Genomic DNA, 55843 nt, shown 5'->3' on the forward strand with positions numbered 1-55843 from the left:
CCCCGAGCGCGGCGGCCTGGACCCGTTCGGCGTGCTGCTGTCGATCATCGGCCTGGTCGCGCTGTCCTACGGCATCATCCGGGGCGGCGACAAGGGCCACTGGACGGCGCTCGACGTGCTCGCGCCGATCGCGTTCGGCGTCCTCGTCATCGCGGCGTTCGTCTGGCACGAGGCCCGCACCGAGCACCCGGCGTTCGACGTCCGGCTGTTCCGCGACCCGCGGCTGTCCGCGTCGGTCGCCGCGATCGCGCTGTGCTTCTTCGCCGCCGGCGGCGTGTTCTTCTTCTCCAACTTCTACATGCAGTCGGTGCGCGGCCTGACCCCGCTCCAGTCCGGCGCGATGGTCATGCCGTTCGCGGTCGCGCAGCTCGTCTTCTCGCCGCGCAGCGCGTCCATGGTGCGCCGGTTCGGCGCCAAGGCGGTCTGCACGGTCGGGCTCGTCGCGGTGGCGGGCGCGCTCGTCGGCTACCAGTTCCTGGACGTCCACACCCCGCTGTGGGTGCTCGGCGTGATCTTCTTCGTGCAGGGCGCGGGCATGGCCAACGTCATGCCGCCCGCGACCGAGGCCGTCATGTCGGCCCTGCCGCGCGAGAAGGCGGGCGCGGGCTCGGCGCTGAACAACACCGCGCGCCAGGTCGCGGTCGCGCTCGGCGTGGCCGTGCTCGGCTCGGTGATCTCCTCGGTCTACCGGTCCGACCTGCACGACAAGCTCGCCGCGCTGCCCGCCGCCGCGCGCGACGCGGTCGGCCAGTCGATCGCGGGCGCCCACCAGGCCGGCGCGGTCATGCCGGGCGCGCACGCCCTGGTCGGCTCGGCGGACGAGGCGTTCGTCCACGCGGTGCACGTCGCGGCCGGGGCAGCCGCCGCCATCGCCCTGCTCAGCGCGCTGGTCGTGCTGCGCTGGATGCCGGGCCGGACGGCCGCCGAGGCCGATCCGGCGGCCGAGCCGGTCGCCGGTCCCGCCGCCGGCGGTGCCGGGACGTCCGCCGAGCCGGTCGCCGTGGCGGCCGAGCCCGCGGCGGACGGCAAGGATCGCGCGAGCGTGTGAGAATGTGACTCGCGATGACTGAGCGTAAGCCGGCCGCCGGGCGGCCGGCGGAGAGCGACGAGAACCGTCCGGGGGCGTCCCGCGCCCCCGGACGGCCGCGCAGCGAGCGCGCCGAGAAGGCGATCCTGGACGCCACCGTCGACCTGCTCGCCGAGGAGTCCGGCGTGGACGGCGTCTCGATGGAGGCGGTGGCCGCCCGCGCGGGCGTCGCCAAGACCACCATCTACCGGCGCTGGCCCAACAAGGAGGCGCTGATCGTCGGCGCGCTGGGCTCGCTCAAGGGCCCGCTGCCCGAGCTGCCCGGCACCGGCCTCCGCGACGACCTGCTGACCCTCGCCCGGCACATGTCGGTCGAGCGGGGGTTCAAGGCGTCGCGCTGCTTCTGGAACGTGGTGGGCGGCGCGGAGAAGTACCCCGAGCTGTACGCGCGCTACAAGCAGGACGTCATCACCCCGCGCCGCGAGGTCTACCGGGAGGTGCTGCGGCGCGGCATCGAGCGCGGCGAGGCGCGCGCCGACCTCGACCTGGACGTCGCGGTGGCGATGCTCGTCGGCGCGTTCGCCTACCACAAGCCTCCGGACCCGTTGCCGGACGGGTTCGCGGACCACGTCGTGGACACCGTCCTCCGCGGAATCTCGGCGGATTGACCGGGAAGTCCGTTTTTCGATGCCGTTTTCGGCCCGCAGGGCGTGATCTTCTCCCCAACCCCGTGAAGGATGCCTCATACTGGGCTGGGGGAGTGGATGCAGGACCGGCTGACTGGAGCGTCAGGTGAGATCCGTCATGGCGCCGCGGGGCGATGCGCCCGTCGGCGATTCCCCGTCCCGCACGCTCGTGCTCGGCTTCGACGCCGACCGCACGCTGGTGCAGTGCGGCCCGAACTGCGCGGCCGTCCTCGGGCACGACCCGGCCGAGCTGATCGGGCGGCCGGCGACCGAACTGGTCGCCGACGACGCCAAGGCCGAGCTGGAGGGTCTGCTGGAGGCCGCCGCCGCCGGGCAGGAGCGCACCGCCGTGCTCGCCGCGCGGCACGCCGACGGCCGGGGCGTGGACGCGGTGGTCACGGCCCAGCCGATGGTGGGCGACGGGACGGCGGGGCTGCTGTTCGTCCGGGTGGCGCTGCCGCCCAGCGAGCGCTTCCAGGACCCGTCCCTCATGCGCCGCGCGCTGATGGACGACGCCCTGACCCGGTTCGGCGCGTCCCTCGACCTCGACCAGACCGCGCGCGGCATCGTCGAGGTCGTCGTCCCGCACTACTGCAACGTGTCGTCCGTGCTGATCCTGGAGAGCCTGATCGCGGCGGACGAGGTGCACGAGGAGACCGGCTCGGCGGTGATGCGCCGCATCGCCGTCACCTCCGAGGACGACGATCCCGCCTGGACCGCGACCTTCCCGGTCGGCGAGGTGCTCGTCTTCCCCGAGGGCACCCCGTACCGCGAGGTGCTCGACACCGCCCGGCCCGTCCACCTGCCGCACGTGCGGCGCGACGACGCGGGCGAGATCGCCGAGAAGTGGCGCCGCAACCCCGTCGGGCACCTGCTGTCCGAGGTGTCGATGGTGCTGCTGCCGATGATCGCGCGCGACACGCTGCTCGGCTTCATCGCCTGCACGCGCGTCGCCGGGCACCGCCGGTTCGACGCCTACGACGTCGAGATCGGCATGGAGTTCGCGGCCCGCGCCGCGATCGTCATCGACAACGCGCGCCGGTTCTCCCGCGAGCGCGCCACCGCGCTCGCGCTCCAGCGCAGCCTGCTGCCGAACCGGCTGTCGGCGCCCGCGACGGTCGAGGTCCGGCACCGCTACCTGCCCGGCTCCAAGCTGGTCGAGGTCGGCGGCGACTGGTACGAGTCGATCGCGCTGCCCGGCGCGCGGGTCGCGCTCATCGTCGGCGACGTCGCCGGGCACGGCGTGCGCGCCGCGGTCACCATGGGACGGCTGCGCACCGCGCTGCACACCCTCGCCAACCTGGAGCTGCCGCCCGCCGACGCGCTGCACGTCATGCACGAGCTGATGATCGAGCTCGGCGAGCAGGAGCCGCACTTCGCCACCTGCGTGTACGCGGTGTACGACGCGACGACCGGCACGCTGGAGGTCGCGTCCGCCGGGCACCTGCCGCCGCTGGTCGCCGCCCCGGACGGCACCAACGCCTACCTCGACATCCCGCCCGCGCCGCCGCTCGGCGTGTTCGGCGGCGCGACCATCGAGTCCCGCGAGTTCACCGTCGAGGACGGCTCGGTCTTCGTCATCTACACCGACGGCCTGGTCGAGAACCGGGGCCGCGACATCGACGACGGCCTCGCCCGGTTGCGCTCGCTGTTCACCGCCGAGACGGTCGGCCGCCCGATGGAGGACCTCGCCAAGGCCACCCTCGCCGGCGTCTACGCCGACCAGCACCGCGACGACATCGCCGTCCTGCTGGCCCGGCTGCACCGCATGCCCGCCGACCGGATGGCGTCCTGGCCGCTGCCGACCGACCCCGCCTCGGTGCGCCGGGCGCGCGGCCTGGTCAGCAGCAAGCTCGCCGAGTGGGACCTGGACGACCTCGTCTACACCACCGAGCTGCTGGCGTCCGAGCTGGTCACCAACGCGCTGCGGTACGCGCCGGGCGGCATCGAGCTGCGGCTGCTGCTGGAGCGCACGCTCACGCTGGAGGTGCTCGACCGCTCCGCCGCGCTGCCCCGGCTGCGGCACGCCCTCGACGACGACGAGAACGGCCGCGGCCTGCTGGTCGTCAGCCAGCTCGCGCACCGCTGGGGCACCCGCCGCACCCCGGCGGGCAAGGTCGTCTGGTGCGAGCAGCTCGTCCCCGGCGTCGCCCCCGAGCCGGACGAGCCCATCCCCAACTGGCCCGGCGAGAACCACCACCGCGAGTAGCGGCGACGCGCCCCCGCCCCGGCGGCGTCCGCGCCGGGCCCGGGCGCATCCGCGCTCGGGCCGGGTGTCCGCGCCTGGCCGGGGTGTCCGCGCCCGGCCGGGGGCGGGGCGGGTCAGGGGTTCTCGCGCCAGCGGTTGGTGATGGGGAGGCGGCGGTCGCGGCCGAAGTTCTTCGGGGTGACCTTCGGGCCCGGCGGGTACTGGCGGCGCTTGTACTCGGCGAGGTCGGTGAGCCGGATGACGCGGTCGACCAGGTCCGGGTCGTGGCCCGCGGCGACGAGTTGCTCGCGGCCCATGTCGCGCTCCACGTAGTCGACCAGCAGCGGGTCGAGGACGTCGTAGGGCGGCAGGGAGTCGGAGTCCTTCTGGTCCGGGCGCAGCTCGGCGGACGGCTCCTTGACGATGATCTCCTCGGGGATCGGCGCGGTGTCGAACGGGTGCAGGAACGGCAGGTCCGAGCCGACCTGCTCGTTGCGCCACCGGGCCAGGGCCCAGACCATGGTCTTGACCAGGTCCTTGATGGGGCCGAAGCCGCCCGCCGAGTCGCCGTAGAGGGTGGAGTAGCCGGTCGCGAGCTCGCTCTTGTTGCCGCCCGTCAGCACCAGGTGGCCCTGCTCGTTCGACAGGCCCATCCAGACGTTCGCGCGGATCCGGGCCTGGAGGTTCTCCGAGGCGAGGCCGTGCAGCTCCAGTTCCGCCTCGAACGCGTCGACCATGCCGCGGATCGGGACGATCCGGGAGTGCACGCCCTGCCGCTTCACCAGCTCCTCGGCGTCGGTGACCGAGTGCTCGGTGGAGTAGCGGCTCGGCAGCAGCACGACGTGCACGTTCTCCGGGCCGATCGCGTCGGACGCGATGGTGGTGACCAGCGCCGAGTCGATGCCGCCGGACAGCCCGAGGATGACCGACCGGAACCCGTTCTTGCGCACGTAGTCGCGGGTGCCGGTGACCAGCGCCGCGTACACCTCGCCGAGGTCGGGCAGCCGCTCGGCGCACTCCTGCGGACGGACCGGGTAGGCGGCCACCGGCTCGCCGGACAGCACGTGCCGCTCGATGGTGATGGTCGTGCCGTCCGGGGCGGCGACCGGCTCGCGGCCGGGTTCGAGCGCCGGGTCGGCGGCGGGCAGCGCGAGGTCGGAGACCAGCAGGTGCTCGGTGAACTGCGGGGCGCGGGCGAGCAGCGAGCCGTCCGCGGCGACGATGACCGAGTCGCCGTCGAAGACCAGCTCGTCCTGGCCGCCGACCATGTTGACGTAGGCGAGGGCGCAGCCGGCCTCGCGGGCGCGGCGGGCGCAGAGCTGGAGCCGGAAGTCCTCCTTCTCCCGCTCGTAGGGGGAGGCGTTGACGGCGAGCAGCAGGCCCGCGTTGGCGGTCTCGGTGACGCTGACCGGGCCGCCGTCCTGCCACAGGTCCTCGCAGACGACGGTCGCGACGTCCACCCCGTTCACCCGGACGACCGGCAGCGTGTCGCCGCGCACGAAGATGCGGTACTCGTCGAACACGCCGTAGTTGGGCAGGTGGTGCTTGGCGGAGCGGACGAGCACCTCGCCGCCGTGCAGCCAGGCCGCGCCGTCCAGCGGGGAGCCGGCGGGCTGGCCGGGCCGGACGAGGTCGACCGTCCGCCGGTCCAGGTAGCCGACGACGACGGGCAGGTCGCCGAGGCCCTCGTCGGCGAGCCGCCGGGCGACCCGCTCCAGCGCGCGCCGCGACGCCTCGACGAACGAGGAGCGGAGCGCGAGATCCTCGACCGGGTAGCCGGTGAGCATCATCTCGGGGAAGGCGACCAGGTGCGCGCCCGCGTCCCTGGCCCGGCGGGACCAGTCGACGATCAGGGCGGCGTTCCCGTCGAGGTCGCCGACGGTCGGGTTCACCTGCGCGAGTGCGATCCTGAGCTGTGCCACGTCATCCACCCTAGAAGGTCGCCGTCCCCCGATCACCGACCGGGTATCGTCACTATGACGATAACACCGGCGGGCGGTCAAGGCTCCCACGGCCGCGAGGCCGCGAGGCCGCGAGGCCGCGAGGGCGTGCGGGCGTGCGGCCTCGCGGCGTCAGGCGTCACGCGTCCGGCTGGACCGCCGTCCGCCGCCGGACGGCCGGGCCGAGCGCGATCTGCGCCGCCGCGGCGGCGAGCCCGAGCGCCCCGCAGGCCGGCCACATCAGGGCCGAGCCGCCGAGCCCGAGCAGCTGCGTCCCGCCGAGCGGGGCGAGCATGAACCCGCCGGACCAGGCCAGCCCGTAGAGCCCGCTGTAGCGTCCGCGCAGGTGGTCGGGGGCGAGGCCCGCCACGATCGCCTGCAGGACGGACGCGGCCATGATCTCGCCGAACGACCAGAGGACGACCGCGACCGCGTACTCCCACGGCCGCGACGCGAGCGCCGTGCAGCCGATCCCGACCGCGACGACGGCCATGCCCGCGGCCAGCACAAGCGAGTGGTCCCGCCGCGTCAGCCACGCGTTCACCAGCGGCTGGACGGTGATGATCACCACGCCGTTGATCGCGATGACCCAGCCGTAGGTGCCGGGGCCGAGGCCGTGCTCGCGCATCGCGAGCGGCATCGTCGTCATCGACTGCATCAGCACGAACACGTAGGCCATCGCCGCGAGCGTGTAGCCGACCATGACCCGGTCGCGCAGCACGTCCAGGAAGCCGCCCCGCGGGTCCGCGTCCGCCCCGGCCGGACGCGCCGGACGCGTCTCCGGCACCGCCCGCCACACCAGCGTCCCGAACGCCGCGGCCGTGGCGGCGTTGATCCAGAACAGCGTGTGGAAGCCGGTGCGGGCGAGCGTCCCGGCCGACACCATCGCGACCGCCCAGCCGAGGTTCACCGCCCAGAAGTTCAGGCCGAACGCGCGCGCCCGGTCCGCCGCCGGGACCATGTCGGCGACCATCGCCTGCGACGCGGGCCGGAACATGTCCATCAGCAGCCCGAGCAGCGCCGCCGCCGCGACCAGCGCGACCATGCCCTGCGCGTAGCCGAGCGCGAGCATCGCGCCGCCGGTGCCGAGCGTGGACAGCAGCAGCGTCCGCCGCCGTCCGATCCGGTCGGCGAGCGTCCCGCCGAGGAACTGGCCGCCGAGCGAGCCGGCGCCGAGCACGGTCATCACGCCGCCCGCCTGCGCGAGCGACAGCCCGCGCGCGGTGGTCAGGTAGAGGCCGAGGAACGGCTCGACCATGGTGCCGAGGCGGTTGATCAGGGTGCCCGTCCACAGTGCCCAGAAGGCGCGCGGCAGGCCGCCGAGGCGGGGGGCGAGGAAGGCGGACAGGCGGTTGGGGGAGGCGGCGAGGCCGGGTTCCTGGAGGGATTCGTCGAGCGTGGTCACGACATCGATGCTCGGGCCGACTGCCCGTCCGTAACATTCATTTAGGCTCAGCTAAAAGGGCGGGGGAGTGATGATCGAGTTCGTGTTCTCCCCGGACGACGCGGCCCGGGTGCGGTTCGCGTTCTCGCCGGTCTGGGAGGCGGTCGGCGCGCTGCGCGTGCTCGCCGACCCGTCCCGCCGCGCCCTGCACCTGCCGTGGCTGCGCGCCGTCCGGCCGCGGCTGGAGGGCCTCGACCTCGGCCTGCTGCGGATCATGGTGCCCGCCACCGGCTACGTCGCCGACTTCCTCACCCCGCCGCCGAGCACCCCGCTGCCGGACTTCGCCGCCGAGCTGGAGACGATCCGCGCCACCCCGCGCGACGTCGTCGTCGAGGAGCTGCGCTGGTCGGGCAGCCGCGGCACACCGCTGCTCCCGGACGGCCCGCGCGGCCCCGCCCCGCCGGACCAGCGCGACCTGACCGCCGACCCCGAAGGCACCCTCGCAGCGCTCGCCGAGCAGCTCGACGCGTTCCACCGGGTGGCGATCCGTCCCTTCTGGGCGCGTATCCAGGAACTGCTCGAAGGGGACGTACTGCGCCGCTCCCGCGCCTTCACCGAACGCGGCGCGGCGGCCGTCTTCGCCGACCTGCACGAGACCGTGACCTGGGAGAACGGCGTGCTGCGCATCAGCCGTCCGTGGGAGTACCACGGCGGGCTGGAGGGCCGGGGCCTGCTGCTGGTGCCGAGCGTGTTCAGCTGGCCGCGCGTCCAGGTCATGGCGCCGCCGTACCAGGCGATGCTGAGCTACCCGGCGGCTGGCGTCGCGACGGTCTGGGAGACCCGGCCCGAGCGCGCCCCCGGATCCCTCGGCGCGCTGGTCGGACGCGTCCGGGCGGAGATCCTGCACGCGCTGGACGCGCCGTCCTCCACGACCGAGCTCGCCCGCCGCCTCGGCGTCACGCCGGGCGCGATCAGCCAGCACCTGTCCGTCCTGCGCTCCTGCGACCTGGTCACCGGGCACCGGATGGGCCGCCGCGTCGTCTACGTCCGGACGCCGACCGGCGACGACCTGGCCCGCATCCGCTGACCGCCGCGCCGCCCTCCCGCTGACCAGCGCGCCCTCCGCGCGGTCCGGGGGGCCGTCCGCGCCGTCCGCAGGGCCGTCCGCGCCGACCGCCGCGCCGCCGCCCCGAGGTCAGCGCAGGGAGGCGAGCGCGTCGAGCAGGCCGAGCGGGCGACGCTCGGACTGCGCCGCCGAGACGGACCGGGACAGGTCGTAGCGGCCCGACTCGATCAGCCAGTCCAGATGCGCGCGGGGCGCGTCCAGCAGGGCCGACACGATGCGCGCCGCGGCGGAGCGCTCCGCCTCGGGCAGCGCCAGGCGGTCCAGCGCGTCGGGCATGACGCGCGCGGCGGCGGCCACGTCGGCGGCGCGGGTCTCGATCCGGTCCAGCGCCCAGTGCGCGGCCTGTTCGTCGCCGTACCCGTAGGCGTCCATGAGGACCGCCACGAGGTTGTGCGCGTCGCCGTCCTCCCGCTCGCGCCGGTAGGACGCCAGGTCGTTGCACCAGGCCAGCAGGTCGGCGGTGCCCTCGGCGAGCGCCTTCCACGGCGGGACGGTCTGCACCGGCGCCGCCAGCTCCACCCCGAGCACCGGCTCGACCAGGTCGAACAGGTGCGGCCCGCAGGCCCGGCGGCGTCCGGCGGGGTAGTGCTTCGGCGTCGGGACCCGCCCGGTGCGCCGGTTCACCGCCTCCTCCGCGCAGCCCGCGCGGTGCTCCTCCAGGTGCAGCAGGAACCGCCGCCGCCACTCGGGGCTCATGCCCGCCGACGTCTCCCGCCACAGCTCCACCAGCGTGCTCTCCAGCGGGCGGGCGCCGGGACGGGCGGCGCCGCGCCGCAGCGCGCGCAGCAGGTCGTCGTACAGCTCGTGGACGGCGGTCGCGCTCGTCCCGAGCGGCGGCTGGTCGAGCATGTCGTCCAGCGCGAACGTCCAGGTCAGCCAGTGCCCGAACAGCTCGACGCGGTCCAGGTCGGCGGCTGGGAACAGCCGCGCGGCCAGCCGGTCGCAGCGCGCCCGCCCGAGCGGCGAGGTGTCCGGGTCGCCGAACACCAGGCCGCGCGACCGGGTCCAGCCCGCCAGCCGCTCGCCCAGCGGCCACGCGCCCGGATGCATGCCGGACGGGGTGGCCAGCGAGGCCACCCGGTCGGTCAGCGAGAGCAGCAGTGACACGTCCACGACACCCCCCACGCTAGTGATCACGCCCGCCTCCGCCGGACGACCGCCACGTCAAAATTCGGGAAACGCGCCGGCCGCGCGTCCGGCGGCCCGGAGCGTTCCGGGGCCGTGGGATAGTCGATCGAGATCCCCTGCGCACAAGGAGCAGAGCGTGTTCCGTCGTTCCCCCGCCCGCCTCTCGCAGGCCGCCGCCGTCGTGCTCGCGGCGTCTCTCGGCGCCGCCGGATGCGGCGCGCGCGAGGGGGAGGTGAAGGGCGTCGCGCTGGTCGACCGCTCGCGGCTCACGGTCTGCACGCACGTCCCGAACCCGCCGTTCGAGGAACTCCGGAAGGGCCGGTTCGTCGGCTTCGACATCGACCTCATGAGGCTGGTCGCCAAGCGGCTCGGCGTCCCGCTGAAGGTCCGGCAGACCGGGTACGACCCGCTGCGGGCCGGCTCGGCGCTCAGCGCGAGCCGCTGCGACATCGCCGCGGCCGCGATCCGCATCACGCCGTCGCGCGCGGCCGACGTCGGGTTCTCCAAGCCGTACTTCGACGTCGTCCAGATCGTCGTCGGACGCGAGGGCCCCGCCTACGCGACGCCCGCCGCGCTGAAGGCCGCGCACGTCCGCGTCGGGACCCAGGCGCTGACCCAGGGCGAGCGGTACCTCCGCGACGCCGACCTCGACACCGTCTCGTTCAAGACGCCGGACGCCCTGCTCGCCGCCCTGCGCGCGGGCCGGGTGGACGTCGTCGTCGAGGACCACCCGATCGTCCTGCGCTGGCAGCGCGACCCGGCCAACCGCGACTTCGTCACGCGCGGACGGTTCGGCACCGGCGAGCAGTACGGCTTCATGATCAGCAAGGACACCGCCCCCGCGCTGACCGATTTCGTCGACCGGACCCTGGACCGGGCCCGCGCGGACGGCTCCTACCAGCGCCTCTACGAGAAATGGATCGGCCCGCTCCCGACCGCCCGGTGAGCGCCGGTTCCGACTCCCCGACAAGTGCCGCCTCCGGCCGCCCGACAGGTGCCGCTCCCGGCCGTCCGACAAGTGCCGCTTCCGGCCGCCCGACAGGTGCCGCTCCCGGCCGTCCGACAAGTGCCGGTTCCGACCGTCCGACAAGTGCCGCTTCCGGCCGCCCGACAGGTGCCGCTCCCGGCCGTCCGACAAGTGCCGGTTCCGGCCGCGCGGTGAGCGCCGCCTCCGGCCGTTCGTCAAGCGCCGGTCTCGATCGTCCCGGGGCGCCGTGTCGAAGATCGGCAAGAGGGTTCGCGCAGGTCCGGGCGTGGTAGAAATCGTCACCACATGTCAAGAACCCCCTGGAGGCTCACGTGTCCGGACGCATCCCGCGACTTCCCGCGCTGGTGGCGGCGGTCGCCGCGCTGGTGCTGACCACCGCCTCGGCGTGTGGCAGCGAGGACGGCGGCACCACCGTGCAGGGCGCCAAGCTGGTGAAGAAGGGCCAGCTGACGACCTGCACGCACCTGCCGTACCCGCCGTTCCAGTTCGAGAAGGGCGGCAAGGTCGTCGGTTTCGACGTCGACCTCATGGACCTGGTGGCCAAGAAGCTCGGCGTCACCCAGCAGGTCGTGGACACGCCGTTCGAGACGATCAAGACCGGCGCGGCCCTGAACGCGGGCAAGTGCGACGTCGCCGCGGCGGGCATGACGATCAAGCCCGAGCGCGCGAAGTTCATCGACTTCACCAAGCCCTACTTCGACGCCACGCAGGCCGCGATGGCGAAGAAGGGCGTCACGTTCGCGTCGGTGAACGACCTGAAGAAGGTCAAGGTCGGCACCCAGGCGTCCACCACCGGCGAGGACTTCGTGCACGGCGCGAAGATCGACTCGGTGTCGTTCGACGACTCGGCGGCGCTGCTGAACGGCCTGCGCACCGGCAAGGTGGACGTCATCGTCGAGGACTACCCGGTCGTCCAGGGCTGGCTGAAGGACCCGGCGAACTCCGCCTACGGCGTCGCGGGCAACTACAACACCGGCGAGCAGTACGGCTTCGCCGTCCGCAAGGGCGGCAACAACGGGCTGAAGGACGTCATCGACAGCGTCATCGCCCAGTCCCGCACGGACGGCTCCTACAAGACGATCTACGAGAAGTGGATCGGTCCGATGCCCGAGGGGCACTGACGTGGCGACCACCTCCGAGTCCGCCCCGCCGCGCGCCGGCATGAGCCGGCGGCGGCGCAGGCAGCTCGTCCTCGGCGCCGAGTACGGCGTCTTCGTCCTGGTCGTCGTGCTCGTCGTCGCCCTGGCCGACTGGGGCTCGCTCCACCGGAACTTCTTCAACTGGTCGGTCGCGAAGGGCCTGTTCCCCGACATCCTCCAGTACGGGCTGCGCAACACGATCGTCTTCACGATCACGGGGTTCGCGCTGGGCATGGTCCTCGGCCTCGTGATCGCGCTGATGCGGCTGTCGTCCGTGCTGCCCTACCGGTGGTTCGCGATCGGCTACATCGAGGTGTTCCGCGGCCTGCCCGCGCTGCTGATCTTCATCTTCGTGAGCGTCGGCGTGCCGCTCGCGTTCCCCGGCCGCAACGTGCCAGGCGGCGTGTACGGGCAGACCGCCCTCGCGCTCGGCCTGGTCTACGCGGCCTACATCGCCGAGACGGTCCGGGCCGGCATCGAGGCGATCCCGCGCGGGCAGGTCGAGGCGGCCCGCTCGCTCGGCATGTCGCAGGGCCGGGCGATGCGGACGATCGTCGTCCCGCAGGCGTTCCGGGTGGTCGTCCCGCCGCTGACGAACACGCTGGTGTCGCTGCTCAAGGACTCCTCGCTGGCGCTGTTCGTCGGCGTCATGCTGACCCAGCGCGAGCTCACCAAGTTCGGCCGGGACCTCGCCAGCCAGCAGGGCAACACGACCCCGATCGTGGTCGCGGGCGTCTGCTACCTGCTGATCACGATCCCGCTGGGCTACCTGGCCCGGCGGCTGGAGGCACGGCAGAAGCGGGGACGGCGATGAGCGCGATCGAGATCAGGGGCCTGCGCAAGGCGTTCGGCCCGCTGGAGGTGCTGCGCGGGATCGACCTGAGCGTCGAGTCCGGCGAGGTGGTGTGCGTGATCGGGCCGTCCGGCTCGGGCAAGTCCACCCTGCTGCGGTGCGTGAACCTGCTGGAGGAGCCGTCCGCCGGGACGGTCGCGGTGGACGGCGTGGAGCTGACCGACCCCGAGGTGGACATCGACGCCGCCCGCCGCCGCATCGGCATGGTGTTCCAGTCGTTCAACCTGTTCCCGCACCTGACCGTCCTCGGCAACGTGATGGTCGCGCAGCGCAAGGTGCTGAAGCGGGACAAAGCGGAGGCCGAGAAGGTCGCCCGCGCCAACCTGGAGCGGGTCGGCCTGGCCGACAAGGTGGACGCCTATCCGGAGAGGCTCTCGGGCGGGCAGCAGCAGCGCGTCGCCATCGCCCGCGCGCTCGCCATGGACCCGCGGGTCATGCTGTTCGACGAGCCGACGTCCGCGCTGGACCCCGAACTGGTCGGGGACGTCCTCGGCGTCATGCGGTCCCTGGCCGCCGACGGCATGACCATGGTCGTCGTCACGCACGAGATGAGCTTCGCCCGCGAGGTCGCCGACCGGGTGGTGTTCATGGACGAGGGCGTCGTGGTCGAGCAGGGCGCCCCGGACCGGGTGATCACCAGCCCGGAGCACGCCCGCACCCGGACCTTCCTCGCCCGCGTCCTCGACCCGGCCGCCGCCCGCGTCGGCGAGGTGGACGGCTAGCCCGCGCCGCCGACCCCCGACCCGCCGCCGGCTCGGGCGCGGGCCGGGGGCGACGACCGGGAGGGTAAGGACCGGGGGGACGGGACGCTGCTGTGCCGATTCGTCCGCCGTGTGGCAGAGTTGGCGACACGGGGCACCATGTCCGTAACGCTCGCATCGGCGGCGTTTCCGCTGGGCAGCCGCCGCGCGGGACGGGCGCCGCGACGTAACGTCGCGGTAACAGCGGCCGGTCATACTGCACAGTGCCGGACCCGGCGTCCACCGCCGACCGGGGACGGCGTCGCACGAGGGAGAGGGCTTTGGACCGACAGCAGGAGTTCGTGCTCCGCACGCTGGAGGAGCGGGACATCCGCTTCATCCGCCTGTGGTTCACCGACGTGCTCGGCTTCCTGAAGTCGGTCGCCGTCGCGCCCGCCGAGCTGGAGGGCGCCTTCGGCGAGGGCATCGGCTTCGACGGGTCGGCGATCGAGGGCTTCGCGCGGGTCTACGAGGCCGACATGATCGCCAAGCCCGACCCGTCCACCTTCCAGGTGCTGCCGTGGCGCAGCGAGACGCCGGGCGCGGGCCGCATGTTCTGCGACATCCTCATGCCGGACGGCACCCCGAGCTTCGCCGACCCCCGCTACGTCCTCAAGCGCGCCCTGGCCCGCGCCGCCGACCTCGGTTTCACCTTCTACACCCACCCGGAGATCGAGTTCTTCCTGCTCCGGGACCGGCCGGAGGACGGCCGCGAGCCCGAGCCGGTGGACCAGGGCGGCTACTTCGACCACACCCCGCACAGCGCCGCGCACGACTTCCGGCGCAACGCGATCATGATGCTGGAGTCGATGGGCATCTCGGTGGAGTTCAGCCACCACGAGGGCGCCCCCGGCCAGCAGGAGATCGACCTGCGGTACGCCGACGCGCTCACCACCGCCGACAACATCATGACGTTCCGGCTGGTCATGAAGGAGGTCGCGCTCGAACAGGGCGTGTACGCCTCGTTCATGCCGAAGCCGTTCACCGACCACCCCGGCTCCGGCATGCACACCCACATGTCGCTGTTCGAGGGCGACCGCAACGCCTTCTACGAGCCGGGCGCCGAGTTCCAGCTCTCCAAGGTCGGCCGCGCCTTCATCGCGGGCGTGCTGCGGCACTCGGCCGAGATCACCGCCGTCTGCAACCAGTGGGTGAACTCCTACAAGCGGCTGTGGGGCGGCGTCGGCTTCTCGGCGGGCGCGGGCGGCGAGGCCCCGTCCTACATCTGCTGGGGCCACAACAACCGGTCCGCGCTGATCCGCGTCCCGATGTACAAGCCCGCCAAGGGCCACTCGACCCGCATCGAGTTCCGCTCCCTCGACACCGCCGCGAACCCGTACCTGGCGTTCGCCGCGATCCTCGGCGCGGGCCTGAAGGGCATCGAGGAGGGCTACGAGCTCCCGCCCGGCGCCGAGGACGACGTGTGGGCGCTGACCTCGGCCGAGCGCCGCGCGATGGGCATCGAGCCGCTCCCGCAGAGCCTCGACGAGGCCATCCGCGCGATGGAGCGCAGCGAGCTGATGGCGGACGTCCTCGGCGAGCACGTCTTCGACTTCTTCCTGCGCAACAAGCGCCAGGAGTGGGAGGAGTACCGCCGCCAGGTCACCGACTTCGAACGCCAGCGCCTCATCTCCGTCCTGTAGGACGTGCCGGGCGGGTGCGGCCGGACGGGTGCGGCCGGGCGGGGCGAGGGCCCGGCCCGGCCGCTGGGCGTCACCGCATGATGTTCGAGCCGAGCTGGACGTTGCCCTTGACGCGGAGGGTCGCCGGGGTGATCCACGACGAGCCCTTCACCAGCGGGCCGCCCTTGCCGCCGGGCAGGTAGAAGATCGCCCCGTAGTAGTCCTTGTTCGGGTAGGTGCGGGTGTCGGAGCCGATGAGCAGGTCGGCCCGGCCGTCGCCGTTCAGGTCCTGGACGGCGAGGCTCGTGCCGAACGCCTCGCCCTTCTGCGGACGCGCGGGCATGCCCGCGACGGTCAGGTTGACCGAGCGCGCGCCCTTGCCGGTGAGGCCCTTGCGCGTCCCGTACAGCACCGTGACCGCGCCGGCGCCCTTGGCCGCGCCGAGGTCGGTCCGCGGCGCGCTGACCGCGACGTCGGCCAGGCCGTCCGCGTTGAGGTCGCCGACGGCGAGCGCGTAGCCGAAGTTGTCGGACCGCGTCGCCTTGCCGGGCACGCCGGGCGTGTCCTTGGAGAACGTGACGGGCTTGCCGAGCCCCGCCTTCCCGCCGTACAGGACGGCGATCTGCCACGGCCCCTTCGCCGCGTACTTGCGGACGACCAGGTCGGCCCGGTGGTCGCCGTTGACGTCCCCGGCGGCCATCTGCACGTACGGCCACGTCGTGCCGAAGCGCTTCGGCGCGCCGAGGCCCTTCGCCGACCCGTAGCGGACCTCGCCGAACGAGGCCTTGCGCGGCCCCTCGTCCTCCCACGACTCGAAGGTGAGCGCGAGATCGGCCTTGCCGTCGCCGTTGAAGTCGGCGGCGGTGCCGTGGAGCGACTCGCTGTCGGACACCGACTTGGTGACCTTCGTGACGACGGGCTTCACGGCGGACGCGCCGAGGTTGGCGTAGGTCCGGTAGTGGAATGCGCCGTCCGAGGCGGCGTCCCGGTCCAGGACGGCGAGGTCGGGCCTGCCGTCGCCGTCGAAGTCGGCCGCGACGAGATCGCCCGCGACGGGGCCGTGCAGCACGACGTGCCTGCCGGTCAGCCCCTTCGGGCCGCCGTAGACGATCACGACGCCGGTGGTCTTCTCGTCCTGCGTCCAGGCGGACGCGGCGAGGTCGGCGTACCCGTCCCGGTCGAAGTCGGCGCTGGCCGCCGCCCCGCCGAAGCTCTCGGCCGACTCCGGCTGCGCGGGCAGCCCGATGCGGCCGAGCGTCACGCCGTCCGCCTGCGCGGGCAGCGGCCCGCGCGGGCCGCCGGGCACGACGATGACGCGGCCGTGGTGCGCCTGCGCGCCGTTGCCCTCGTCGTTGGGCAGCGCGAGGTCGCGCCGCCCGTCGCCGTTGAAGTCGCCCGGCTGCGCCGGCCTGTGCGCGGCGGCGCCCGTGACCTGCGCCGCCGACACGCGCGGCGTGTCGGCCAGGGTGAAGGCGACGGCGGATCCCGCCGTCACGGCTCCCGCGGCCAGCGAACCGGCCAGGGCGAGAGTGCGTCTTCTCATACGGACTCCTGTTCTCGGGGGGAGCGGAGGGGACGCGCGCCCCCTCCAGAGGTGAGTTCGCCCGAAGATCGCCCGAGGTTCGCGCCGTGGCCATTTCGTGATCTTGAACCGGACGCCGCGCCCGGACGGCCCCGGCGGATTACGGTGGTCGGGTGAGCACGCCGAGCGCACCCGACCGCCGTCCCTCGCTGCCGACCCGACTGGCCCGGCTCGGCTTCGGCGACGCGGCCGGCGCCGAGCGGCTGCTCGCCGAGGCCGGGCCCGCCGTCACCGCCGAACTGCTGGACGACCTGGGCACCACGCCCGATCCGGACCTCGCGCTCCGCGGGCTGCTACCGCTCCTCACCGGCGCCGAGCGCGCGGGCGAGGCCGCCGCCCTGGCGACCGCGCTCGCCACCGAGCCGGCCGTCCGGGAGCGGCTGCTGGCCGTCCTCGGCGTGTCGTCGGCGCTGGCCGACCACCTCGCCCGGCACCCGTCCCACTGGCGCGTCCTCCGCGCCCGTAAGGACATGTCCGAAAAGGACGCCGAGGACGAGCCCCCCGACGGCCCGGAGCCCCGGCGCGAGTTCCTGGAGGCGGTCGGCGCCGATCCGGACGCCGGCGAGCCGGTGGCGCGCGACGCGTCCACCGAGACCCTCGGCGCGCTCCGCGTGGCCTACCGGAAGCACCTCCTCATGCTCGCCGGGCGCGACCTGACCGGCGAGCTGGACGTCGCGGAGGTCGCGGCCACCCTCGCCGACCTCGCCTCGGCCGCCCTCACCGCCGGGCTGGCGATCGCCCGCGCGCAGGTCCCCGAGCACGGGACCTGCCGCCTCGCCGTGATCGGCATGGGCAAGTGCGGCGGGCGCGAGCTCAACTACGTCAGCGACGTGGACGTCATCTTCGTGGCGGAGGCGCGCGACGGCCACCCCGAGGACGCCGCCCTGCGCGCCGCCACCCGCCTCGCCGCCGCGACCATGCGGGCGTGCTCGGCCACCACCCCCGAAGGCGCGCTCTGGGAGGTGGACGCGGCGCTGCGGCCCGAGGGCAAGGCCGGGCCGCTCGTCCGGACGCTCGCCAGCCACCGCGCCTACTACGAGCGCTGGGCCAAGACCTGGGAGTTCCAGGCGCTGCTGAAGGCCCGCCCGGTCGCCGGGGACGCCGAACTCGGCGCCCGGTACGCCGAGACGATCGGCCCGATCGTGTGGCGCGCGGCCGAGGGCGAGAGCTTCGTCGAGGACGTCCAGGCCATGCGCCGCCGCGTCGAGGCCGACCTGAACCAGCGCAACGCCGAGGCCGCCCGGCAGCTCAAGCTCGGGCCGGGCGGGCTGCGGGACGTCGAGTTCGCCGTCCAGCTCCTCCAGCTCGTCCACGGCCGGTCGGACGAGTCGCTGCGCGCCGCCGACACGCTGTCCGCGCTCGCCGCGCTCTCCCGGGGCGGCTACGTCGGGCGGGACGACGCCGCCGCGCTCGCGTCCGCCTACCGGTTCCTGCGCCGCGTCGAGCACCTCGTCCAGCTGCACCGGCTGCGCCGCACCCACATGGTCCCGGACGACCCCGCGGGCCTGCGCCGCCTCGGCCGCGCCCTCGGCCTGCGCACCGACCCGGTGGGGGAGTTCACGGCGCTGTGGCGGCGGCACGCCCGCGAGGTCCGCCGCCTCCACGAGAAGCTGTTCTACCGTCCGCTGCTGCTCGCCGTCGCGCGGCTGCCCGAGGAGGAGGCCCGCCTCACCCCGGACGCCGCGCGCGCCCGCCTGGAGGCGCTCGGCTACCGCGACCCGGCCGGGGCGCTGCGGCACATCCAGGCCCTGACCGCCGGGGTGTCCCGGCGCGCCGCGATCCAGCGGACGCTGCTCCCGGTCATGCTCGGCTGGTTCGCCGACGCCCCCGACCCGGACGCGGGCCTGCTCGGGTTCCGCCAGGTCAGCGACGCGCTCGGCACGACCCCCTGGTACCTGCGCCTGCTCCGCGACGACGTGACCGTGGCGGAGCGGATGGCGTGCGTCCTCGGGTCCAGCCGCTACGCCACCGACCTGCTGCTGCGCGCCCCCGAAGCGGTCGCCATGCTCGGCCGCGCGTCCGAGCTACGCCCGCGTCCCGCCCCGGCGCTGCGCGCGGAGGCCCTGGCCGCCGTCCGCCGCCACACCCCCGACCCCGACTCGCCGGCCGCGACCGCCGCGAGCGTCTCGGCGGAGGACGCGGTCACGGCGGTCCGGGCGGTGCGGAGGCGGGAGCTGTTCCGCGTGGCGGTCGCCGACCTGCTCGGACGGCTCGACCCGGTCGAGGTCGGCGAGGCGCTGACCGACATCGCCGCCGTCACGCTCGACGCCGCGCTCCGGGCCGCGATCGGCAAGATCGAGGTCGAGCGGCGCGGGCCGCTGCCGACGGCCGTGGCGATCGTCGCGATGGGACGGTTCGGAGGCCACGAGCTCGGCTACGGCAGCGACGCCGACCTGATGTTCGTGCACGACCCGGAGCCCGGCGCGGACGAGCGGGACGCCGCGTCCGCCGCGCACGCCGTCGCCGAGGAGATCCGGCGGCTGCTCGCGCTGCCCGCGCCCGACCCGCCGCTCCGGATCGACCCCGACCTGCGTCCCGAGGGGAAGGCCGGGCCGCTCGTGCGCAGCCTGGCGTCCTACGCGGCCTACTACGCCCGCTGGTCCGAGCCGTGGGAGAGCCAGGCCCTGCTGCGCGCCGACCCGCTCGTCGGCGACGCGGGGCTGCGCGAGCGGTTCCGCGCCGTCATCGACCCCGTCCGGTGGCCCGAGGACGGCGTGGGCGACGACGCCGTCCGGCAGATCAGGCGGCTCAAGGCCCGGATGGAGTCCGAGCGGCTGCCGCGCGGCGTGGACCGCCGCCTGCACCTCAAGCTCGGGCCCGGCGGCCTCTCCGACGTCGAGTGGGTCGCGCAGCTCCTCCAGCTCCGGCACGCCCACCACGTCCCGGAGCTGCGCACGACCCGCACCCTGGCCGCGCTCGACGCCGCCGTCGGCGCCCGCCTGCTCGACCCCGAGGACGCCGCCGAACTCGCCGAGGCCTGGCGGCTCGCGACGCGGATCCGGTCCGCGATCGTCCTGGTCAGGGGCCGCCCGTCCGACCTGCTGCCGACCGAGCACCACCACGAGCGCAGCGCCGTCGCCCACGTCCTCGGCTACCCGTCCGCCGGGGACCTGCTGGAGGACTACCGCCGCCACGCCCGCCGCGCCCGGACCGTCGTCGAACGCACCTTCTACGGCTGACCCCGCCCGATCGCGGCCGACCCCGGCTCATCGCGGCATCGCGGTCGAATGCGGCATCGCGGTCGATGGCGGCATCGCGGCTGATTCCGGGCTTCGTCCGGACCTGGACGTCCGCTTCCGGACGGTCGCGGCCCCAAGCGGCGCCCTCGCTGACGTCAGCCGCAGGCCTCGCGGCCGGGGGAGCGGCGGAAGCGCGGGACGACGACGCGCGCGCCGCCGTAGGCCAGGCCGAAGCCCAGCGCGGCGGCGGTCGCGCCGCCCACGGCGTCCAGCAGGTAGTGGTTGGCGGTGCCCATGATGATGAGGATGGTGGCGACCGGGTAGAGCGCGGCGAGCACCACGGCCCAGCGGCGGCGGGTGATCGCGATGATCGAGGCGGCGCACCACAGCGACCAGGCGGTGTGCATGGACGGCATCGCCGCGTACTGGTTGGACACCGAGGCCGTCGGACCGGAGTCGTAGATGCCCCAGGTGCCGAAGCTGATCACCGTGTCGGTGAAGCCCGCCAGCATCCGCGGCGGGGCCAGCGGGTACAGCCAGAAGCCGAGCAGGCCGATCAGCGTCATCACGAACAGCGCCGCCCGGCTCACCCGGTAGGACGCCGGATGCCGCCAGTACAGCCACACCAGGACGCCGATCGTCATGATGAAGTGCATCGTCGAGTAGAAGTAGTTCGCCGGGACGGCGATCCACCCGTGCTCGACGAACAGGCGGTTCAGCGAGTACTCGACGTCGAGGCCGGTCTTGGACTCGGCGTTCAGCAGGTCGTGGCCATGCGCGAGCGCGAGCGCGCGTTCGGTCGGGACCAGGTTGCGGACGAGCTCGTAGGCGAAGTAGCAGATCAGGACGATGGCGAGCTCGGACCACAGGCGCGGCCTGGTGACGCCGCTCGCCGGCTCGGGCGCCCCGGCCGGACCCGGCCCGGTCCCTGAGAGATCCGCCGTCCTGGCCATGATCTGAGCATCTCAGACTCGGTCGGGGGACCCGGCACCGGCCACGGCCCGAAGGCGAACCATTACCCGCATCCGACCCGTCCGCACCCTGGTCCCCACGGCCGCGCGCGCCCGGAGCAGCCCCTGCGGGGTGCGCTCGTACAGCAGCCACGACAGGGCGAGGGATCCGGCGATGAGCGCGATGCCGATCACCGCGTCCAGGATGTAGTGGTTGGCGGTCGACAGGATGACCAGCACGGTCGTCACCGGGTAGAGCACCCCGAGCGCCTTCACCCACTTCTGGGTGCCGAGCCGGACCAGGACGAAGCCGCACCACAGCGACCAGCCGGCGTGCATCGACGGCATCGCCGCGTACTGGTTGGTCATGGTCCCGGCGGAGTCGCCGGAGTACAGGCCCCAGGAGTGCAGCGCGGTCACCGGGTCGACGAACCCGACGCTGCCGAGGAAGCGCGGCGGGGCCAGCGGGTACAGCCAGAACCCGATCAGCGCCAGCCCGGTCGCGATCATCACCGCCATGCGCAGCCACCGGTACTCGCCCGGCCGGTACCGGTACAGCCACACCACCAGGCTCGTCGTGACCACGAAGTGCATGCTCGCGTAGAACAGGTTCGCCGCCTTGGCGAGCCACGGCACGTCCAGCAGCCACCGGTTGAGGTCGAGCTCCACGTCGATGCCGAGCCCGCGCTCCAGCCGCAGGATGTCGTTCGCGTGCTGGAACGCCGAGCCGGTGCCGTCCTGGACCAGGACGATCCGGGTCAGGGTGTAGGCCGAGTAGAACAGGGCGATCAGCACGAGCTCGCGCCAGAGCGGCGGCGCGCCGGAATAGCCGGCGCGCAGGACGCGCGCGAACCGGGTCAGGCGGCCGGCGGACGGGTGGGACTGCGCCGATTCCCGTCGGGGCAGGGGCACGCGCCCGGTCGGGGCGGCGGTCTCCTCGGTCTGGCCGCGGGGAGCTGCTGGGGCGGTTTGGGCCATGCTACCTATCTTTGCCGCGCGGCCACCCGTTTGAGATCACCGCGACGAATGGTCTTCATCTCAGACTTGAGTAGTACGCCTCGGCGGGGAAGTCCGGACTTCAGGGTGAGGGGCCCTGGCACCCGGAGGCGGCGCGAACTCGATGGGAACGGGAGTCAGCATAGGAGGCCCGGGGTAGATCATGGATCGCCCCCCGCGGAACGACTGGGGGGACGAATGTTGCAAATGGTGCCAGTGGGGCATCTCGGGGTGCCAACCGCCCTCGCGCTGACCTTTTTCGGCCTGTCGGGATGCTCGGGCGCGGACGGTGTGGCGACACCCTCCGCCACGCGCTCCGCCGCCCGGGAAGCCTCGTCCTCGGAGGTGACCTCGGCGGCGTCCCCGTCCGGTTCCTCCGGGCGCGCGGCGCCTCCGCTGCCCGCCTCGATCACCGGACAGCGCCCGTCCTGGGGTCCCTGTTCCGGGCTCCCCACCAACCCGCCCATCACCACCGGGCGCAACGGCACGCCGAGCTGCGCCCGGATCAAGGTGCCGCTCGACTACGCCCAGCCCGGCGGCGCGACGGTCGAACTCGCCCTGCTCCGCTTCCCCGCGACCGACCCCGCCCATCGCATCGGCTCCCTGCTCTTCAACTTCGGCGGCCCCGGCGCGAGCGGCACCGACACCCTCGCCGAGTCCGCCGGCCAGTTCCAGGGCCTGGCGAAACGCTACGACCTCGTCGGCTTCGACCCGCGCGGCGTCGGCCGGAGCACCGCGGTGCGCTGCCTCGACGACCGCGCCCTCGACCGGTACACCGCGTCCGACGCCACCCCGGACGACGCGTCCGAGGAAAAGGCCCTCATTGACGAGGATGCCGCCTACATCCGGAGCTGCGCCGGCAACTCCGGTGCTCTCCTCCCGCACGTCGGAACGACGTCCGCCGCCCGTGACATGGACGTCGTCCGGACCGTCCTGGGCGACGCGAAGCTGCACTACTTCGGCATCTCCTACGGGACGTGGCTCGGCGCGAACAACGCCCACCAGCTTCCCGGCAACGTCGGACGCGCCGTCCTCGACGGCGCCGTCGACACCAGGATCAGCGGGATCGACCTCGCGCTCCAGCAGGCCGCCGCCTTCCAGCGCGCCCTCGGCAACTTCGCCCAGTACTGCGCGAAGCTCGGCGCGACGCAATGCCCGATGGGAACCGACAAGGACGCCGTCGTCGCGTCCGTCCAGAAACTCCTGGACGGCCTGGACGCCCGTCCGCTCCCCACCCAGCAGAAGCGGCAGCTCACCCAGTCCCTCGGCGAGACGGGCGTCTCCGCCGCCCTCTACGACCAGACGTCCTGGAAGATCCTCGCGCAGGGACTCGCCAACGCCCAGCGTGGCGACGGCACCCTCCTGCTCATGCTCGCCGACCTCCAGAACGGCCGCGAGGACGACGGCCACTACGCCAACCTGCTCGCCGCCTACACGGCCGTGAGCTGCGCCGACACCACCGAGCGCTACACCGTCCAGGACGTCCGGCGCGAGCTGCCCCGCTTCCGCAAGGCCTCTCCCGTCTTCGGGCCGTCCGCCGCGTGGAGCCTGCTCAGCTGCACCGGCTGGCCCTACCGCGGCGACGACGCGGCCAAGGAGGTCTCCGCGCCGTCCGCCGCGCCGATCGTCGTCGTCGGGAACGTCGGCGACCCGGCCACGCCCTACGCCTGGGCCCCGGCCCTGACCAAAGAGATCGGCGGCCGGGCCGCCCTGCTCACCCTCAAGGGCCAGGGCCACGGCGCCTACCTCACCGGCGACCGCTGCGTCGTGGACACCGTGAACTCCTACCTGCTGGACGGCACGGTCCCGCCCAGCGGCAAGACCTGCTCGTGACCGCCCTCACTCGACCGGGACGACCTGCTCCACGACCATCGGCTCCTTCAGCGCGTTCCCGACCGTGCAGTACTTGTCGTGGACGCGCTTGGCGACGGCCTGCAACACCTCGGCCGCCTTCTCGTCGCCCTCGGGGAGCTCCACGTCATAGGTGATCGTGATCGTGCCGAGCTTGCTGGTCTCGACCTTGTCGGCCTTCACGTCCGCCGCGAGCCGCACCATCCGGTGCCCCCGCTTGGCGGTCAGCGGCTCCACCGTGACGAGCTCGCACCCGGCCAGCGCCGTCAGCAGCAGCTCGACCGGCGTGAACGTGCCGTCCTCGTCCCCGGTCCCGATCGCCACGGACGCGCCGCGCCCGTTCGTCCCGACGAACCCGCCGTCCGCCGTCCGCTCGACCCGCACTTCGGCCATGGCGCTCTCCTTGATCGTTCCAACATCCGTCCCATCCCAACACGAACCACCCCCAAGAAGTTCCCACCCCGGCGGAGTAGCCCGAGGAAGGAGCCTGCCCGAACTCCTAAGGGCGCCTCCCCGACCTCGCTAAAGCGCCCTCAAGCGGTCACGGCTCTGTGGCTCGCACGTCGTAGTCTCGCCAGGCGTGAGCGCAGGACCGACCTGCCCCAACCCGCTCAGCGACGACAGTGCCCCGCCCTCCTGTGCGGGGTGCGGGGCACGGTGCATCGCAGGCTCGGACTACTTCGCCTCGCCGTTGAGGGCAGGCCCCGAGGACGGGACGCACAGCTCTCGGTACGCCTCGCCGAGCTCAGTCGCCTCGGGCACGCCGAGTCGCCTGACGGCCGTGAGGACTTCCGCGGCTCGCCAGTAGTTGGACGGGACCAGTCGCCCGCTCGTGACCGCCTCAAGGGCCGTGTGTGCGGCTTCGTCGGGCTGGTCCGCGGTAAGGAGCGCCAACGCCAGGTCGAGACGTGCCGAGGCCGCCCGGCGCGGCCGGGCCGGACCGTTCACACCGGTCTCCAATCGGCTGAGCACTTGGCGGGCGTAGCGCTCGCCGGCGGGGTCACCGAGCCATGAGAGCGTCGTCGCGGTGTAGGCCTCGCTCTTGGCCGGGTCGTAACGGTAGTGATGCTCCGGCCGGTCAGGCATTGGCAGCGCCGACACGAGCTCCTGCACGCGCCCTAGCGCGTTCCGGGCTTCACGACCCTTGCCGAGGCGCGCCCAAGCTCGTCCTTCCTGCGCGGTCGCCTGGATGAAGGCCGAGCTGCCGTCCGGGGCGGTCTCTTGTGCTGCTCTGGCGAGTTCGACGGCGCGGTTCAGCTTCCCGGCGGTGAGTTCCTGCCATGCCTTGGTCTCAAGGCACCACGCCGTGATCTCGCGGTGCTCGGCGTGTCGGGCGAGCTGCCCAGCCGTCCTGAGACGGGCCGCCGCCGCGTGATCCTGGCTCAGGTCGATGTCGCAGGTCGCGGCGAGCAGCGAAAGCCATCCTCCGATCACCAGGAGGCGGCGCCGCTCGGAAAGCGTCATCCGGGCGTCCATGAGAGCCGTGACGTACGACAGATGGCGACGCGCCCGCACGAGCAGCGCCCCAGGCGGTGTTCGTGGGTAGGCGACGGCCAATTCGTCCACGGTCGCCTCTAGCCCGGTCAGAGTCTCGTCTCCCACGTCGCTTGCGGCGATGCGGCGCGCGAGCTCGAGCGCTTCGGTTTCGTCGTCCAACGCGACATCGTCCGCCAGGATTACCGCCGGGCTCCGGGAACCGCCGAACAGCTCGTCTTCGCTCTTGCCTGTCGCCAGGGAGTACAGCTTGCGGTAGCGGCCTCCGGGGGTGTGGTCCCCGCGCTCCCATTGCTTGATCATGTTCGCGAGGGTGGGGACATGCGGCAGGCCGTCCCGGTCGGCCGGGTCGGCGGCGGCCCGTAGGCGGCGGGCCATCTCCGCTCGCGACCAGTACGGCGGAGCCTCGCGCGCCGCACGCAGGCGCGCGCCGACGCCCTTTTTGTCGGTGGACATGTTGCGATGCACCTCTCACCGAACGACGGGGTGACCGTGGGTCACCCCCTCTCACCCTCATTCTCCCGTTCCTCCGCGTCCTGCGCTGCGGATTCACTTGAGGTGCGGGCCCGGCGATCCTTCGCCGTCCCGTCGACGCGTGTCGGTCGCGGCCAGAGCGACTCAGCCGGTCGCGGCCGACACGCCCCCGCAATGAAGACGGCCCCGGTCCGCTGGGCGAACAGCGGACCGGGGCCTTGATCGGACGCAGGAGGTCCGACCCATGAACGAGCGTAAGGGTGCGCCGGGCTTCGCCTCGGCGAGACGGTCCGATCTGGCCGGCCTGGAACGCGACTTTCCCGACTGGTCGATCATCGTCTCCAGCACGGGACGGTACTGGGCCACGCGCGGCCCGCGTCCCGGCGAGCAGGTGCGGCACGGCGCGTCGGCGGCGGACGCCGACACCCCCGGGGAGCTGCGCGCACGGCTGGCCGAGATCTTCGCCGACGAAGAGGGTCGGTGGCTGTGAACGCGGGCGCGGCGGAACTCCTGGCCGGATCGCCCGCCGCGCCCGTCCGGCGGGAGGGACGCGATGTGTAGCCGCCGCCGGGACGACCTGCCCGACTCGGAGACGCTCCCCGACCTCGCCACGCTCACCCCTGACCAGCGGCTCTCGCTCCAGCTCTGGGCGTACAACAAGTTCCTCGACGCGATCGTCACCGAGTCCCAGCGCGCCTTCGGCCGGGCGGAGGATCCGGAAGCCGTCCGCGTTTACGGCGACATCGTGCAGCGGGCGGGGGTCCGCCGCCGCGAATACGAGCGCGGCACGAAGGCCTCGTAGCGAGTTGGAGATGCCGTGAGGTTCGAGGACACCGACGAGGGTTCTACGTCCTGGGACCAGAAAGGGGCGCGCTGACGATGTGGCAGGTCAGCGCGCCCCTTCAGGTCACACGTCGTAGTACAGCTCGAACTCGTGCGGGTGCGGGCGGAGGCGGATGGGGTCGATCTCGAACTCGTGCTTCATCGCGATGTAGGTCTCGATGAGGTCCGGAGTGAAGACGCCGCCCTCCAGGAGGTAGTCGTGGTCGGCCTCCAGCGCGGACAGGACGGCCTCCAGGGAGCCCGGCACCTGCGGGATCGCGCGGGCCTCCTCCGGCGGCAGCTCGTAGAGGTCCTTGTCGACCGGCTCGGCGGGCTCGATCTTGTTCTTGATGCCGTCCAGGCCGGCCATCAGCATCGCAGAGAACGCCAGGTACGGGTTGCAGGACGGGTCGGGCACGCGGAACTCGATGCGCTTGGCCTTCGGGTTCGAGCCGGTGATCGGCACGCGGATGCAGGCCGACCGGTTGCGCTGGGAGTACACGAGGTTCACCGGGGCCTCGAAGCCCGGCACCAGGCGGTGGTAGGAGTTCACCGTCGGGTTGGTGAAGGCCAGCAGGGACGGCGCGTGCCGGAGCAGGCCGCCGATGTAGTAGCGGGCGTTGTCGGACAGGCCCGCGTAGCCGACCTCGTCGTAGAACAGCGGCGAGCCGTCCTTCCACAGCGACTGGTGGCAGTGCATGCCCGAGCCGTTGTCGCCGAAGATCGGCTTCGGCATGAACGTCACCGTCTTGCCCGCCGCGCGCGCGACGTTCTTGACGATGTACTTGTAGAGCATCAGCTGGTCGGCGGTCTTGAGCAGGGTGTCGAAGCGGAAGTCGATCTCCGCCTGGCCCGCCGTGCCGACCTCGTGGTGCTGCATCTCGACGTGGATGCCCGACCGGAGCAGCTGCTCGACCATCTCCGAGCGCAGGTCGGTGTAGTGGTCCATCGGCGGGACGGGGAAGTAGCCGCCCTTGTACGGGGGCTTGGCGCCGAGGTTGCCCGCGGCCTCCTCGCGTCCGGTGTTCCACGCGCCCTCGATCGAGTCGAGGTAGTAGTAGCCCGCGTTCGCCTTCGTCTCGAACCGGACGTCGTCGAAGATGTAGAACTCGGCTTCGGGGCCGAAGTAGCAGGTGTCGGCCACGCCGGTACCGCGCAGGTAGTCCTGGGCCTTCTTCGCCACGTTGCGCGGGTCGCGGCTGTACGGCTCGCCCGTCAGCGGGTCGTGCACGAAGAAGTTGAGGATGAGCGTCTTGTGCTGGCGGAAGGGGTCCACCACCGCCGTGGACGGGTCCGGGAGCAGCAGCATGTCGGACTCGTGGATCTCCTGGAAGCCGCGCACCGACGAGCCGTCGAACATCAGCCCCTCGGTGAAGACGCCCTCCCCGAAGCTCTCCACCGGGAAGGTGAAGTGCTGCATCTTCCCGGGCAGGTCCACGAACCGGCAGTCCACGAAGCGGATGCCCTCGCGGTCGATAAAGTCCAGGACCTCTTTGGCGCTGCTGAACATTCAGCCTCCTTGGGGGCGCTCTTGGCTCCGGCAGCGTTTCAGGGAGCCGTTACCCGGCCGTGTCCCGTGTGTTTCGGCTGTGTTAAGCGTCACTGGGTGATGTCGGTCACGCGGCCCCATATCGCCCGCGCCGACCCGCATCCGGACGGCCCCGGGGACCGGATAGCGTAGAGCCATGGCAAGCGGTAAGCAGCGGGAGACCACCGCCACCAGGTGGACCCAGACATGGCTCGGCGGCGCGGCGTCCGCCGGGGTCGACCTCGGCACGCCGGGGGCCCGGCTCGGGCTGCCGAAGGAGGGCCCGGGCTCCGTCGCGACGTACGGCCGGCGGATCGTCGCGCTGCTGCTCGACCTGCTCGTCGCCGCCCTCGTCGGCGCGCTGTTCGCCAAGGCCCTGCACTGGAGCCCCGGCACCCGCTCGCTCGCCAACACCGGCGTCTTCGCCGCCATGGTGTGGCTGCTCACCGCCACTCTCGGCATGACGATCGGCAAGCGCCTGTGCGGGCTGCGCGTCGTCCGGCTTGACGGCCGCCCGGTCGGCTTCCTCTGGGCCCTGGTGCGGACGTTCCTGCTCGTCCTGGTCGTCCCGGCCCTCATCTGGGACCGCGACCACCGCGGCCTCCACGACCGCGCCGCCAACACCGTCGTCGTCCGCGCCGACTGACCTCTACACCAGCACGTCCGCGCCGAACGGCTGAGCGGGACGCGTCTGCGACGCGCATCCGCACAAGAACGTCCGCGCCGAACGGGTGAGCGGGACGCGTTTGCGCCGAGCGTCCGCACCAGAACGGCCGCGCCGAACGTCCGTACGAAAAACGGGAGGGCTCCCCACCGGGGAGCCCTCCCGTTCGTCGTGCGGAGCGGGGGTCAGCGCATCTTCGGCTTGGGGCCGCGCGGCATGCGGGCGCCCTTGGGCATCGGGCCCTTCGGCATCTGCATCGCGCGGGGGAGCGCCGCCAGACGGCTGTTGACGTCCTGCACCTGCGCCTTGGTCAGGTTGCGGGGGAGCTTCATCAGGTGCCGCTGGAGCTTGTCCACCGGGATCTGGCCCTCCTCGTCCCCGACCTGGATGTCATAGATCGGGACGGACGGGACGGCGCGCGAGATGCGCTTCTTCTCCGCGCCGAGGAGCTGCCCGACGCGGCTGCGCGGACCCTCCGAGACGATCACGACGCCCGGACGGCCGACCGCGCGGTGCACCATGTCCAGGTTGCGGTTGCCGGCGACGGCCTCGGTGACCGACCAGCCGCCGCGGGTGTTCTTCAGGACCGCCGCCGCCGCGCCCGGCTGCCCGGCGAGCACCGAGTACTGGGCGCGCTGCGCGAGCTGCCCGAACACGATCATGCCGACCGCGACCGCCGCGAGCACGCCCAGCGGGATGAAGAACCACAGGCTGCCGACGAACAGTCCGATGGCGACGACGACGACCAGGGTCCCGAGCGCGGCGGCGAACACGATCGGGAGGGCCTTGGGGTTCGCCTGGTGGAGGACCTGGGCGACCATGCGGATCTGCTTGAGGCGGCCCGGACGCTCCTGGGCCCCGTCCGTGGGCTTGTTCGACATGTCCTTAAGGATAGTGCTCGTGCTCAGCGCTCTCGCGCCTCGACGGCCTGCTTGTACAGCCGCCCCGCCCGGTAGCTGGACCGGACGAGCGGCCCGGACATGACGCCGGCGAACCCGAGCTCCTCCGCCTCGGCGGACAGCTCGACGAACTCCTCCGGCTTCACCCACCGCTCGACCGGGTGGTGCCGCGGCGACGGACGCAGGTACTGGGTGATCGTGATCAGCTCGCAGCCCGCCTCGTGCAGGTCGCGCAGCGCCTCGGAGACCTCCTCGCGCGTCTCGCCCATGCCGAGGATGAGGTTCGACTTGGTCACCAGGCCCGCCTCGCGCGCCCGCGTGATGACCTCCAGCGAGCGCTCGTAGCGGAAGCCGGGCCGGATCCGCTTGAAGATCCGCGGGACGGTCTCGACGTTGTGCGCGAGCACCTCCGGCCGCGAGGAGAACACCTCGGCGAGCTGGCCGGGGTCGGCGTTGAAGTCGGGGATCAGCAGCTCGACGCCGCAGCCGGGCACGGCCGCGTGGATCTGCCGGACGGTCTCGGCGTACAGCCAGGCGCCGCCGTCCTCCAGGTCGTCGCGGGCGACGCCGGTGACGGTCGCGTACCGCAGCCCCATCGTCGCCACGGACTCGGCGACCCGGCGCGGCTCGTCCCGGTCGAACTCGGCGGGCTTGCCGGTGTCGATCTGGCAGAAGTCGCAGCGCCGCGTGCACTGGTCGCCGCCGATGAGGAAGGTGGCCTCGCGGTCCTCCCAGCACTCGAAGATGTTCGGACAGCCCGCCTCCTGGCAGACCGTGTGCAGACCCTCGGATTTCACCAGCTGGGTCAGCTCGCGGTACTGCGGGCCCATCTTCAGCCGGGTCTTGATCCAGTCCGGCTTGCGCTCGATGGGGGTCTGGCTGTTCCGTACCTCGATGCGGAGGAGCTTGCGCCCCTCGGGTGTCGCCGTCGTCACCCCCACAGGGTACGTCCCGATCTCCAGTCCCCGCACGCCGGGCCGCCCGCGCGCCAACCCGCCGAGCCATCCACGCTCCACCCGCGGGGCCGCGCGCGCTCCGTCCGCCGGGCCGTGCGCGCTCAATCCGCCGGGCCGTGCGCGCTCAATCCGCCGGGCTGTGGGCGCTCCGCTCGCCGGGCCCTGCGCGCTTCGTCCGCACGCCGGGCCGTCCGCGCGCCCGCCTGCCGGGCCGTGCACGCTCCGCTTCCCGGCCGGGGCGTGCGCGCTCCGCTTTCCGCCGGGCCGTCCGTGAGAGGCCGTCTGGACGCGTCGGGGCAAACCGTCCGGGAGCGGCCGTCTGGGGCGCGGCGGGCCGGGTTGGCGCCGGGGCGCGCGCGGGTAGGACCTTCTCGCGGCGGCCGACGGGAGGAGAACCATGCTGATCAGCACGATGAACGACCTGCCGGGCTACGAGGTGACCGAGGTGCTCGGCGAGGTGTTCGGGCTGACCGTCCGCAGCCGGCATCTGGGGTCGCAGATCGGCGCGGGCCTGAAGTCCATGTTCGGCGGCGAGCTCAAGGGCATGACCAAGATGCTGGAGGAGAGCCGGATCGAGGCGCAGAACCGGCTGATGGAGGCGGCCCGGGAGCGCGGCGCGGACGCCGTCCTCGCGATGCGGTTCGACGCGAACGACCTCGGCGACCTCGGGCAGGAGATGGCCGCGTACGGGACGGCGGTCAAGGTGCGCAAGCTCACCTGAGGTTCCGCCCCGGCCGATTCCCGCGTTTCCACCCTGCGTAGCTGTGGATCTCTTTTAGGGTGACAGCCTGTCGCCGCACGCAGTCGCAAGTGGAGAGTAGGACCGCCGTGGGTCTCGCGTTGTCGTATCTGAGGGTGCCGCCCGTGGTCGAGGGGGAGATCGACCCCGCCCGCCTGGTCGCGTCGTCCGGCGCCGAGGACGGCCGCGTCCTCGACCTCGGCGGCGACTGGCAGGTGCTGCACTGGCTGCTCACCGGGGACGCCTGGGACGGCCGGCAGCCCGAGGCCGACGTCGTGTGCGGCGGCCGGCTGCTCACCGAGGACGGCGCGGACGCGACCGGCGCGGACGTGATCTACCTCGCCCCCGAGCGGGTCAAGGCCGCCGCCGCGCACCTCGACGCGACGCCCTTCGCCTCCCTGACGGGCCGCCTGGACGCCGACGCGATGCGCTCCGGCGGCGTCCAGGACGCCGACGACCCGCACGCCGAGGAACGCCTGCGGCCCGCCTACGCCCGCCTGACCGCGTTCTTCCGCGTGGCCGCCGGCGAGGGCGAGGCCGTCGTCAAACTCCTCCGCGCCCCCTGACGCCCCGACGCCCTCGCGGGTAGGGGCGGTCAGAGGGAGAGCTGGGCGGTGGTGCGGTGCAGGACCTCCGACGCGCCGAGGAGGGCGCCGAGATGGCGTTCCACCTGCGGGACGACCTCGGCGACCGGGACCGGACGGCCCAGCTCGGCGGTGAGGCTGGTGGACCCGGCGTCCCGGATGCCGCACGGGACGATCCGGTCGAACCATGACATGTCGCAGTCGCAGTTGATCATGAAGCCGTGCATGGTGACGCCGCGCGAGACCCGGATGCCGATCGAGCCGATCTTGCGGTCCGGCGTGCCGGGCACCCAGAGGCCGCTGCGGCCCTCGACGGTGGTCGTCTCCAGGCCGAACTCGGCGCAGACGTCCATCATCATGCGCTCCAGCAGCCGGACGTAGGCGACCACGTCCACCGGGTCGGGCAGCCGCAGGATGGGGTAGCCGGTCAGCTGCCCCGGCCCGTGCCAGGTGATCTTGCCGCCGCGGTCCACCTCGACGACCGGCGCGCCGGGGTCGCCGAACGGCCGGTCGAGCGGCTCGGTGCGCTTGCCCGCCGTGTAGACCGGCGTGTGCTCCAGCAGCAGGACGGTGTCGCCGATCTCACCGTCGGCGCGGCGCGCGTGGGTGCGGCGCTGGAGCTCCCAGCCCGCCTCGTAGTCCACGGCCGCGGTGCCGAAACCGGCGTGGACCACCGTCAGCGCGTCGATGTCGAAATTCGGAAGGGACGGCGCGGGGTTCCCGGTGTCACGAGCCGCGTCACGTACGTCAACATCGCTCACGCCCGCCAGCCTATGCCCCTACTCGCGGGTCAGGAGCCGCGGGTCGATGCGGACCTCCTTGACCCGGCCGGGGCCGTCCGCATCGATCCGGTACGCGCCCTGGCCGCTGGTGAACGTCACCGCCTGGACCAGCTCGGTGCCGACGTAGTGCAGCGCCACGTCCTCGTCGGCCGCGTAGCCGCCGGGCAGGACGCCCTCGCCCACCAGCAGCTGGAGCAGCGGGCGGCGCTGCGGCTCGCTGTCGTAGTGGACGCCGCAGGAGTACGGCAGCAGGCCCAGGCCGCCGGTGAACGGCTCCAGCTCGGGCCCGAACGAGTCGGTGTTGCCGCCCATGTGCCAGCACAGCGCCCCGGCGCTCTGCCCGGACAGCACGACGCCCTCGTGCCACGCCTCGGTCATGATCTCGTCCAGGCCGTGCACCCGCCACAGCGCCATGAGGTTGGCGACGCTGCCGCCGCCGACGTAGATCAGGTCCTGGGAGAGCAGGTGCTCGCGCATGTCGGCGACGTTCGGCATCGGGAACAGCGCGAGATGGCTGACCTCGGCGTCCAGCTCGCCGAACGCGGCGTAGAACAAGGCCAGGCTCTCGGGACGGTCGCCCATGGCGGTGGCCAGGAAGCAGATGCGCGGCCGGTCCTGGCCGGTGAGGTCGCAGGCGTAGCGCAGCAGGGGGCTCGGCACGGCTCCGCGCCGGTCGTCCCGGATGAAGGATCCCCCGCCGATCGCGAGGATGTGCGGCTGGCCGTCCGTGCTCATCTGCTTCCCTCCTCAGGGCGCGCGACGGTGACGCGCCTCATCGATCACGGTACGGCCGGCGATCGTCGGGAGGCGTGTTTTTGAAGATTCTTGGCAAGGCCGCGCCCAGTTCGGGGTCGGCGAACCGGAAACCGGCCTCGGCGAGCCGCCGCGGCACGACCCGCTGCCCCGGCAGGATCGCCTCGCGGGCGAAGCCCGGCAGCGCCATGCGCAGGGCGAACGCCGGGACGGGCAGGGGCGTCGGCCGGTGCACGGCGACGCCCAGCGCGTGCGTGAACTCGGCGTTGGTGACCGGGTTCGGGGCCGCCAGGTTCACCGGTCCGGACACCTCCTCGTCGATCAGGAAGCGCAGCGCGGCGACCTCGTCCGCGAGGGAGATCCAGGACCAGTACTGGTGGCCGGAGCCGAGCCGTCCGCCGAGGCCGACCCGGTACAGCGGGAGCAGCTTGCCCAGCAGGCCACCGCCCGGGTCGAGGACGTGCCCCGTGCGGGCGAACGCGACCCGCGCGCCCGCCTGCGCGGCGGGCCGGGCCGCGTCCTCCCAGGCGCGCGCGAGGTTGGCGAGGAAGCCCGTGCCGTTGGGGGAGTCCTCGTCGGCCTCGCGGTCGCCGGTGTCGCCGTAGAAGCCGATCGCCGAGCCGGAGACCAGCACCGGGACGCCCGCCTCGGCGACGGCCCGCGCGATCGTCGCGGTGCCCTGGACGCGGCTGAGCAGTAGCGTCCGGCGGTAGCGGGGCGTCCACGGCCGGTCCCCGATGCCCGCGCCCGCCAGGTGGACGACCGCGTCGACGCCTGACAGGTCCGCCGAGGACGCGCCGGACGGGTCCCAGCGCCGCTCGTCCGGCCCGGACGGCTCGCGCCGCACCATGCGGACCACCTCGTGCCCGTCGCCCGCCAGCGAACCGGCGAGGGCCGAGCCGATGAATCCCGAGGCTCCCGTGACCGCGACCTTCATGCCCCCACCCTAGGTGCCGGGGCGGGCCCGGCCGGGGATAGCCTCCGCACATGGCAAAGATCCCCACCGCGGCCGTGGCCGCCTCCGGTCTCGTCGGCGGCTACGCCGCCGCCCGCTTCACCCGCCGCCGCCCGCTCGGCGGCGCCGTCCTGGCCGCGGCCGGGGCCTACTGCGCGCGCGAGTGGCACCGGACGGCGGGCCCGAAGGGCACGGCCGCCCTGCTCACCGTGTACGTCGCGGGCTTCGGCGGCTCGCACGCGCTGGCGAAGAAGATCGGCGCGTGGCCGTCCGTGCTGGCCGTCGCGGCGGTCTCCGCGGGCTCGGCCTACGCGCTCTCCGACCGCAAGAGCTGACGCCCGACCCGTCCGGCAGCGCCCGGACGCGCCCGGCTCATCCGGCAGCGCCCGGACGCGCCCGACCTGTCCGAAGCGCACGGACGTGCGCGGACGTGCGCGGACGCGCATGGCTCGCCCGGCTCGTCCGAAGCGCCCGGACGCGCATGGCTCGCCTGGCCTGTCCGAAGCGCCTGGACGCGCGCGGGACGTCATCGTTCGCGGGAAGCGCGCCGGAGTTCCGCGCGCTTCCTGCGGTAGACGAGCACCCCGGCGACGCCTCCGGCGACCAGTCCGACGGGCAGGCCGTACAGCAGGCCCTTGATCGTGCCTCCGCCACCGCCGCTCGCGAACGCGACGCCGATCATGACGCCCGAGACGACCAGCGCGACCGCGAGCACGGCCACCGGGATCCACAGCTCGCGCGTGAAGTAGTAGCTGCGGCCGGGACGTCCGGCCGGCTCGTCGATGTCGGCGGCGGGACCGGCGACGGCGGCGAGCGGCCGCTTGGAGTAGGCCAGGAACAGCCAGTGCCCGCAGGGCTCCCATCCGTCCGGGGCGAGCGCCGCCGCGTGCGCCGCGCGTTCGCGGCGGCCCACCACGTCGCGCCGGTACTCCCAGCGCGTCGGGGACGCCAGGTCGCGGCGGCTCACGAAGCGGCCGAGGTGGTCGACGCGCTCGATCTCCCAGCCCTGCGCGCCGAACCGGTTCATCATCGCCTGGTCGACCGACGCGTCCGCCGACCAGACCCAGCGCTCCGCGTCCGGCTCCGGCCCCGAGGACGCCTCGGAACCCGTGCCTTCGGCGAACTCCTCGGCGAACCGGACGGCCGGGCCGAACTCGTCCTCCGGGTCCGCGCCCGACTCGGCCACGTGGCCGGAGAGCTCGGCGACCAGCGGTCCGATCCGCTCCTCGGCGACGCCGAGCCGCCGCAGCGCGCCCGCCAGGTCGTCGAAATACCGCTCGCTCATCCCTCACCCCCGGTCAGCAGCCTGCGGACGGCCTCGTGGAACTCCAGCCAGGACGCGCCCTGCTCGGCGAGGGCCGCCCGTCCGGCGTCCGTGAGCCGGTAGTAGCGGCGTCCGGGGCCGCGCTCGGCGGCCCGGAACTCGGCCTCGACGAGTCCGGCCTCCTCCAGCCGGTTCAGGACCGGATAGAGGGTGCCGCCCTTGATCTGGCCGAGCCCCGCCTCGTCCAGCGCCTTGGCGAGTTCGTAGCCGTAGCTCTCGCCGTGCCGCAGCGACGCGAGGACGGCGAGGTCGAGGACCCCCTTGAGCCAGTTGGCCCGCGGGTCCGCCGCCATCAGCGGCGTCCGGCGCGGGTCGCCGCCACGAGGACGGCGCCGAGGGCCAGCGCCATCGCGCCGACCCCGGCGATGACACCGGAGGACGTCGCCGACGCGTCGCCTCCGCCGGTCGCGGCCCCGATCGCGTAGACGGCCCCGGCGACAGCGAGCGCGGCGATCCCCGCGGCCGTGGCGCGGAACGACGCGCGCCGGGCGGCGCGGCGCTGCGCCGCGTCGGCCTGACGGATCGTCCGGTAGAGGACGACCGCGCCGACCAGCGCACCGGCGCCGGCGACCGCCACGGCGGCCGGCCCGTGGAACAGCACGGCGCCGAGGGCGATCCACATGCCCGCCAGTGGGAGCAAGGCGACCGCGGCGCGCGGGCGGGGGGTCTCGGTGGACGGTCCGTTCATGGTCGCTCCTCAGATGGTGCTCGGTGCCACCTAGACGATATGGCCACCTAGTTAGGAACGCAACCTATGTAGCGAGACGGACGCCACGAACGGCGAAGCCCGCCGCCCCGGTGCGGGACGGCGGGCTCCAGCCGGCCGAACGGAAGAAGAAGAGGTCAGAGGCCGAGCTCGGCCTCGAAGTTGCCCTCCTCCAGGCGGTGCTTGACGGTGCCCAGGAAGCGGGCCGCGTCCGCGCCGTCGATGAGCCGGTGGTCGTAGGTCAGCGCCAGGTAGGCGATCGACCGGACGGCGATGACCTCGCCCAGCTCCGGGTCATCGATGACGGCCGGGCGCTTCACGACCGCGCCGGTGCCGAGCATGCCGACCTGCGGCTGGTTCAGGATCGGGGTGTCGAACAGCGCGCCCCGGCTGCCGGTGTTGGTCAGCGTGAACGTGCCGCCGGACAGCTCGTCCGGGCTGACCTTGTTGGTGCGGGTCCGCTCGGCGAGGTCGGCGATGCGCTGCGCGAGGCCGCCCAGGTTCAGCTGGCCGGCGTTGTGGATCACCGGCACCATCAGGCCGCGCTCGGGCACGTCCACGGCGAAGCCGAGGTTCTCCACGTCGTGGTAGGTGACCTCGTCGCCGTTGATGACCGCGTTCAGCTTCGGGTGCTGCTTGAGCGCCTCGACGGCGGCCAGCGCGAAGAACGGCATGAAGGTCAGCTTCACGCCCTCGCGGGACTCGAAGTCGGCCTTCGCGCGCTCGCGCAGCCGCGCGACCTTCGTGACGTCCACCTCGACGACGGTGGTGAGCTGCGCCGAGACCTGGAGCGACTCGACCATGCGGCGGGCGATGGTCTGCCGGATCCGGGACATCTTCTCGGTCTTGCCGCGCAGCGCGAGCTGCTCGGCGGGCGCGGCGAACGACACCGGGGCCGGGGCGGCCGGACGGGCCTGGCCGGACGGCGCGGCGGGGGCCGGCGCGGCGGGGGCGGCCGGGGCCGGGGCGGCGGCGGCGTCGAGGGCGGCGCGGGCCGCCTCCAGGTCGTCCTGCTTGCGGATCCGGCCGCCGACGCCGGTGCCCTTGACCGCGTTCAGGTCCACGCCGTGCTCGGCGGCGAGCTTGCGGACCAGCGGCGTGACGTACGGGCCCTCGCCGGAGCCCTGGCCGTCCTGCGAGGCGGCGGTCGGCGTGGACGACGCCTGCGTGACCGGGGCGGGCTCGGGCGCGGACGGCGCGGGAGCCGGGGCCGGGGGCTGGGCCGGCTGCGACGGCTGGGCGGGCTGCTGCTGCGGCGCGGGCGGCGGCCACGACGACGGCGGCGGGCCCTGCGGGGCCTGCGCCTGCGGCGCGGGCGCCGGGGCGGCGGGCTCCTCGGCCTCGGCCGGGGCCGCCTCCTCGGCCGGGGCCGCGGCGGGCTCGGCGGACGGAGCGGCGGCGGGGGCGTCGCCCTCGTCGCCGATGACCGCGAGCTCCGCGCCGACCTCGACGGTCTCGTCCTCGGCGACGGTGATGCTGGTCAGGATGCCGGACGCGGGAGAGGGGATCTCGGTGTCGACCTTGTCGGTCGAGACTTCGAGAAGCGGCTCGTCGGTCTCGACGCGCTCGCCCTCCTTCTTCAGCCAGCGGGTGACGGTGCCCTCGGTGACGCTCTCGCCGAGCTGGGGCATGGTGACGGAGACCGGCATGGCTCTCAGATACTCCTTCGAGATCTCATATTCCCGGCGCGGCCGTTCAGCCGTGCACGTGCAGTGGCTTGCCGGCGAGCATCAGGTGCGCCTCGCCGACCGCCTCGGACTGGGTCGGATGCGGATGGATGAGCTGGGCGACCTCGCTCGGCAGGGCCTCCCAGTTGTAGATCAGCTGACCCTCGGTGATCAGCTCGCCGACCCGCGCGCCGACCATGGACAGGCCGAGCACGCGGCCGCCGCGCTCGGCGATCACCCGCACCTCGCCCTGCGTCCCGAGGATCTTGCTCTTGGGGTTTCCGGCCAGGTCGTAGACCGCCGTGTCGATCTCGTACCCGCGTTCCGCGGCGACCTTCGAGGTGATGCCCACGGAGGCGACCTCGGGGTCGGAGTAGGTGATGCGGGGCACGCCCTCGTAGTCGATCGGGGCCGGGTCGAGCCCGCCCAGCCGCTCGGCGACGAGGATGCCCTCGGCGAAGCCGACGTGCGCGAGCTGCGGGGTGTCGATCAGGTCGCCGACGGCCGAGACGGTCGGCACCGAGGTGCGGCACAGCTCGTCCACCCGGACGAAGCCGCGCTCCACCGCGACGCCCGCCTCCTCGAACCCGAGCCCGGCCGAGACCGGCCCGCGCCCGACCGCGACGAGCAGCAGCTCCGCGTCGATCGCCGTGCCGTTCTCCAGCGTGACGGTGACGCCCGCGTCGGTGGTCTTGACGCCCTGGAACCGGACGCCCAGCTCGTACTTGATGCCGCGCTTGCGGAAGGCGCGCTCCAACCGCTTGGAGCTGCTCTCCTCCTCCAGCGGCAGCAGGTGGGGGAGAGCCTCGACGATCGTCACCTCGGCCCCGAACGAGCGCCACACGCTGGCGAACTCGACGCCGATGACTCCGCCGCCGAGGATCACCACCGACGACGGCACGCGGCCGAGCTCCAGGGCGTGGTCGCTGAAGATGACCTTCTCGCCGTCCACGTCCAGGCCGGGCAGGGTGCGGGGGGCGGAGCCGGTGGCCAGCACGATGTGCCGTCCCTCCAGCGTCCGGGTGGAGCCGTCGGCGGCGCGGACCTCGACGGACGTGGGCGACGCGAGCCGTCCCTCGCCCTCGACGACCTCGATGCCGCGCGACCTGATCAGCCCGGTCAGGCCCTTGACGGTGCCCGAGACGACCTTGTCCTTGTAGGCGTGGACGCCGTCGATGTCGATGCCGTCGAACGTCGCCAGGACGCCGAACGCCGCCGCCTCGCGGGTCTGGTCGGCGACCTCCGCCGCGTGCAGCAGCGCCTTGGTGGGGATGCAGCCGCGGTTCAGGCAGGTGCCGCCGAGCTTGTCGCGCTCGACCAGCGCCACGCGCATGCCGAGCTCGGACGCGCGCAGCGCGCACGCGTAGCCGCCGCTCCCGCCTCCCAGGACCACGATGTCGAAGGGGCCGCTGTCAGCCAATGTCGCTCCCTTTCCGCCCTACGCGCCTACGGCAGGTGTGTGCCTCGCGCCTCGCGTCTACGGCTGGTGTGCCTTCGCGGGTCACCCGGCGGCGGGGCGCGGTGACGCCCCGCCGTCAGGGAAAACCTATTCCCTTGTACGCCCGGCGGGCCCGGTCGGGGTCCGCCGGGCGGAAAAACCTCAGAGCTCGCCGGCGGCCAGGGCCTCGGCGACGGCGACCAGGGTGCGGACGGCCGAGCCGGTGCCCGCCTTCGGCGTGTAGCCGTACGGCTCGCCCTTGTTGTAGGACGGCCCGGCGATGTCGAGGTGCGCCCAGCGGACGCCGTCCGGCACGAACTCCCGGAGGAACACGCCCGCGACGAGCATGCCGCCCCAGCGCTCGCCGCTGATGTTGGCGATGTCGGCGACGGACGAGTCGAGGCCCTTGCGCAGCTCCTCCGGCAGCGGCATGCCCCAGGACGGCTCGCCCGCGGCGACGGCCGCCGCGACGACCTTCTCGCGGACGTCGTCGTCGTTGGCCATGACGCCGGTGGTCCGGGTGCCGAGCGCGACCAGCTGCGCGCCGGTCAGGGTGGCGACGTCGATCAGCAGGTCGGGCTCGTCCTCGCCGGACCGGACGATCGCGTCGGCCATCACCAGCCGGCCCTCGGCGTCGGTGTTCAGCACCTCGACGGTCTTGCCGCCGTAGACGCGCAGCACGTCCGACGGCCGCTGCGCGCTGCCGGACGGCATGTTCTCGGCGAGCGCGAGGTAGCCGACGACGTTCACGGCGGGCTTCAGCTCGGCGATCGCGGCGAGCGCGCCGAGCACCGCGCCCGCGCCGCCCATGTCGGACTTCATCCAGTCCATGCCCTCGGCGGGCTTCAGCGAGAGGCCGCCCGAGTCGAACGTGATGCCCTTGCCGACCAGCGCGAGCGTCTTGGCCGCCTCCGGGTGGGTGTAGGCGAGCCGGACCAGGCGCGGCGGGTTCGCCGACCCCTGCCCGACGCCGACGATGCCGCCGTAACCGCCGTCCACCAGGGCCTTCTCGTCCAGGACCTCGATCTCCAGGCCGCTCTCCGCGGCGACCTTGGTGGCCACCTCGGCGAAGTCCTCGGGGGACAGGTCGGACGGCGGCGTGTTCACCAGGTCGCGGACCAGCGTGACCGCGGACGCGAGCGTCTCGGCGCGGCGCACGGCGGCCTCGTCCTCGGCGCCGACGAGCACGATCTCCTCGACCGGGCCCGGACGCTCGGAGGTGCGGTAGGCGGCGAAGCCGTAGTTGCCGAGCAGCGCGCCGAGCGCGACGGCCTCCACCTCGGCGGCGGACGAGGCGGGCAGCGCCACCGCGACCCTCCGCTTCCCGGCGAGCGCGCGGAGCGCCGAGCCGGCGGCGCGGCGCAGGCCCTCGGCGTCGAGGTCGCCGGCCTCGCCGAGCCCGACCGCGACGATCAGGGCGGCGGGCAGGGCGCCGAGCGTCGGCAGCTTGACGACCTCACCGGGCTTGCCGGTGGCGCCGAGCGCCGTCAGGGAGTCGGCCAGCCGGCCGGAGAGGGCCGTGTCGAGGTCGTCGGCGCCGGCCGGACGGACGCCGTCCCCGGCCGGGTGGACGCCGACCACGATCGCGTCGGTGTCGAGAGCGGTCAGGACTGCGCTGTCAAGACTGATGGTCGTCACGTCCTCCGATGTTAGTCCTCCGGGTGACCGGTTTCGCCCTTTTGGATCAAGCATTGCCCTCATCGGACGGCCTGCGCGAGCAGGGCGGCCGCCGTCGCGACCTCCACGAGCGCGCCCAGCACGTCCCCGGTGACCCCGCCGAGCCGGCGGACCGCGTGCCGGAGCGTCGCGAGCGCCGCCGCCAGCGCCACCACGACCGCGGCGGCGGCCCGCAGGGCGCCGTACGGGCCGTCCGCCGCGAAACCGAGGCCGCCCGCCGCGACCAGCACCGCCGCGGTCACGGCCGCGACGCCTCCGGCCGGCACCGATCCGGCGACCAGCGAGCCGAGCCCGCCCGGCCGCGCGGACGGCACCCCGGCTCGGCACGCCCACGGCAGCGCGAGCCGTCCGGCGACCGCCGCGACCAGCGCGGCGGCCCAGGGCGCCGGCGCCGACGAGAGCGCGGCGACCTGGATCAGCAGCGCCAGCACCAGCGTCGCCACGCCGAACGGCCCGATGTCCGACTTCTTCATGATCTCCAGCGCGGCTTCGGCGGGCTTGCGGCTGCCGAGGCCGTCGGCGAGGTCCGCCAGGCCGTCCAGATGCAGGGCGCGGGTCAGCGCCGCGCCCACCGCGACCGCCAGCGCCGCGCCCAGCAGGCGGCCGTACCCGAGCCCGCCCGCCACCAGCAAGGTCACGGCCGCGCCCCCGCCGACGACGAGCCCGACCGCGGGCGCGAGCATCATCGCCCGCCGCGCCGCCTCCCGGTCGACCCGCTCCGCCCGCAGCGGCACGACGCTCAGCAACGTCACGCCGAGCCGCGCCCCGGCCCCCCAGTCCCGCGCGCTCACGGCAGATCCAGGACCCGACCGGCGACGACCAGGGCGACCTCTTCCGACTCGGCCGCGAGCCGCTGGTTGAGAGTGCCGAGCACGTCCCGGAACGCCCGTCCCACCGGCGTCGTCGGCACCAGCGACATCCCGACCTCGTCGCTCACCGCGACCACGTACGCGGCCGTGGAACGCCAGGCCTCGACCAGCTCGTCCAGCTTTCTCCGGACACGGGACGGGTCGTCCCAGGCGTCCGTCTCGTCCATGGCCGCCGCGACCCACGACCCGATGCCGTCCACGAGCACCGCCCCGTCCGCGGAGGCCAGCGCCCGGGCGAGATCGGTCGTCTCCACCGTCCGCCACCAGGACGGACGCCGCTCCCGATGCGCCTCGATCCGGGCCGTCCACTCCGCATCGGCCGGATCGCCGACACCCGTCGCCACATACGTCACGTCCGGCCGGGCGAGCAGCCGCAACTCCGCCTCGGCCGACTTCCCCGACCGGGACCCGCCGAGCACCAGAGCCCGGTGCGTTCCCTCGACCGGACGCGTCCAGAACCCCATCCGCCGCTCGAACTCGGCCGGAGAGGCGACCCGATGATCCACGTACACGGCCCGGACGTCCGTCGCCTCCGAGACCGCCCCCGCGCGCCGCAACCACCCGAGATGCTCGGGACTCCCGACCAGATCCAGCAGCGCGGCGTCGTAGACCACACCCGCCGCCGGCTCGGGCCGCTGCCCCACCCCGCCCGCCACCAGCACCCGATGGCCGGACGGCACCCGCACGTCCCAGCCACCGGCGACGTCCAGGCGAGGGCATTCCGCCAGGGCCACCCCGTCGATCATCACGCGCGTCGGCTCCCACCGGACCCCGGCCGCCCGCGCCCGTCCGCACGACGCGCACCGGCACCCGTCCGCGGGCCAGCCCTCCGGCCCCGCGCGCCCCACCACTTCGATCTTCATCCCATCCCCGACCCTATTGCCCGCCCACTCCCGGCCGCGCGGGGTGGCCGACGGGTTACGCTCACCGCTACCGGGCAGGTCGAAGCGGCGGAAGGGCAGTGGCGATGACGTGGAGATGGCGACTGGAGAAGGCCGACGGGACCCGAGCGTCCGGCGAGGCCGAAGAGGAGACCTTCGGCACGCAGGCCGCCGCCGAGACCTGGCTCGGCGAGCACTGGCGCGAACTGCGCGAGGACGGCGTCGACACGGTCGTCCTCCTGGACGGCGAGGAGACCGTCTACAAAATGAGCCTTCACGAGTAATTGTGGGGGGCGACCCCTAATTGTGGGGGGACGACCCCCCACACCCCCCGGGGCCCTTCGGGCCGCCCTCCTCGCTTCGCTGCGGGCCCGGCCCTGCGGGGTGTTCTCCGCGCCGCCTCCGCTAGCGCTCCGGCGGCGCGGAGAACACGCAGTGTTACTCGGGCCCTACGGGTGGGTTATTGGACCGGTGCCCTTGCCTTAGGCCGGGTCGATCTACCGGTGCTCCGATCCTCTGGGGGCGATGGGCCGTGTTCCGGTCCTACGGGCGTCGATGGACGGGTGGCTGGCCCTACGGGGGCAAGGGGCCGGTGCTTCCAGCCCTACGGGCGCTTTGCGGGGCTGACGGTGCGGGCCGGGTCGCGTTCCACTACCGGGTCGAGGATGGTGTCGATGCGGCGGAGGACCTCGGGGTCGAGCTTGACGCCGGCCGCCTTCACGTTGTCGCGGACCTGCTCGGGGCGGGACGCGCCGACGATGGCCGCCGAGACGTTGGGGTTCTGCAGCGTCCAGGCGATGGCGAGCTGCGCCATGGTCAGGCCCAGATCGTCCGCGATGGGGCGCAGCTCCTGGACGCGGCGGAGCACGTCGTCGTCCAGGTAGCGGGCGATCATGTCCGCGCCGCCCTTCCCGTCGGTGGCGCGCGAGCCCGCCGGGGCGGCCTGGCCGGGCAGGTACTTGCCGGACAGCGCCCCCTGCGCGATCGGGGACCAGACGATCTGGCCGACGCCCTCGCGCTCGCACAGCGGGACGATCTCGGGCTCGATCACCCGCCACAGCATGTTGTACTGCGGCTGGTTCGACACGATCCGGTCGAAGCCCATCTCGTCCGCGATCTTCAGGGCGCGCTCGATCTCCTCCGCGCGCCACTCCGACACGCCGACGTACAGGACCTTGCCTTGCCGGACGAGGTCGTCGAACGCCCGCAGCGTCTCCTCCAGCGGCGTCTCGTAGTCGAAGCGGTGCGCCTGGTAGAGGTCCACGTAGTCGGTCTGGAGCCGCTTCAGCGAGCCGTGGATCGACTCGAAGATGTGCTTGCGCGACAGGCCCCGGTCGTTCTGCCCGGGGCCGGTCGGCCAGTAGACCTTCGTGAAGATCTCCAGGCCCTCGCGCCGCTGCCCCTTCAGAGCGCGGCCGAGCACCTCCTCCGCCCGCGTCCCCGCGTAGACGTCGGCCGTGTCGAACGTCGTGACGCCCTCGTCGAGCGCCGCCGCCACGCACGCCCGCGCGGCGTCCTCCTCGACCTGGGAACCATGCGTCAGCCAGTTCCCGTAAGCGATCTCACTGACCTTCAGTCCACTACGCCCAAGCCGTCGAAATTCCATGGTCGAAAGCTTAGGGGGATCACGGGTGAAGATCCCAGGAGGCGTTCAGGCCTCCCGGGAGGTCACTCCTTCTTCCAGCTCGTGTCGCCGATGCGGACCTGGGGGGCCGGGACGCGGAGGCGGCGGATCTGCATGGCGCGCATGGCGGCGTAGAGGCCGAGGCCCTTGCGGTCCTCGTCGGGGTACGACTCGGCGGCGAGCTTGGTGACGCCGCGGGCGAGCAGGAGGCCTTCGAGGAAGACGACGAGCAGCAGGACCGGCGGCGCGAACAGCATCGCGAGGCGGACGGCCGGGATCGGCAGGAAGTTCAGCACGACCAGCGCGAGCAGCAGGTACATGAGGTACGAGCCGACGGTGCGGCGCGAGTCGACGTAGTTGCGGGCCATCCGGCGGACGGGGCCCTTGTCGCGCTTGAGGAGGTACCGCTCGTCGCCTTTGGCCATGCCCTCGCGGGCCCTGGCGCGGTCGGTCGCCTGCTTCTCGCGCAGCCGCTTGTACGCCTCCTTGCGGTTCTGCGGCGCGGTGATGGGCTGGCGCCGCCGCTTCTCGGCGTCCCGGCGCTTGGGCGTAGGACGGCCCTTGCCCCCCGGCTTGACCACTACTTCGGGAGGAGCCTCGGGGGCTTCTTGAGTACGACGTCGGAACACGGAGTTCAGCCTACCGGCTGCGAACATCGTGACTGCCTCGCGCGTTAACGCGTAGGGTGATAAGAACCCCAGCAGTGGTCATTGGGCCCGGCGTTGTCCGGGCCAGCCAGCACGAAGGGACCGGCGCCGCGCGATGAGCGTGATGAAGCGAATGTCGATGATCTTCAAGTCCAAGGCGAACAAAGCCCTGGACAGGATGGAAGATCCTCGGGAGACCCTGGACTACTCCTACCAGCGTCAGCTGGAGATGCTGCAGAAGGTCCGGCGGGGCGTGGCGGACGTCGCGACCTCGCGCAAGCGCCTGGAGCTCCAGATCAACCAGCTGGAGCAGCAGCAGAGCAAGCTGACCGACCAGGGGCGCAAGGCCCTGCAGGTCGGGCGGGAGGACCTCGCCCGCGAGGCGCTGACCCGGCGCGCCGGACTGGACTCCCAGCTCGGCGACCTGCGGGCGCAGTACCAGCAGCTCCAGGGCGAGGAGGAGAAGCTCACCCTCGCCTCGCAGCGGCTGCAGGCGAAGGTCGACTCCTTCCGCACCCGCAAGGAGACGATCAAGGCCACCTACACGGCGGCCGAGGCGCAGACGAAGATCAACGAGGCGTTCTCCGGCATCTCCGAGGAGATGGGCGACGTCGGCCTCGCGATCCAGCGCGCCGAGGAGAAGACCGAGAACATGAAGGCCCGCGCCGGGGCGATCGACGAGCTGCTGGCGTCCGGCGCCCTGGAGGACTTCTCCGGTCCGCGCGACGACATCCAGGCCGAGCTCGACCGGATGGGCTCCGGCCCCGGTGTCGACGCCGAGCTGGAGGCGCTGAAGGCCGAGCTCGGCCAGGGCAGCGCGCCCAAGGAGCTGAACCCCGGCCAGGCCGCGCCCGCGCAGCACCAGCAGCCCGCGCCGCAGCACCAGCAGCAGCCCGCGCCGCAGAACCCGCAGGGCGGGTTCCCGCAGCAGCCGGGAGGCCACCAGTGATCGTCCGCATCATGGGCGAGGGCCAGCTCGACGTCGCCGACGCCGACCTGGCCGTGCTGAACACCCTCGACGACGCCCTGGAGGCGGCGATCGAGGCGGGCGGCGAGGACGAGTTCCGCAAGGCGCTGCACAGCCTGCTGGAGAGCGTCCGCAAGGTCGGCAAGGCGCTGCCCCCCGACAGCCTGGAGCCGTCGGAGCTCATCCTGCCTCCGGCCGACGCGCACATCGACGAGGTGCGGGCGATGCTCGGGGACGAGGGACTCATCCCCGACTAGGGCGACGTCCCGGTCCCGGCACGAATGTCGGGGCCGAGGCGTTGTACCGGTGAGTACCACTGGGGACGGGAGAAGAAGAGAGATGGCCCGCACGCGTTACGCCTCCGACCGGGGGTTGACGTCGCGCATGCTCGTGACGATGTTCCTGCTGGGGCTGGTCTACGTCGCGTTCGTGACGGCGTTCTTCGTGATTTCCCCGAAGCTCGGCGTGATCGGCCTCGCCGCCGCGCTGGTCTTCCTGTTCGTGCAGTACTTCTTCTCCGACAAGATCACCACGTTCGCGATGCACGCCCGCGAGGTGTCCCCGACGGAGGCGCCCGAGCTGCACGGCGTGATCGACCGCATCTGCGCGATGTCGGACGCGCCCAAGCCGCGGGTCGCGATCGCCGACACCGACGTGCCCAACGCGTTCGCCACCGGACGCAACCAGAAGAACGCGGTCGTCTGCGTCACCACCGGGCTGCTGCGCCGGCTCGACCCGGTGGAGCTGGAGGGCGTCCTCGCGCACGAGATGGCGCACGTCGCGCACCGTGACGTGGCGGTCATGACGATCGCCTCGTTCCTCGGCATCTGCGCCGGGCTGCTCACCCGGATCGGGCTGGAGTTCGGGCTGTGGGGCGGCTTCAACAACCGGCGCGACAGCGACAACAACATGGCCGTGATGGTCATGGCCGTGGTCGCGGTCAGCGCCGTCGCGTACGCGATCAGCTTCCTGCTGACGCGCGCGCTGTCGCGGTACCGCGAGCTGTCGGCCGACCGCGCCGCCGCGCTGCTGACCGGGCGCCCGTCCGCGCTGGCGAGCGCGCTGACGAAGGTCACCGGCGAGATCGCCCGGATCCCGACCAACGACCTGCGCGCCGCGCAGCCGTTCAACGCCTTCTTCTTCACCCCGGCGTTCGGCAAGGGCTTCAGCGTCTCGCAGCTGTTCTCGACGCACCCGACGCTGGAGAAGCGGCTGGAGCAGCTCAACAAGATCTCCGGCGAGCTCAGCAGGGGAGTGTGATGGGTTTCCTGGACGCCCTGCTCGGCCGGTCCAAGCCGGTCAAGCCCGACCTCGACGCGCTGTTCGGGCTCACCACCGCGGCCGTCACGCTGGAGGCCGCCGCCGGGTTCACCCCGACCGGCCTCGGCTCGGTCTGCTTCCGGGCCGCCGAGGGCGGCGCGTTCGCCCAGCTCCAGAAGGACGCCGTCGAGCTGCTGAACTCGGGCGACACCCCGAAGGTCGAGGTCAGCCAGGACTCCTACGGCTACACCTGGCTGCTGTCCCGGCACGACCCGCAGGACGTCGCCGGCCTCGTCACCGACCTGCACGCGGTGAACGCGACGCTGGAGGCGGGCGGTTTCGGCCCGCACCTGCTGTGCTCCCTCGTCGGCTTCAAGGGGCCGGAGGGGCAGCGCCTGGCACTGGTCTACCTGTACAAGCGCGGCACGTTCTACCCGTTCGCGCCGCTCCCCGGCGACCGCCGCGACAACGCCCTGGAGATCCAGGCGCGCGGCGCGGTGGGCGCCGACCTGAAGTTCGAGGACGACCTCGGCCGCTGGTTCCCGGTCTGGGGGGCGCCCGGCCTCTGAGCCGCCCCCGGCCGCGACCCGCCGCCGCCCGACCCGATCCGTCCACCCCCCGGAGGACGCCTCATGTGGACGCACGAGCGGTACTGCGACGAGACGGAGCGGCAGATCGCCGCGTTCACGGCGGCGCTCGCGGGCGCCGACCTCGACGCGCCGGTCCCGACCTGCCCGGGCTGGTCGGTCCGCGACCTGCTGCGGCATCTCGGCACCACGCATCGCTGGGCGGAGGGGCTGGTCCGCACCGTCGCGGAGCGGCCGCGCAGCCCCCGGCACTACGCGGGCGAGCCGCCGCAGGCCGACGGCGAGCAGGTCCCGTGGTTCGCCGAGGGCGGCGGGGCGCTGGTCCGGACGCTGCGCGCCGCCGACCCGGACGCGGAGATGTGGTCCTGGGGCGACGACCAGCACGCCCGGTTCTGGTCGCGGCGGATGGTCTACGAGACCGCCGTCCACCGCGCCGACCTGTGCTTCACGCTCGGCCTCGGCTACGAGCTGGACGCCGGCGCCGCCGTCGACGGCATGGACGAGATGCTCGTCAACCTGCCGTACGCCGCGCCGTTCGCGCCGAACGTGGAGAACCTGCGCGGCGACGGCGAGACGCTCGCGTTCACCGCCGACGACACCGGCGACCGCTGGACGGTCGAGCTCGACAAGGACCGCTTCGGCTGGCGCCGCTCCACGGCGTCCGACGACGTCCACGCCGACGCGGCCGTCCGGGCGCGCGCGTGCGACCTGTACCTGTTCCTGTGGGGCCGCCGCAGGATCGACGACCCTGGCGTCGCGACCGCGGGCGATCACGACCTGCTCGTCCGGTGGGTCGAGAACTCCGCTCTGTGACCCCTCCGCCCGAACCGGGGTGACCGCCCGCCTCGCGGGCCCGCTTCGCCGGTGCTCCGGCGCTAGGGGAGGGCCAGCATCTGGTCGAGGGCGACGCGGGCGTAGTGCGCGGTGTCGGCGTCCACCTCGATCCGGTTGACGACCTCGCCGCGCGCCAGCGCCTCCAGCGACCACACCAGGTGCGGCAGGTCGATGCGGTTCATGGTCGAGCAGAAGCAGACCGTCTTGTCGAGGAACATGACGTTCTTGTCCGGGTGCGCGTTCGCCAGCCGCCGCACGAGGTTCAGCTCGGTGCCGACCGCCCAGGACGACCCGGCCGGGGCGTTCTCGATCGTCTTGATGATGTACTCGGTCGAGCCGATCTGGTCGGCGTTGGTGACGACCTCGTGCTTGCACTCCGGGTGGACGAGCACGTTGACGCCGGGCACGCGCCGCCGGACGTCCTCCACGGAGTCCAGGCTGAACCGGCCGTGCACCGAGCAGTGCCCGCGCCACAGGATCATCCGCGCGTCGCGGAGCTGCTGCCCGCTCAGCCCGCCCTCGGGCCGGTGCGGGCTGTACACGACGCAGTCGTCCAGCGAGAAGCCCATCTCCAGGACGGCCGTGTTGCGCCCGAGGTGCTGGTCCGGGAGGAACAGCACCTTCGAGCCCTTGGCGTAGGCCCAGTCCAGCGCGCGCTTGGCGTTGGACGAGGTGCAGACGACGCCGCCGTGCCGTCCGACGAACGCCTTGATGTCGGCGGAGGAGTTCATGTAGGTCACCGGGACGACGTCGTCGGCGATGCCGGCGTCCTCCAGGACCTCCCAGCACTCCTCCACCTGGTCGAACGTCGCCATGTCGGCCATGGAGCAGCCCGCGGCGAGGTCCGGCAGGATCACCTGCTGGTGGCCCGCGGTGAGGATGTCGGCGGACTCGGCCATGAAGTGGACGCCGCAGAACACGATGTAGGGCGCCTCGGGGCGGGCCGCGGCCTGCTGGGCGAGCTTGAACGAGTCGCCGGTCACGTCCGCGAACCGGATCACCTCGTCCCGCTGGTAGTGGTGGCCGAGGACGAAGACGCTGTCGCCGAGCGCGGCCTTGGCGGCGCGGGCGCGCTCCACGAGCTCCGGGTCGGACGCGGGCGGCAGCTCGCCGGGACAGTCCACGCCGCGCTCGCTGGCGGGGTCGGAACCGGTCCCGAGCAGCAGCAACGGCAGATCGCGTACGGGGGTGGTCACGGGATGCTCCCTCCTGCGACGGAGCTTATCGTCGCTTTGACGATACATAATCGCACATCTGACGAGAAGTGCACCCCCGTGTGACCGAGGTCTCCCCGGGAATGACCGCCGGGAGGTGGAATGGCCAGGAGCCGAGGTACGTTGTTCTTCGAACAGGAGACTGCGGAAGCGCCCCGAGCGGTTCCGCCGGCCGTCCTCACGAACAGGTGAAGAACGTCGCCACGGCGGCGCAGTGAGACCCGGGAGCTGAACACATGACGGTTTCAGGCGAGACCACGCAGGAGACCACGCAGCAGGGCGTCATCCTGACCGACGCCGCCGCAGAGAAGGCGAAGGGCCTGCTGGAGCAGGAGGGCCGCGACGACCTCGCCCTGCGTGTCGCCGTGCAGCCGGGCGGCTGCTCGGGCCTGATCTACCAGCTGTTCTTCGACGAGCGCGAGATGGACGGCGACCAGGTGCAGGACTTCGACGGCCTCTCGGTCCGCGTGGACCGGATGAGCGCCCCCTACCTCGGCGGCGCCACGATCGACTTCGTCGACACCATCGAGAAGCAGGGCTTCACGATCGACAACCCCAACGCCTCAGGCTCCTGCGCCTGCGGCGACTCGTTCAACTAGGACGGGCCGGAAGGGCCGGTGCGGGCGACACCCCGCACCGGCCCTTCCGCATGTCCGCCTGAAGGCGTCCTGAAGTCCGGGCGGGTGACCCGACCCGGACGTGGCGCTTCGGTTGCGCGCGCGGCCGTCTCGGGAAGTAGCCTCTTGGGGTTGTCCAACAGCCGGTGACAAGCCGGACGCCACACCACGAGGAGAGCGACGCCGTGCGCATCGCCGTAACTGGCTCCATCGCGACCGACCATCTGATGACCTTCCCGGGTCGATTCACCGACCAGCTGATGCCCGACCAGCTCGACCGGGTGTCGCTCTCGTTCCTGGTGGACGAGCTGGAGATCCGGCGCGGCGGCGTCGCGGCCAACATCTGCTTCGGCATCGGCAGCCTCGGCCTGACGTCCTACCTGGTCGGCTCGGTGGGCGACGACTTCGCCGACTACCGGTCGTGGCTGGAGCGGCACGGCGTCGACTGCGAGTCGGTGCACGTCTCCGAGCTGCACCACACCGCGCGCTTCCTGTGCACCACCGACGAGGACCAGAACCAGATCGCCAGCTTCTACACCGGCGCGATGAGCGAGGCCCGCGAGATCGAGCTGCAGCCGGTCGCGGACCGCGTCGGCGGGCTCGACCTCGTGCTGGTCAGCCCGAACGACCCGGAGGCCATGCTCCGGCACAGCGACGAGTGCCGCAGCCGCGGGATCCCGTTCGCCGCCGACCCGTCCCAGCAGCTCGCCCGCATGGACGGCTCGGACGTCCGCCGCCTCCTCGACGGCGCCGCGTACCTGTTCACCAACGAGTACGAGAAGGCCCTCTGCGAGGAGAAGACCGGCTGGTCCGACGCGGAGATCCTGGCCCGCGTCGGCGTCCGGATCACCACCCTCGGCGCCAAGGGCACGGTCATCGACCGCGCGGGCGAGGAGGGCCTCCACGTCCCCGGCGTCGTCGTCGAGAAGGTCGTCGACCCGACCGGCGGCGGCGACGCGTTCCGCGCCGGCTTCCTGACCGCGACCGCCTGGGGGCTCCCGCTGGAGCGCGCCGCCCAGGTCGGCAACCTCGTGGCCGCGCACGCCCTGGAGGTTCCGGGCGGGCAGGAGTACACCATCGTCAAGGACCGCTTCCTGGCCCGCTTCACCGCCGCCTACGGCGACGAGGCCGCCGCCGACGTGGCTCCCCACCTGGCCTGAGCCGGGGATCCGCACCGCGCCTGAGGCGTGGTGGCTCCGCACCTGGCCTGAGCCGGGGCGTCGAGCGAAGGGCCGGGCGAGTCCCGGCCCTTCGCCGTCAGTAGGACCGGCGGATGTGGAAGCCCCAGCCGCCGTGTGGGAGGGTCTCCTCCCACACGAACTCCTGGGACTTCATGCGGCACCAGGCGGGGACGTCGGTGTGCGCGGCGGGGTCGTCGGCGAGCACGGCGACGATCTGGCCGACCGGGATCTCGCGGATGCGCTCGGCCAGCATGATGATCGGGATGGGGCACTTGCGGCCCAGCGCGTCGATGACCAGGACGGGCGGGGCGGCTCCGGGCGGCGCGGCCGGGGGCGGCGGCGCGGCCTGCGGGGGCGCGTCGTCCTTGCGCGAACGACCTCGGAACCTCATGGGAGCGGCCGCCTTCCCGTCCTCGCGGTGTACGTCGGTGTCATGCGCCGGTCACCCCGGCGGCGGCGCGCAGGCGCGCCACGGCGTCCGGCAGCACGGCGAGGAACCGCGCCACGGCGGACGGGTCCGCCCCCCGCGGCAGCGATACCCGCACGTTCCCGTGCGTAATCACGCCCATCGCCTCCAGAACATGGCTCGGACGCAGCGTATCGGCCGTGCAGGAGCTGCCGGACGAGACCGCGAAACCCAGCCTGTCCAGTTCGGTCAGCAGCGCCTCGCCCTCCACGTAGAGGCACGAGAAGGTGACCAGGTGCGGCAGCCGCCGCACCGGGTCGCCGACGACCTGGACGTCGGGCACCGTGGCCGGCACCCGCTCCCTGATCATGTCCACGAGGTCCGACAGCCGGGGCGCCTCGGCGGCCATGTCGGCGGCGAACGCCTCCAGCGCGGCGGCGGACGCGACGATCGCCGGGACGTTCTCGAAGCCGGGGACGCGCCGTCCCTCGCGCTCGTCCTCCGGCAGCGGCGAGCGCCAGCGCGTGCCCTTCCGGACGACCAGGACGCCCACCCCCGGCGGCCCGCCCCACTTGTGCGCGGACGCGGTCAGCAGCGACCAGCCGTCCGGCACGGGCAGGCGGCCGGCCGACTGGGCCGCGTCGACGAGCAGCGGCACCCGCGCGGCGCGGCACGCCTCGGCCGCCTCCGCGACCGGCTGGACCGTTCCCACCTCGTGGTTGGCCGACTGGAGGCAGGCGAGCGCGGTGTCGGGGCGCAGCGCCGCCGCGAACTCGGCCGGATCGACGCGTCCGGTCTCGTCCACGCCGACGACGGTGACCTCGCCGCCGTCCCGCTCGTGGGCCTCGGCGGCGTGCAGGACGCTGGAGTGCTCGACGGCGCTCACCACGAGATGCCGCCCGACACGCCGACGGGAGCGGAGCGCGCCGAGGATCCCGAGCTGCACCGCCTGCGTCCCGGACGTGGTGAACGCGATCTCGTCGGCCCGCACGCCCAGCACGTCCGCCACCCGGGCGCGGGCGCGGTCGAGCTCCAGCCGGGCCGAGCGCGCCGCGCCGTAGAGCCGCGCCGGATCGGCCCAGGCCGAGTCCAGCGCGCTGACCAGGGCCGTCCTCGCCGCCGGGTGCAGCGGCTCGGTGGACGCCGCGTCGAAGTAGCCGTTCACCGCGCCTCATTCCCGCTCGAACCGGGTTCGGGACACGCCGTGCGCGCGGGGCGCCGCCGGGCGCCACGGCCGGGCGGGACGGCGGGACGGAGTGCGCGAACCGGAGCCACGCCAGAACCCTAACCGGGCACCCCGGCGGGGGAGTCGCGGACCCTCGCGCTAATGTGTCCCCCAAACGTGTAACAACTGATCTCACCGCCCGGGAGTTCCCTGGGCTCTCATCCGTGGGGAAGGCATTCCGTGAGTCCGACCCGCTCTGGGGAGCGGCGTACGCCTGTGCGCAGTCGCCGCGCAATCAAAAGCGCCGGCGCGCTAGGTCTGCTGGCGCTGTCCGCAACCGCGTGCAGCGGTCAGGCGTCCCGCCTGGGCATGCCCGAGCCGATCAGCGACCAGGCCGAGCGCATGCTGAAGCTCTGGCAGGGCTCCTGGATCGCTGCGTTCTCGGTGGGCGCCGTCGTCTGGGGCCTGATCATCTGGGCGGTGCTGTTCCACCGCAAGCGCTCCGACGATCTGCCGCCGCAGGTCCGCTACAACATGCCGATCGAGATCCTGTACACGGCGGTGCCGTTCGTGATCATCGGTGTGCTGTTCTACTTCACCGCGCGCGACGAGTCGTACGTCGAGAAGACCACCAAGAACCCGGCGGTCACGGTCGACGTCACGGGCTTCCAGTGGAGCTGGCAGTTCGACTACAAGGAGAAGCAGGGCGGTCAGGAGCAGACCGTCGCGTCCGTGGTCGGCACGCCGGTCGCGCCGAACGCCCCGGCGGGCGCCAAGCCCGTCATGGTCGTCCCCTCGGACCGGACGATCCGCGTGCGGCTGCACGCCAACGACGTCATCCACTCGTTCTGGGTGCCGGCGCTCCTCTACAAGAAGGACGTCATGCCGGGATACACCAACGAGTTCGAGTTCACCGCGCGCAAGCAGGGCACCTACGAGGGCCGCTGCGCCGAGCTCTGCGGTGTGGACCACAGCCGGATGCTGTTCCAGCTCCAGGTGGTCTCGCCCGACCAGTACAACACGTGGCTGGCCAACCAGAAGGCCAAGGCGGCGGGGGGTGTCAAGTGACCGCGATCAGCCACGCGCCGACCGCGACGGTCGTCGCGGGGAGGACACGCAAGGGCCGGATCATCGCCGACTGGATGTCGACGACCGACCACAAGAAGATCGGGTACCTGTACCTGATCACGTCCTTCATCATGTTCCTGATCGGTGGCGTGCTCGCCCTGGTCATGCGCGCCGAGCTGTTCAAGCCGGGGCTCCAGATCACCAGCAACGAGCAGTTCAACCAGCTGTTCACCATGCACGGCACGATCATGCTGCTGATGTTCGCGACCCCGCTGTTCGCGGGCTTCGCGAACGTGATCATGCCGCTCCAGATCGGCGCGCCGGACGTGGCGTTCCCGCGCATGAACATGCTGGCCTACTGGCTGTTCCTGTTCGGCTCGATCATCGTCATCGCGGGCTTCCTGACGCCGGGCGGCGCGGCCAGCTTCGGCTGGTTCGCCTACTCCCCGCTGTCGGACGCGGTCCGCTCGCCGGGCGTCGGCGGTGACATGTGGGTGATGGGCCTGGCCATGTCGGGCTTCGGCACGATCATGGGCGCGGTCAACTTCATCACCACGATCCTGTGCATGCGCGCGCCGGGCATGACCATGTTCCGGATGCCGATCTTCACCTGGAACATCCTGCTGACCTCGATCCTGGTCCTGCTGGCGTTCCCGGTCCTCGCCGCCGCGCTGCTGGCGCTGGAGGCCGACCGCAAGTTCGGCGCGCACGTCTTCGACGCCTCGCACGGAGGCGCGCTGCTCTGGCAGCACCTGTTCTGGTTCTTCGGGCACCCAGAGGTGTACATCATCGCGCTGCCGTTCTTCGGCATCGTGACCGAGATCCTGCCGGTGTTCAGCCGCAAGCCGGTGTTCGGTTACATCGGCCTGGTCTTCGCCACCATCTCCATCGCCGGCCTGTCGGTGACGGTCTGGGCGCACCACATGTTCGTCACCGGCCAGGTGCTGCTGCCGTTCTTCTCGTTCATGACGTTCCTCATCGCCGTCCCGACGGGTGTGAAGTTCTTCAACTGGGTCGGCACGATCTGGCGGGGGCAGCTCACGTTCGAGACGCCGATGCTGTGGTCGCTGGGCTTCCTGGTCACCTTCCTGTTCGGCGGCCTGACCGGCGTCATCCTCGCGTCCCCGCCGATGGACTTCCAGCTCTCGGACTCCTACTTCGTGGTGGCGCACTTCCACTACGTCGTGTTCGGCACCGTGGTGTTCGCGATGTTCGCGGGCTTCTACTTCTGGTGGCCGAAGTTCACCGGCAAGATGCTGAACGAGACGCTCGGCAAGATCCACTTCTGGCTGCTGTTCATCGGCTTCCACGGCACCTTCCTGGTCCAGCACTGGCTGGGCGCCGAGGGCATGCCGCGCCGGTACGCCGACTACGCCGACCAGTTCACCGGCCTCAACCAGGTGTCGTCGATCTTCTCGTTCATCCTGGGCGCCTCGATGCTGCCGTTCTTCTACAACGTGTACATCACGTGGAAGAAGGGCAAGCGCGTCGAGGTGGACGACCCGTGGGGCTACGGCTCGTCCCTGGAGTGGGCGACCTCGTGCCCGCCGCCGCGGCACAACTTCAACTCGATCCCCAAGATCCGTTCCGAGCGTCCGGCCTTCGACCTGCACCACCCGCACGTCGGGGCCAAGGGCGAGCCGATCGAGATGTCCAACCGGCGGGTCCAGCTCGCCTCGGAC

At 72.8% G+C, this 55843-nt stretch carries 54 protein-coding genes (2 of these 54 running past the window's edge); 27 read left to right on the plus strand and 27 right to left on the minus strand.

What is annotated here, in order from left to right; genetic code table 11:
* From ACFPCY_RS05540 to ACFPCY_RS05550, 3 genes are all read left to right on the plus strand, one after another.
* Positions 1–1048, plus strand: the 3' portion of a protein-coding gene (locus tag ACFPCY_RS05540; protein WP_378252453.1) for an MFS transporter. Its footprint begins 584 nt before the window's first position; the window shows 1048 of its 1632 coding nt (coding positions 585–1632); its start codon lies off the left edge, out of view; its stop codon occupies positions 1046–1048.
* Positions 1049–1062: 14 nt separating this feature from the next.
* Complete coding sequence (locus ACFPCY_RS05545) at positions 1063–1695, plus strand: TetR/AcrR family transcriptional regulator (RefSeq protein WP_378252454.1); 633 nt, start codon at positions 1063–1065, stop codon at positions 1693–1695.
* A 124-nt stretch (positions 1696–1819) separates the two neighbouring features.
* Positions 1820–3922, plus strand: a complete 2103-nt coding sequence (locus ACFPCY_RS05550; RefSeq protein WP_378252455.1) for a SpoIIE family protein phosphatase — start codon at positions 1820–1822, stop codon at positions 3920–3922.
* Between the two features lie 113 nt (positions 3923–4035).
* Here ACFPCY_RS05550 and ACFPCY_RS05555 read toward each other — a convergent pair whose 3' ends face one another.
* Together ACFPCY_RS05555 and ACFPCY_RS05560 are read right to left on the minus strand one after the other, a co-directional pair.
* Positions 4036–5823: an NAD+ synthase gene (locus ACFPCY_RS05555; RefSeq protein WP_378252456.1), complete on the minus strand. Its 1788-nt coding sequence runs from the start codon at positions 5821–5823 to the stop codon at positions 4036–4038.
* Between the two features lie 157 nt (positions 5824–5980).
* A complete protein-coding gene (locus ACFPCY_RS05560; RefSeq protein WP_378252457.1) occupies positions 5981–7246 on the minus strand; it encodes an MDR family MFS transporter in 1266 nt (421 codons plus the stop codon).
* A gap of 70 nt (positions 7247–7316) precedes the next feature.
* On the opposite strand from ACFPCY_RS05560, the gene ACFPCY_RS05565 reads away from it, so the two are divergent.
* Positions 7317–8312: an ArsR/SmtB family transcription factor gene (locus ACFPCY_RS05565; RefSeq protein WP_378252458.1), complete on the plus strand. Its 996-nt coding sequence runs from the start codon at positions 7317–7319 to the stop codon at positions 8310–8312.
* 108 nt (positions 8313–8420) lie between these two features.
* Here the strand turns inward: ACFPCY_RS05565 and ACFPCY_RS05570 are convergent, their stop codons facing one another.
* Positions 8421–9488 (minus strand): terpene synthase family protein, encoded by a 1068-nt coding sequence (locus ACFPCY_RS05570; RefSeq protein WP_378252459.1) that lies wholly within the window; start codon positions 9486–9488, stop codon positions 8421–8423.
* A 127-nt stretch (positions 9489–9615) separates the two neighbouring features.
* On the opposite strand from ACFPCY_RS05570, the gene ACFPCY_RS05575 reads away from it, so the two are divergent.
* The 5 genes from ACFPCY_RS05575 (at position 9616) to glnA (ACFPCY_RS05595) (ending at position 14842) form a co-directional block, all read left to right on the plus strand.
* Positions 9616–10425: an ABC transporter substrate-binding protein gene (locus ACFPCY_RS05575; RefSeq protein ID WP_378252460.1), complete on the plus strand. Its 810-nt coding sequence runs from the start codon at positions 9616–9618 to the stop codon at positions 10423–10425.
* Between the two features lie 353 nt (positions 10426–10778).
* Complete coding sequence (locus ACFPCY_RS05580; protein WP_378252461.1) at positions 10779–11588, plus strand: ABC transporter substrate-binding protein; 810 nt, start codon at positions 10779–10781, stop codon at positions 11586–11588.
* A gap of 1 nt (position 11589) precedes the next feature.
* Complete coding sequence (locus tag ACFPCY_RS05585) at positions 11590–12420, plus strand: amino acid ABC transporter permease (RefSeq protein ID WP_378252462.1); 831 nt, start codon at positions 11590–11592, stop codon at positions 12418–12420.
* Entirely contained in the window at positions 12417–13181 is a 765-nt protein-coding gene (locus tag ACFPCY_RS05590; RefSeq protein ID WP_378252463.1) for an amino acid ABC transporter ATP-binding protein, read from the plus strand. The genes ACFPCY_RS05585 and ACFPCY_RS05590 overlap by 4 nt, the downstream gene beginning before the upstream one ends.
* 299 nt (positions 13182–13480) lie before the next feature.
* Positions 13481–14842: a type I glutamate--ammonia ligase gene (gene glnA / locus ACFPCY_RS05595; protein ID WP_378252464.1), complete on the plus strand. Its 1362-nt coding sequence runs from the start codon at positions 13481–13483 to the stop codon at positions 14840–14842.
* 70 nt (positions 14843–14912) lie between these two features.
* Here the strand turns inward: glnA (ACFPCY_RS05595) and ACFPCY_RS05600 are convergent, their stop codons facing one another.
* Positions 14913–16364, minus strand: coding sequence for an FG-GAP and VCBS repeat-containing protein (locus tag ACFPCY_RS05600; RefSeq protein WP_378252465.1), 1452 nt, complete (start codon positions 16362–16364; stop codon positions 14913–14915).
* A gap of 152 nt (positions 16365–16516) precedes the next feature.
* On the opposite strand from ACFPCY_RS05600, the gene ACFPCY_RS05605 reads away from it, so the two are divergent.
* Entirely contained in the window at positions 16517–19582 is a 3066-nt protein-coding gene (locus ACFPCY_RS05605) for a bifunctional [glutamine synthetase] adenylyltransferase/[glutamine synthetase]-adenylyl-L-tyrosine phosphorylase (protein WP_378252466.1), read from the plus strand.
* 155 nt (positions 19583–19737) lie between these two features.
* Here ACFPCY_RS05605 and ACFPCY_RS05610 read toward each other — a convergent pair whose 3' ends face one another.
* Complete coding sequence (locus ACFPCY_RS05610; RefSeq protein WP_378252467.1) at positions 19738–20535, minus strand: phosphatase PAP2 family protein; 798 nt, start codon at positions 20533–20535, stop codon at positions 19738–19740.
* Positions 20536–20547: 12 nt separating this feature from the next.
* Complete coding sequence (locus ACFPCY_RS05615) at positions 20548–21510, minus strand: phosphatase PAP2 family protein (RefSeq protein ID WP_378252468.1); 963 nt, start codon at positions 21508–21510, stop codon at positions 20548–20550.
* A 249-nt stretch (positions 21511–21759) separates the two neighbouring features.
* Here ACFPCY_RS05615 and ACFPCY_RS05620 point away from each other — a divergent pair, with 249 nt between their 5' ends.
* Positions 21760–23361 (plus strand): alpha/beta hydrolase, encoded by a 1602-nt coding sequence (locus tag ACFPCY_RS05620; protein ID WP_378252469.1) that lies wholly within the window; start codon positions 21760–21762, stop codon positions 23359–23361.
* Between the two features lie 6 nt (positions 23362–23367).
* Here ACFPCY_RS05620 and ACFPCY_RS05625 read toward each other — a convergent pair whose 3' ends face one another.
* Both ACFPCY_RS05625 and ACFPCY_RS05630 read right to left on the minus strand, forming a co-directional pair.
* Positions 23368–23772 carry an OsmC family protein gene (locus ACFPCY_RS05625; RefSeq protein ID WP_378252470.1) on the minus strand — a complete coding sequence of 135 codons (405 nt, stop codon included), beginning with the start codon at positions 23770–23772 and terminating at the stop codon, positions 23368–23370.
* A 282-nt stretch (positions 23773–24054) separates the two neighbouring features.
* Positions 24055–25329, minus strand: a complete 1275-nt coding sequence (locus tag ACFPCY_RS05630) for a helix-turn-helix domain-containing protein (RefSeq protein WP_378252473.1) — start codon at positions 25327–25329, stop codon at positions 24055–24057.
* Positions 25330–25591: 262 nt separating this feature from the next.
* Here ACFPCY_RS05630 and ACFPCY_RS05635 point away from each other — a divergent pair, with 262 nt between their 5' ends.
* Both ACFPCY_RS05635 and ACFPCY_RS05640 read left to right on the plus strand, forming a co-directional pair.
* Complete coding sequence (locus ACFPCY_RS05635; RefSeq protein WP_378252474.1) at positions 25592–25837, plus strand: hypothetical protein; 246 nt, start codon at positions 25592–25594, stop codon at positions 25835–25837.
* 63 nt (positions 25838–25900) lie between these two features.
* Positions 25901–26149 carry a hypothetical protein gene (locus tag ACFPCY_RS05640; RefSeq protein WP_378252475.1) on the plus strand — a complete coding sequence of 83 codons (249 nt, stop codon included), beginning with the start codon at positions 25901–25903 and terminating at the stop codon, positions 26147–26149.
* A 105-nt stretch (positions 26150–26254) separates the two neighbouring features.
* Here the strand turns inward: ACFPCY_RS05640 and glnA (ACFPCY_RS05645) are convergent, their stop codons facing one another.
* Positions 26255–27679 (minus strand): type I glutamate--ammonia ligase, encoded by a 1425-nt coding sequence (gene glnA / locus ACFPCY_RS05645; RefSeq protein WP_378252476.1) that lies wholly within the window; start codon positions 27677–27679, stop codon positions 26255–26257.
* 175 nt (positions 27680–27854) lie between these two features.
* Here glnA (ACFPCY_RS05645) and ACFPCY_RS05650 point away from each other — a divergent pair, with 175 nt between their 5' ends.
* Positions 27855–28343: an RDD family protein gene (locus ACFPCY_RS05650; RefSeq protein ID WP_378252477.1), complete on the plus strand. Its 489-nt coding sequence runs from the start codon at positions 27855–27857 to the stop codon at positions 28341–28343.
* Between the two features lie 203 nt (positions 28344–28546).
* On the opposite strand, the gene ACFPCY_RS05655 is transcribed toward ACFPCY_RS05650, so the two are convergent.
* Complete coding sequence (locus tag ACFPCY_RS05655; RefSeq protein WP_378252478.1) at positions 28547–29242, minus strand: DUF4191 domain-containing protein; 696 nt, start codon at positions 29240–29242, stop codon at positions 28547–28549.
* 23 nt (positions 29243–29265) lie between these two features.
* Positions 29266–30195, minus strand: a complete 930-nt coding sequence (gene lipA, locus ACFPCY_RS05660; RefSeq protein WP_378252479.1) for a lipoyl synthase — start codon at positions 30193–30195, stop codon at positions 29266–29268.
* A gap of 418 nt (positions 30196–30613) precedes the next feature.
* Between lipA and ACFPCY_RS05665 the strand changes: the two genes are divergently transcribed.
* Together ACFPCY_RS05665 and ACFPCY_RS05670 are read left to right on the plus strand one after the other, a co-directional pair.
* A complete protein-coding gene (locus ACFPCY_RS05665; protein WP_378252480.1) occupies positions 30614–30937 on the plus strand; it encodes a YbjQ family protein in 324 nt (107 codons plus the stop codon).
* A gap of 143 nt (positions 30938–31080) precedes the next feature.
* Positions 31081–31521, plus strand: a complete 441-nt coding sequence (locus ACFPCY_RS05670; protein ID WP_378252481.1) for a DUF1877 family protein — start codon at positions 31081–31083, stop codon at positions 31519–31521.
* Positions 31522–31550: 29 nt separating this feature from the next.
* Here ACFPCY_RS05670 and lipB read toward each other — a convergent pair whose 3' ends face one another.
* From lipB to ACFPCY_RS05685, 3 genes are all read right to left on the minus strand, one after another.
* Positions 31551–32219, minus strand: coding sequence for a lipoyl(octanoyl) transferase LipB (gene lipB / locus ACFPCY_RS05675; protein WP_378252592.1), 669 nt, complete (start codon positions 32217–32219; stop codon positions 31551–31553).
* 99 nt (positions 32220–32318) lie between these two features.
* On the minus strand, positions 32319–33056 hold the full coding sequence (locus ACFPCY_RS05680) for a Type 1 glutamine amidotransferase-like domain-containing protein (protein WP_378252482.1): 738 nt from the start codon (positions 33054–33056) through the stop codon (positions 32319–32321).
* 37 nt (positions 33057–33093) lie between these two features.
* A complete protein-coding gene (locus tag ACFPCY_RS05685; protein WP_378252483.1) occupies positions 33094–34011 on the minus strand; it encodes a TIGR01777 family oxidoreductase in 918 nt (305 codons plus the stop codon).
* A 50-nt stretch (positions 34012–34061) separates the two neighbouring features.
* On the opposite strand from ACFPCY_RS05685, the gene ACFPCY_RS05690 reads away from it, so the two are divergent.
* The gene (locus ACFPCY_RS05690; RefSeq protein ID WP_378252484.1) at positions 34062–34364 is read left to right on the plus strand and encodes a hypothetical protein; all 303 of its coding nucleotides are present in this window, start codon (positions 34062–34064) and stop codon (positions 34362–34364) included.
* Positions 34365–34555: 191 nt separating this feature from the next.
* Here ACFPCY_RS05690 and ACFPCY_RS05695 read toward each other — a convergent pair whose 3' ends face one another.
* The 8 genes from ACFPCY_RS05695 to ACFPCY_RS05730 all read right to left on the minus strand — a co-directional run bounded on the left by ACFPCY_RS05695 (position 34556) and on the right by ACFPCY_RS05730 (position 42573).
* Positions 34556–35314, minus strand: coding sequence for a hypothetical protein (locus ACFPCY_RS05695; RefSeq protein WP_378252485.1), 759 nt, complete (start codon positions 35312–35314; stop codon positions 34556–34558).
* Positions 35311–35646 (minus strand): PadR family transcriptional regulator, encoded by a 336-nt coding sequence (locus tag ACFPCY_RS05700; RefSeq protein WP_378252486.1) that lies wholly within the window; start codon positions 35644–35646, stop codon positions 35311–35313. Before ACFPCY_RS05700 ends, ACFPCY_RS05695 begins: the two co-directional genes overlap by 4 nt.
* Positions 35646–36041 (minus strand): hypothetical protein, encoded by a 396-nt coding sequence (locus tag ACFPCY_RS05705; RefSeq protein WP_378252487.1) that lies wholly within the window; start codon positions 36039–36041, stop codon positions 35646–35648. Before ACFPCY_RS05705 ends, ACFPCY_RS05700 begins: the two co-directional genes overlap by 1 nt.
* Before the next feature lie 155 nt (positions 36042–36196).
* Positions 36197–37708, minus strand: a complete 1512-nt coding sequence (gene sucB / locus ACFPCY_RS05710) for a 2-oxoglutarate dehydrogenase, E2 component, dihydrolipoamide succinyltransferase (protein ID WP_378252488.1) — start codon at positions 37706–37708, stop codon at positions 36197–36199.
* A 46-nt stretch (positions 37709–37754) separates the two neighbouring features.
* Positions 37755–39146, minus strand: a complete 1392-nt coding sequence (gene lpdA, locus ACFPCY_RS05715; protein ID WP_378252489.1) for a dihydrolipoyl dehydrogenase — start codon at positions 39144–39146, stop codon at positions 37755–37757.
* Between the two features lie 180 nt (positions 39147–39326).
* Positions 39327–40802 (minus strand): leucyl aminopeptidase, encoded by a 1476-nt coding sequence (locus tag ACFPCY_RS05720; protein WP_378252490.1) that lies wholly within the window; start codon positions 40800–40802, stop codon positions 39327–39329.
* Between the two features lie 59 nt (positions 40803–40861).
* Complete coding sequence (locus ACFPCY_RS05725; protein ID WP_378252491.1) at positions 40862–41632, minus strand: adenosylcobinamide-GDP ribazoletransferase; 771 nt, start codon at positions 41630–41632, stop codon at positions 40862–40864.
* Positions 41629–42573 (minus strand): bifunctional adenosylcobinamide kinase/adenosylcobinamide-phosphate guanylyltransferase, encoded by a 945-nt coding sequence (locus tag ACFPCY_RS05730; RefSeq protein WP_378252492.1) that lies wholly within the window; start codon positions 42571–42573, stop codon positions 41629–41631. Before ACFPCY_RS05730 ends, ACFPCY_RS05725 begins: the two co-directional genes overlap by 4 nt.
* 104 nt (positions 42574–42677) lie before the next feature.
* Between ACFPCY_RS05730 and ACFPCY_RS05735 the strand changes: the two genes are divergently transcribed.
* Entirely contained in the window at positions 42678–42875 is a 198-nt protein-coding gene (locus tag ACFPCY_RS05735) for a hypothetical protein (RefSeq protein ID WP_378252493.1), read from the plus strand.
* A 320-nt stretch (positions 42876–43195) separates the two neighbouring features.
* Here ACFPCY_RS05735 and ACFPCY_RS05740 read toward each other — a convergent pair whose 3' ends face one another.
* Together ACFPCY_RS05740 and ACFPCY_RS05745 are read right to left on the minus strand one after the other, a co-directional pair.
* Positions 43196–44197: an aldo/keto reductase family protein gene (locus tag ACFPCY_RS05740; protein ID WP_378252494.1), complete on the minus strand. Its 1002-nt coding sequence runs from the start codon at positions 44195–44197 to the stop codon at positions 43196–43198.
* Positions 44198–44259: 62 nt separating this feature from the next.
* Positions 44260–44844: a DUF3043 domain-containing protein gene (locus ACFPCY_RS05745; RefSeq protein WP_378252495.1), complete on the minus strand. Its 585-nt coding sequence runs from the start codon at positions 44842–44844 to the stop codon at positions 44260–44262.
* A 133-nt stretch (positions 44845–44977) separates the two neighbouring features.
* On the opposite strand from ACFPCY_RS05745, the gene ACFPCY_RS05750 reads away from it, so the two are divergent.
* The 5 genes from ACFPCY_RS05750 to ACFPCY_RS05770 all read left to right on the plus strand — a co-directional run bounded on the left by ACFPCY_RS05750 (position 44978) and on the right by ACFPCY_RS05770 (position 48489).
* On the plus strand, positions 44978–45811 hold the full coding sequence (locus ACFPCY_RS05750) for a PspA/IM30 family protein (protein ID WP_378252496.1): 834 nt from the start codon (positions 44978–44980) through the stop codon (positions 45809–45811).
* A complete protein-coding gene (gene pspAA / locus ACFPCY_RS05755; protein ID WP_378252497.1) occupies positions 45808–46086 on the plus strand; it encodes a PspA-associated protein PspAA in 279 nt (92 codons plus the stop codon). The genes ACFPCY_RS05750 and pspAA overlap by 4 nt, the downstream gene beginning before the upstream one ends.
* Before the next feature lie 82 nt (positions 46087–46168).
* Complete coding sequence (gene htpX / locus ACFPCY_RS05760; RefSeq protein WP_378252498.1) at positions 46169–47089, plus strand: zinc metalloprotease HtpX; 921 nt, start codon at positions 46169–46171, stop codon at positions 47087–47089.
* On the plus strand, positions 47089–47658 hold the full coding sequence (gene pspAB / locus ACFPCY_RS05765) for a PspA-associated protein PspAB (protein WP_378252499.1): 570 nt from the start codon (positions 47089–47091) through the stop codon (positions 47656–47658). Before htpX ends, pspAB begins: the two co-directional genes overlap by 1 nt.
* A gap of 63 nt (positions 47659–47721) precedes the next feature.
* A complete protein-coding gene (locus ACFPCY_RS05770) occupies positions 47722–48489 on the plus strand; it encodes a maleylpyruvate isomerase family mycothiol-dependent enzyme (RefSeq protein ID WP_378252500.1) in 768 nt (255 codons plus the stop codon).
* A 62-nt stretch (positions 48490–48551) separates the two neighbouring features.
* On the opposite strand, the gene nadA is transcribed toward ACFPCY_RS05770, so the two are convergent.
* Complete coding sequence (nadA, locus tag ACFPCY_RS05775; protein ID WP_378252501.1) at positions 48552–49706, minus strand: quinolinate synthase NadA; 1155 nt, start codon at positions 49704–49706, stop codon at positions 48552–48554.
* 254 nt (positions 49707–49960) lie between these two features.
* On the opposite strand from nadA, the gene ACFPCY_RS05780 reads away from it, so the two are divergent.
* Positions 49961–50323: a HesB/IscA family protein gene (locus tag ACFPCY_RS05780; RefSeq protein ID WP_378252502.1), complete on the plus strand. Its 363-nt coding sequence runs from the start codon at positions 49961–49963 to the stop codon at positions 50321–50323.
* Positions 50324–50526: 203 nt separating this feature from the next.
* Positions 50527–51501, plus strand: a complete 975-nt coding sequence (locus ACFPCY_RS05785) for a carbohydrate kinase family protein (protein WP_378252503.1) — start codon at positions 50527–50529, stop codon at positions 51499–51501.
* 97 nt (positions 51502–51598) lie between these two features.
* Here the strand turns inward: ACFPCY_RS05785 and ACFPCY_RS05790 are convergent, their stop codons facing one another.
* Both ACFPCY_RS05790 and ACFPCY_RS05795 read right to left on the minus strand, forming a co-directional pair.
* Positions 51599–51913: a sulfurtransferase TusA family protein gene (locus ACFPCY_RS05790; RefSeq protein WP_378252504.1), complete on the minus strand. Its 315-nt coding sequence runs from the start codon at positions 51911–51913 to the stop codon at positions 51599–51601.
* A gap of 40 nt (positions 51914–51953) precedes the next feature.
* Complete coding sequence (locus ACFPCY_RS05795) at positions 51954–53093, minus strand: cysteine desulfurase family protein (RefSeq protein WP_378252505.1); 1140 nt, start codon at positions 53091–53093, stop codon at positions 51954–51956.
* Between the two features lie 276 nt (positions 53094–53369).
* On the opposite strand from ACFPCY_RS05795, the gene ctaC reads away from it, so the two are divergent.
* Positions 53370–54161: an aa3-type cytochrome oxidase subunit II gene (gene ctaC / locus ACFPCY_RS05800; RefSeq protein WP_465251209.1), complete on the plus strand. Its 792-nt coding sequence runs from the start codon at positions 53370–53372 to the stop codon at positions 54159–54161.
* A 74-nt stretch (positions 54162–54235) separates the two neighbouring features.
* Positions 54236–55843: the 5' portion of an aa3-type cytochrome oxidase subunit I gene (gene ctaD / locus ACFPCY_RS05805; RefSeq protein ID WP_378252593.1), read on the plus strand. It continues 39 nt past the right edge of the window; 1608 of the gene's 1647 nt are visible here — the first part of the coding sequence; the start codon lies at positions 54236–54238; its stop codon lies beyond the right edge, outside the window.

Origin of the sequence: Actinomadura gamaensis, from assembly GCF_042652125.1 — a bacterium.
Classification (GTDB): Bacteria; Actinomycetota; Actinomycetes; order Streptosporangiales; family Streptosporangiaceae; genus Spirillospora; species Spirillospora gamaensis.

Bases quoted from the DNA above. Each gene is read 5' to 3' on its own strand.
- ACFPCY_RS05545 (WP_378252454.1), top strand. From the start codon at position 1,063: ATGACTGAGCGTAAGCCGGCCGCCGGGCGGCCGGCGGAGAGCGACGAG.
- ACFPCY_RS05565 (WP_378252458.1), top strand. From the start codon at position 7,317: ATGATCGAGTTCGTGTTCTCCCCGGACGACGCGGCCCGGGTGCGGTTC.
- ACFPCY_RS05590 (WP_378252463.1), top strand. From the start codon at position 12,417: ATGAGCGCGATCGAGATCAGGGGCCTGCGCAAGGCGTTCGGCCCGCTG.
- ACFPCY_RS05600 (WP_378252465.1), bottom strand. From the start codon at position 16,364: ATGAGAAGACGCACTCTCGCCCTGGCCGGTTCGCTGGCCGCGGGAGCC.
- ACFPCY_RS05610 (WP_378252467.1), bottom strand. From the start codon at position 20,535: ATGGCCAGGACGGCGGATCTCTCAGGGACCGGGCCGGGTCCGGCCGGG.
- ACFPCY_RS05615 (WP_378252468.1), bottom strand. From the start codon at position 21,510: ATGGCCCAAACCGCCCCAGCAGCTCCCCGCGGCCAGACCGAGGAGACC.
- ACFPCY_RS05625 (WP_378252470.1), bottom strand. From the start codon at position 23,772: ATGGCCGAAGTGCGGGTCGAGCGGACGGCGGACGGCGGGTTCGTCGGG.
- ACFPCY_RS05630 (WP_378252473.1), bottom strand. From the start codon at position 25,329: ATGTCCACCGACAAAAAGGGCGTCGGCGCGCGCCTGCGTGCGGCGCGC.
- ACFPCY_RS05635 (WP_378252474.1), top strand. From the start codon at position 25,592: ATGAACGAGCGTAAGGGTGCGCCGGGCTTCGCCTCGGCGAGACGGTCC.
- ACFPCY_RS05640 (WP_378252475.1), top strand. From the start codon at position 25,901: ATGTGTAGCCGCCGCCGGGACGACCTGCCCGACTCGGAGACGCTCCCC.
- glnA (WP_378252476.1), bottom strand. From the start codon at position 27,679: ATGTTCAGCAGCGCCAAAGAGGTCCTGGACTTTATCGACCGCGAGGGC.
- ACFPCY_RS05650 (WP_378252477.1), top strand. From the start codon at position 27,855: ATGGCAAGCGGTAAGCAGCGGGAGACCACCGCCACCAGGTGGACCCAG.
- ACFPCY_RS05655 (WP_378252478.1), bottom strand. From the start codon at position 29,242: ATGTCGAACAAGCCCACGGACGGGGCCCAGGAGCGTCCGGGCCGCCTC.
- ACFPCY_RS05665 (WP_378252480.1), top strand. From the start codon at position 30,614: ATGCTGATCAGCACGATGAACGACCTGCCGGGCTACGAGGTGACCGAG.
- ACFPCY_RS05680 (WP_378252482.1), bottom strand. From the start codon at position 33,056: ATGAGCACGGACGGCCAGCCGCACATCCTCGCGATCGGCGGGGGATCC.
- ACFPCY_RS05685 (WP_378252483.1), bottom strand. From the start codon at position 34,011: ATGAAGGTCGCGGTCACGGGAGCCTCGGGATTCATCGGCTCGGCCCTC.
- ACFPCY_RS05690 (WP_378252484.1), top strand. From the start codon at position 34,062: ATGGCAAAGATCCCCACCGCGGCCGTGGCCGCCTCCGGTCTCGTCGGC.
- ACFPCY_RS05695 (WP_378252485.1), bottom strand. From the start codon at position 35,314: ATGAGCGAGCGGTATTTCGACGACCTGGCGGGCGCGCTGCGGCGGCTC.
- ACFPCY_RS05700 (WP_378252486.1), bottom strand. From the start codon at position 35,646: ATGGCGGCGGACCCGCGGGCCAACTGGCTCAAGGGGGTCCTCGACCTC.
- ACFPCY_RS05705 (WP_378252487.1), bottom strand. From the start codon at position 36,041: ATGAACGGACCGTCCACCGAGACCCCCCGCCCGCGCGCCGCGGTCGCC.
- sucB (WP_378252488.1), bottom strand. From the start codon at position 37,708: ATGCCGGTCTCCGTCACCATGCCCCAGCTCGGCGAGAGCGTCACCGAG.
- ACFPCY_RS05730 (WP_378252492.1), bottom strand. From the start codon at position 42,573: ATGAAGATCGAAGTGGTGGGGCGCGCGGGGCCGGAGGGCTGGCCCGCG.
- ACFPCY_RS05735 (WP_378252493.1), top strand. From the start codon at position 42,678: ATGACGTGGAGATGGCGACTGGAGAAGGCCGACGGGACCCGAGCGTCC.
- ACFPCY_RS05740 (WP_378252494.1), bottom strand. From the start codon at position 44,197: ATGGAATTTCGACGGCTTGGGCGTAGTGGACTGAAGGTCAGTGAGATC.
- ACFPCY_RS05750 (WP_378252496.1), top strand. From the start codon at position 44,978: ATGAGCGTGATGAAGCGAATGTCGATGATCTTCAAGTCCAAGGCGAAC.
- htpX (WP_378252498.1), top strand. From the start codon at position 46,169: ATGGCCCGCACGCGTTACGCCTCCGACCGGGGGTTGACGTCGCGCATG.
- pspAB (WP_378252499.1), top strand. From the start codon at position 47,089: ATGGGTTTCCTGGACGCCCTGCTCGGCCGGTCCAAGCCGGTCAAGCCC.
- ACFPCY_RS05770 (WP_378252500.1), top strand. From the start codon at position 47,722: ATGTGGACGCACGAGCGGTACTGCGACGAGACGGAGCGGCAGATCGCC.
- ACFPCY_RS05780 (WP_378252502.1), top strand. From the start codon at position 49,961: ATGACGGTTTCAGGCGAGACCACGCAGGAGACCACGCAGCAGGGCGTC.
- ACFPCY_RS05790 (WP_378252504.1), bottom strand. From the start codon at position 51,913: ATGAGGTTCCGAGGTCGTTCGCGCAAGGACGACGCGCCCCCGCAGGCC.